Below are 56,366 nucleotides of genomic sequence, written 5' to 3'. Positions count from 1 at the left end.
AGATAACCTTCTTCTCCTCGCCCGTCATCGGACCGGCTTTTGAGCCGTCGACGCTTACGACATTTGCCATTTTCTGTCCTCCACAGAGCGAATGTGAAATGCGGCGCGCGACCATACTCTCCTCGAAGCGTACCCCAGGTCGCGGTTCGCCTGACGAGAGTGTGCCAGAAAAGCTCCCCCATAAAGAGAGCGGCTTTGGGATTATGACTTTAGTCTAACGCCGTTGCGCAGATTGTCGCCGGCAAGAGCCTGTCGCGCCTTTGCCCTTCAGGCCTTGTGGGAAAGAATATTCACCAGGGTTCCGAAGGGGTCGCGAACATAGAAGCGACGTACACCCCACGGCTCGTCGGCCGGGCCATAACAAATCTCGAAACCGGCGGCGCGCATGGCTGCGTATGCTTCATCGACGTCATCGACTTCGATTGACAGGCCCGGAATCGGCGTTCCCGCGCCGCCTTCGCTTGCGAAGCTGACTTGGACCGACATCTGCTGGCTCGAGCCGTAGGTTGCGATCCAGCCGTGATCCATGAGGAGATCCAGCCCGAGGATATCCCGATAGAATGCGCCTGCGGCGGCCGGCCTGGGAGTTTCGAGATTGGCGACAATTCGTCTGACTTGCATACGACCTCCCCGCGACATCGTTTCCAATACTTAGAAAATGGTCGCTGGTGGGCAAGAAAAAAGCCGGATGGCAGAACCATCCGACTTTGATCGATCGATGCACCTGTTTCCGATCAGGCCGCCTCTGTCGTGTGTGCCTTGCGAACTTCCTCATCCGTCAGGATGCCGCTCGCACGGAGCAATGCAGCGAAGCGGCCGTTGCTCTGGCTGAGCTCTTCGAAGCTGCCTTCTTCGACGACACGGCCGCTATCCAGGAACAGGACCTTGTCTGCTTCGCGAACCGTCGAAAGACGGTGCGCGATAATGAAGGTCGTGCGGTTTTGGCGCAGGTTGTCGATTGCGGCCTTCACGCGGTTTTCCGTTTCGACGTCAAGCGCGCTCGTCGCTTCGTCCAGCACCAGGATCGGCGCATCCTTGAGGATGGCGCGGGCGATCGCCACACGCTGACGTTCGCCGCCCGAGAGCTTGTTGCCGCGCTCGCCGACATGGGTGTCGTACTGATCTTCGCGTGTCTCGATGAAGTCGGCTGCGGCAGCAGCTTCTGCGGCACGGCGCATGTCCTCATCCGAAGCGCCCTCGCGGCCGAGGCGAATGTTGTCGCTGATCGAGCGGTTGAGCAGGCCGGCATCCTGGAACACAGTTGCGATATAGCGGCGAAGCGACTTGCGGGTGATCTTCGTCGTGTCGTGACCATCGACCAGGATCTGGCCGCTGTCCGGGTCATAGACGCGTTGCAGTAGGTTGATCATCGTGGTCTTGCCCGAGCCGGTAGGGCCGACGATCGCAACCGTCTGGCCAGCCTTGGCGGTGAAAGACACATTATGCAGGCCCTGCGCGGTGTTGCCGAAGCGGAACGACACGTTGCGGAATTCAACTTCACCCTTCACGTCGGCGATATCGGCATTGCCGGCCGGCTCTTCGCGTTCGCGGACCGAGTCTTCGAGTGAGTAGAAGTCCTCAAGTTTCGAGCGAGCCTCGAAGATCTGCGTTGCGAACTGACGCATCTGGTCGAGACGCGAGATCAGCAGGTTCGCAAAGCCGATGAAGGCAATGACGTCACCGATACGGAGCTCGCCGGACTGGACCATCAGCGTACCGATCACCAGGATGACCATCATGGCGATGGTGGATGCCATGCGGTTCATTGCGCCGGCCAGAGCCCACCAGTCGAGAACCGGAAACTGAGCCTGCAGCAGGCGGTCGGCAAAGGACTTCAGCGCCTTGGTTTCGGCCTCGATGCGGTTGTAGCTGTGCAGGACCGACACGTTGCTGATCGAGTCACTCACGTGCGAAAATACTGTGTGGTAGTGGTTCTCGACTGACGCCTGGCCATCCTTGGTACGGCTCATGACGAGACGACCGATCAGCCAGTAGGCCACGCCGAGCACGACCAGTACGCCCGAAAGACGCAGGTCCATCGACATCGCGGTCGGGATCAGAAGCGCGATCGCCACGGCGGTTGACAGGTGGTTGCGCATGAACTCGAGCCAAAGGCCGAAGAGCGTTTCGCATGCGCGCAGCAACGTATGCAGCGCATTCGACGTGCCGCGCTGATGATGCCAGGACAGCGGCATCGAGATGATGCGGCCGAACGCTTCCGTTAGCAGCGTGGCACGGCGGCCATGAGCCAGCCGGTCGGCCTCACGCGCGACCAGAACAAAGGCTATGGTATTGAAGACGGCAAAACCGGCCCACATGAAAAGGATGGGTTTGACTTCGCCCTTGCCCGAGATCGCATCGATGATGCGGCCGAACAAAATGGGTTCGGCGATCGTGATCGCGGCAAGCACGATATTCGCGATAACGACCAGGGATACGCGGAGCTTGTAGGCGCCAAGATAGCGCAAAGCTCTTGCATAGACCTTGAATAGCGACACAGCGATACCTCTTGTGCATCTGCGAAATAGTGGATGCTGCGACGCTACAGAAAGATATCTGAACCGGCGATTAACGAAGCGTTCAGGGGGCTTTCGCAAGGAAGATTCTTTGGGTCTCGAAGCGCATGCAAATGCCTGGGTTCTGAAATTTTTTGGGGCGGTTTGAAAATTTCGCAATTTTCGCTTGCGTTGAACGACTACGCTGGCACACGATAATACATATTCTAGATTGATGTTTGATTGCATCGAAAGGCGCCCCGCCATCGGGGCATGGCCTATTGGCTGTTACTATTCAATGTGAAGCCCAATTGGGTGGGGGCGTTTTGGTGAATATTCATTCGTTAATTCAATTGCTTGTTGTTCTAGAGGAATGCCGGAAAGCGGAAGGCGTCATCGCGGAGCTCGAGCACGTCGTTCACTCTTATGGCTTCCAGTATTATGGCCTTATGCGGCATCTCAGAGCGACTGAAGATCCAGTCAGCCTTATGTTTGCCGGCCATTGGCCAGAGAAGTGGGCACAAATCTATCTTTCGAAGAAATACGTTCTGACCGACCCGACGGTGCGCTATCTCGCACATGCGCAAAGACCGTTTCGTTGGAAGGACAGCTTGACGGCTTTCCGCAAGGATCCGCATCACCGGCGCATGGAGCAAATGATGGCCGACGCCCATAGCCATGGCCTGAAGGACGGCTACATTTTCCCTATCCATGGCCGAAACGGCATCCTCGGTAACATGAGCGTAGGCGGAACGCCCGTGGATCTTTCTCCTGTCGAGATCTCGCTTTTTGGCGCCGTCGCTCGAAAGGTTTTCTGGCGGCTCCTTGATCTCAAGGGGGAGGCTCCGGCACTTGAAGAAGTTTCCGGCGTCGACACGCGCTTGACGCGCCGAGAGATGGAAATACTTCAGTATCTTGCCGAAGGCATGACCTCCGTGGAAATCGGCAAGCGTCTCAAGATTTCGAACCACACCGTCGACTGGTACATGAACGGCCTGCAAGACAAGTTGAAAGCAAAAAACAGACAGCATGCAGTCGCTGTCGCCTTCCGGCATGGGCTCATCACCTAGTCTTAGAGAAATTCTATTTAGGTCGGTTCCAGAAATTGAACTTTCCGTGACAGCGCGTTAAGACTTCTCTTCGCGGGTGCAGCATTGCCCGTTTCGATGCCGTGAGGAGACAGCATTGCCCATTTCCAAGATACTTGTTGCCAACCGTTCGGAAATTGCCATCCGCGTATTTCGCGCGGCCAACGAGCTCGGGATAAAAACGGTCGCGATATGGGCGGAAGAAGACAAACTGGCCCTGCACAGGTTCAAAGCTGACGAGAGCTATCAGGTCGGCCGTGGGCCCCATCTTGCCCGCGATCTCGGGCCGATCGAGAGCTATCTGTCGATCGATGAGGTGATCCGCGTCGCCAAGCTTTCCGGTGCCGATGCGATCCATCCGGGCTATGGCCTCCTGTCTGAGAGCCCGGAATTCGTTGATGCCTGCAACAAGGCCGGCATCATCTTCATCGGCCCGACGGCCGACACCATGCGCCAGCTCGGCAACAAGGTCGCGGCGCGCAATCTGGCAATCTCGGTCGGCGTGCCTGTGGTGCCGGCAACCGAGCCGCTGCCCGACGATATGGCCGAAGTCGCCCGCATGGCGGCAGCGATCGGCTACCCTGTGATGCTGAAGGCCTCGTGGGGCGGTGGCGGGCGCGGCATGCGCGTCATTCGCTCGGAAGCCGACCTGGCGCGCGAGGTGACGGAAGCCAAGCGCGAGGCGATGGCCGCTTTCGGCAAGGACGAGGTCTATCTGGAAAAGCTCGTCGAGCGTGCCCGCCACGTCGAAAGCCAGATCCTTGGCGATACGCATGGCAACGTCGTTCACCTTTTCGAGCGCGACTGCTCGATCCAGCGTCGCAACCAGAAGGTCGTCGAGCGTGCGCCCGCTCCCTACCTGAGCGAGGCGCAGCGCCAGGAACTGGCGGCCTATTCGCTGAAGATCGCTGGCGCCACCAATTATATCGGCGCCGGCACGGTCGAGTATCTGATGGATGCCGATACCGGCAAATTCTACTTCATCGAAGTCAATCCGCGCATTCAGGTCGAGCACACCGTCACCGAAGTCGTGACGGGCATCGACATCGTCAAGGCACAGATCCATATCCTCGACGGCTTTGCGATCGGCACGCCGGAATCGGGCGTGCCCGAGCAGAAAGACATTCGCCTCAACGGCCACGCCCTGCAGTGCCGTATCACCACCGAGGATCCGGAGCACAACTTCATCCCGGACTATGGCCGTATTACCGCCTATCGCTCGGCATCCGGCTTCGGCATCCGCCTCGATGGCGGCACCTCCTATTCCGGCGCGATCATCACCCGTTACTACGATCCGCTGCTGGTCAAGGTCACGGCCTGGGCACCGAATCCTTCGGAAGCGATTTCCCGCATGGACCGCGCGCTGCGCGAGTTCCGTATCCGTGGCGTGGCCACCAACCTGACCTTCCTGGAAGCAATCATCACGCATCCGAAGTTCAGGGATAACAGCTACACCACGCGCTTCATCGACTCGACGCCGGAGCTCTTCCAGCAGGTCAAGCGACAGGACCGCGCAACCAAGCTTCTGACCTACCTCGCGGATGTCACAGTCAATGGCCATCCGGAAGCCAAGGATCGGCCGAAGCCATCGGCAGATATCGCAGAACCGATCGTGCCCTACGCCAACGGCAACGGCGTTCCCGACGGCACCAAGCAGCTTCTCGATAAGCTTGGGCCGAAGAAGTTCGGCGAGTGGATGCGCAATGAAAAGCGCATCCTGATGACAGATACGACAATGCGCGACGGCCATCAGTCGCTGCTTGCGACGCGTATGCGCACCTATGACATCGCCCGTATCGCCGGCACTTATGCGCATGCCCTGCCGAACCTCTTGTCGCTGGAGTGCTGGGGCGGTGCGACCTTCGACGTGTCAATGCGCTTCCTGACGGAAGATCCGTGGGAGCGTCTGTCACTCGTCCGCGAAGCCGCACCAAACCTGCTTTTGCAGATGCTGCTGCGCGGCGCAAACGGCGTCGGCTACAAGAACTACCCCGATAACGTCGTCAAATACTTCGTCCGGCAAGCGGCTGCTGGTGGTATCGATCTCTTCCGTGTCTTCGACTGCCTGAACTGGGTCGAGAACATGCGTGTCTCGATGGACGCGATCGCCGAGGAAAACAAGCTGTGCGAAGCGGCGATCTGCTACACCGGCGATATCCTGAACTCCGCCCGCCCGAAGTACGATCTCAAGTACTACACGGACCTCGCCGTTGAACTCGAAAAGGCCGGTGCGCATATCATCGCGCTCAAGGACATGGCCGGCCTCTTAAAGCCGGCGGCTGCCAAAGTCCTGTTCAAGGCGCTGCGTGACGCGACCAGCCTGCCGATCCATTTCCACACGCACGACACCTCAGGCATTGCAGCGGCAACGGTTCTTGCTGCCGTTGATGCTGGCGTCGACGCCGTCGATGCGGCGATGGATGCGCTGTCTGGCAATACGTCGCAGCCCTGCCTCGGTTCGATTGTCGAGGCGCTGCGTGGCTCCGAACGCGATCCCGGTCTCGATCCCGAATGGATCCGCCGCATCTCCTTCTACTGGGAAGCGGTGCGTCATCAGTATGCGGCCTTCGAAAGCGACCTCAAGGGACCGGCATCGGAAGTCTACCTGCACGAAATGCCCGGTGGCCAGTTCACCAATCTCAAGGAGCAGGCCCGCTCGCTCGGCCTCGAAACCCGTTGGCATGCGGTGGCGCAGGCCTATGCCGATGCCAACCAGATGTTCGGCGACATCGTCAAGGTGACGCCGTCCTCGAAGGTTGTCGGCGACATGGCGCTGATGATGGTGTCGCAGGACCTGACAGTTGCTGACGTCGTTAGCGCCGACAAGGAAGTCTCCTTCCCGGAATCGGTTGTCTCCATGCTGAAGGGGGATCTCGGACAGCCGCCGTCCGGCTGGCCGGAAGCGCTGCAGAAGAAGGCACTGAAGGGCGACGCGCCCTATACGGTGCGTCCGGGTTCGCTGCTTGCCGACGCCGATCTCAATGCTGAGCGCAAAGTTATCGAGACCAAGCTGGAGCGTGAGGTCAGCGACTTCGAATTCGCTTCCTATTTGATGTATCCGAAGGTCTTCACCGATTTTGCGCTGGCCTCCGACACCTACGGCCCGGTCTCCGTGCTGCCGACGCCGGCCTATTTCTATGGTCTGGCTGATGGTGAGGAACTGTTTGCCGACATCGAGAAGGGCAAGACGCTCGTCATCGTCAATCAGGCGATGAGCGGAACGGACAGCCAGGGTATGGTCACGGTGTTCTTCGAGCTCAACGGCCAGCCGCGCCGCATCAAGGTTCCGGATCGCGCGCATGGTGCGACCGGTGCTGCGGCTCGCCGCAAGGCGGAGCCGGGCAATGCCGCGCATGTCGGCGCGCCGATGCCTGGCGTCATTTCGCGCGTCTTCGTCTCGCCGGGTCAGGCGATCAATGCCGGCGACGTGCTCGTCTCCATCGAGGCGATGAAGATGGAAACGGCAATCCACGCCGAAAAAGACGGTGCGATTGCGGAAGTGCTCGTCAAGGCGGGCGATCAGATCGATGCCAAGGATCTGCTAGTCAGCTATGCCGGCTGACGGACATTCGAACGACAAAAAAGGGCGGCCTTCGGGGCTTCGGGCCGCTCTTATATATTTCGTGAGAGGTTTGATATGAGTAAGCTCAAGATTGCCGTCATCATCGGAAGCACGCGAATTGGCCGTTTTGCAGATCATCCTGCCAAGTGGATTGCCCAGATTGCCGCAAGCCGCCCCGAATTCGAGGTCGAAGTTCTCGATCTCTTGGACTACCCGATGCCCTTCCTCGGACAGGCAAGCGCAACTGAATCCCAGAATGAAACGGCGGAGCGCTGGAAGAAGAAGCTGCTCGAGTTCGACGGCTACATTTTCACGGCCGCCGAGTACAACCATGCGCCGACGGCCGTTCTCAAGAATGCGATCGATCTCGGTCATTTCGTCCATAAACCGGTTGCCTTCGTCGGCTACGGCGGTGTCGGTGGCGCGCGTGCGGTCGAGCAGTTGCGGTTGATCTTCGTCGAAATGAGCGCCGTTTCCGTGAAGACAGGCGTTCACATTTCTTTCCCGGAGTATCTCTCCGTTGCCAAGAACGGAAAGAGTCTGAACGACTACGCACACCTTGTCGAGGCCGCCAAGAACCAGCTCGACCAGCTTGTCTGGTGGGGCAAAGCGCTGAAGGCGGCGCGCGCGGTCTAAAGCTCTAACCGCCGCCCGTGCCTAAATGTCGTAGGTGTGGGCGGCGTTGATCGTCGAGATGAAGCGCTTGGTGCGCTCGCGCTCCGGCGCCGTAAAGATGTTCCGTGCGCTTCCCGTCTCGACCACGCTGCCGGCCTCGAGGAAGACGACGTCATTGGCGATCTTGGAGGCGAGGCGCAGGTCATGCGTCGCCATCACCATTGTCGTGCCCTCGCTGGCGAGACGACCGAGAACATCGACGACTTCGGCGGAAAGTTCTGGGTCGAGCGCCGAGGTTGGTTCATCGCAGAGAAGAACGCGCGGAGACGGGGCGAGCGCGCGGGCGATTGCGACGCGTTGCTGCTGGCCACCCGAGAGCGTCGAAGGCCAGGCGTCGGCTTTGTGCGCCATGCCGACCTTCGTCAGCAGTTCCATTGCCCGCTCCCGTGCCTTTTCCTTCGGCCACCTCAAGACGGTGACGAGGCCTTCCATCACGTTCTCGATGGCTGTCTGATGTGGAAAGAGCTGGAAGTTCTGGAATACCATGCCGGTCTGCCGGCGGATCTTCTGGATCGCCTGCCAGCCGGTCTTCTGTCCTGGCGCAAAGCTCAGCTTCTCGTCGCCGAGGCGGATCATGCCTGCTGTCGGGATCTCCAGCAGGTTGATGCAGCGCAGCAGCGTACTCTTGCCGCCACCTGACGGACCGACGAGTGCCGTAACGCTGCCTTCGGGAATGCGGATGCTGATGTCTTTCAGAATGACGGCGTCGCCGAAGCGCTTTTCGATATGTGAAAGCTCGATCATGCGTTCGCCTCCAGCATACCGCCGTAGCGCGCGAAGCGACGCTCGAGGCGGACTTGCAGCGCGGACAGGACGGAGCTCAAAGCAAGGTATATCAATGCGGCCTCGATGTAGAGGATCAGTGGCTCGTAAGTGGTCGCAACGATGCGCTGCGCCGCCTGGAACAGCTCGGGCACCGTAATGGCGGCGGCAAGCGAGGTGTCCTTCACCAGCGAAATGAATGTGTTGGAGAGCGGTGGCACCGCAACGCGCCCAGCCTGCGGCAGGATCGTGCGGCTCATTGCCTGACGCCAGCTCATGCCAATCGAATAGGCCGCTTCCCACTGCCCCTTCGGCACGGAGGAGATAACGGCGCGAATGATCTCGGAGCTGTAGGCACCGATGTTGAGGGTGAAGCCGATCAGCGCCGCCGGAAACGCGTCGAGCAGGATGCCGACGCTCGGCAAGCCGTAAAAGATGACGAAGAGCTGTACCAGAAGTGGTGTGCCCCTGATCACCCAGACATAGAACCGTGCGATGGCGACGATCGGCGCAGGTGCGAAAAGTCGCGCGATTGCTGTGAGCAATCCAAGGATGAGACCGAATGCGAATGACAGGAGCGTCAGCGGGATCGTGAAGATCAGGCCGGCCCAGAGGAGCGGACCAAGCGACTCCGCCATCAGTTGAAACCAGTGCGGCACGGGTGTTCTCTCTGTTCTAGTGACGCGATCGTTGCGTGCTTTGGGAGATACTCTTGGCAGGCTACTTCCTGCAAGAGCAGATCGCGTAGAGCTTTTTTCATCCCGCGGTTATATTCTCTCACCACTATGAGAAGAAATCGCTTGATCTTCGGATTGTATGCCACCCTTGCAGCGGTGGTTGCGGGCCTGATCATTGTCGGCGCTGTCGACGGCGGGAGAAACGGCCGCCTGATAGTCGCTCTCCTTGGTCCTACCGGCGCCCCTTTGGGTTTTCCGCGCCGTTCTGCTCATCGTCGTCGGAGCGCTTATCCTGGCCATCCGGTCCGAGATCCGACAGCGGAAAAGGATTGATCGCATGATGAGGCAGCGCATGAATCTCGACCGCAGCCAGCATGATCACGTCGATTCGACGGCATAGAAACAGGGACGACAAAAGCTCCGCCCCTGTTCGATGGCTTTCAGCTTACTTCGAAACGTCCTGGCCGAAGTACTTGTCGGAAATCTTCTTGTAGGTGCCGTCGGCCTTGATGTCGTCCAGTGCCTTGTTGATCGCCTCCAGCAGTTCCGGCTCGCCTTTGCGGATGATGATGCCGGAATAATCGGCATTTTCCTGCTCTGCCACGATCTTCACCGGAGCTTCCGGCTTGTGCTTCTTGAAGTCGAGGAAGGAAAGGCTGTCGTTGACTGTTGCGTCCGCGCGCTTGGTCAGCACCAGCTGGATCGACTGGTCGAAGCCGTCGGTGCCGACGAGTTCGGCGCCGGACTCCTGGGCGAGCTTACCGAAGTTGCTGGTCAGCGACTGAGCCGACTTCTTGCCCTTGAGGTCTGCAAAACCCTTGATGCTGTCGTCGCCATCGCGAACGATCAGGACTGCCTTCGACGCGATGTAGGGTTCGGAGAAGTCATACTTCTGCTTGCGCGCCTCGGTGATGCCGACTTGGTTGATGACTGTGTCGTAGCGCTTCGCATCGAGACCGGCGATCAGGCCGTCCCATTTACCTTCGACGAATTCCGCCTTGACGCCAAGCTTGGCGGCAACCGCTTCGCCGATCTCCACGTCGAAGCCGACCAGCTTGCCGCTCGCGTCATGAAAGGTAAACGGAGCATAGGTTCCTTCGGTGCCGACCTTCAAGACGCCTGATGATTTGATGGCCGCGAGGTTGTCGCCGGCGATGGCAGGAAGGAGCGCGGCGGCCTGGATCAGTGCGGCGGCGGCGATGGTCTTTAGGAGGTTCATGTCTTTTCCAGTTCACCAGATGTAATCGATGCATGGAAAATCGCAGAAAAGCATTTGAGAAGAAGCGTAGAAAACTGCAAAGAAAATCGGCAGGTGCGAATATTTTTCTCATTTCTCACGATTTCGGTGGGCGTTGTTTCGCAGCGTGACGAAACGTGCATGGCGCGCGCCTTGCTTGCGCAATCTCATTTGTTTATGCATGTTCTTGCCTGATTAATCACGAGATCGACGAAACCGGCACAAACATGAACGAACTTCTCATGCAGGAGCGGCAAAGCGCCATTTCGCGGAAGCTGCAGATCAACGGCCGTGTCCTTGCCGCCGAACTGGCGGAGGAGTTCGGCGTGTCCGAGGATACGGTGCGTCGGGATCTTCGCGAGATGGCAGCTGCGGGCCTTTGCGAGCGCGTTTACGGCGGTGCGTTGCCAGTTTCACCCGCCAGCACCAGCCTCAACCACCGCATGGGCGTTGCGCGCGATCGCAAGCAAGCATTGGCACTTGCTGCCGTTTCGCAGATAGCACCCGGATCGACAGTCTTCTTCGATGCCGGCAGCACGAATCTTGCCATCGCTGCGGCGCTACCCGCCGACATGGCGCTGACTGCGGCCACGAACGCGCCGGCGATCGCTGCCGCGCTGCTCGAAAAACCTTTGGTCAATGTCATCCTTATCGGCGGTCTGCTCGATCGGCAGGTTGGTGGTGCGCTTGGTGCGAAGGCCATGCGGGACATGGAGTCGCTGTCCCCCGATCTCTGCGTGCTCGGCGCCTGCGGCATCGATCTGGCAGCAGGCGTTACGACCTTCGGGTTCGAGGATGCCGAGTTCAAGCGTTTTGCGGCGTCGCGAAGCAGGAAGGCCCTCGTTGCGGTGACCTCAGAAAAATTTGCCACCGCTGCGCCGCATGGCGTTCTCGCTGTGGCGCATTGCGCGTGTCTGGTGGTCGAAAGCAACGCCGATCCGGCCATGCTGGCGCAATATCGCGAACGCGGCTGCAAGACGATCGTGGCCCGCGAGACGGCGAAAACATAGTTCAAGATCGGGCGCGGACCGGTTCCGTCGCCGAGGCATATTGGGAAGAGACATGGATAGTCGAGTGAGCGTGACAACGATCGCCAAAAGCGGCTTCGTGACCAGAGGCAGGGCGGCAGTCTCGCTGCTGTTCCTGATGAACGGCTTTCTGGTCGGCTGCTGGGCGCCGAAGATTCCGGATTTCGCCGAACGCCTGCAACTCAGTAAGTTCGAACTCGGACTGATGATCCTGGTTTTCGGCGTCGGTTCGCTGATGCTGATGCCGATCGCAGGAACGCAGATCGCACGCTACGGCTCGAAGCGCGTGGCGCAGGTTGCTGCGGTCTGCCTGTTGCCTTCCCTGCTTGCGCTGACGCTGTCGCCGAACGTCTTGACCGGGGCAATCTCGATCTTTCTATTCGGTGGTTTTATCGGCGCGATGGACGTTGCCATGAATGCGAACGCGGTAGCCGTCGAGCAATCGATGCGGCGCGCTATCATGTCTTCTTGCCATGCCTTCTGGAGCCTGGGGGGGTTGATCGGTGCAGGTCTCGGCGGCTTGCTGATTGCCGAATTCGGCGTGCTTTGGCATGCGCAGATCGCAACCGTGCTGGCTGTGATGTTCCTCGCAATCGCGTGGACGATGATCCTAACCGATCAACCACACCCCGACGAAAAGAAGGAAAAGCTGCGACTGCCGCTCACGCCGCTGCCCTGGCTGCTCGGTCTCATGGCACTTTTTTCCATGGTTCCGGAGGGCGCCGTGCTGGATTGGGGCGCGCTTTATCTGCGTCAGGAACTGGGCGCATCGGTCGCCGTCTCCGGTTTCGGCTTTGCGGCCTTCTCCCTCACCATGGCGATCATGCGGTTTGGTGGTGATCTTGTTCGTGACCGGCTCGGCGGGGTGACGACGCTTCGGATCTGCACGCTGTTTGCCATATCAGGCATGCTCCTCGCCGCCTTCGCTCTCAACGCAGAAATTGCGATCCTCGGCTTCGCCTTCTGCGGGATCGGGATTTCAAACATGGTTCCGATCGCCTTTTCGGCCGCCGGCAATGTTCCGGGCCTCAGAGCTGGTATCGGCCTGTCGGTCGTCACCACAATGGGCTATTCCGGCATGCTGGTTGCGCCGTCTGCGATCGGCTTCGTCGCCGAGCACGTCGGCTTTAGTGTGGTCTTCATGGCGCTACCGGTGTTGCTTGTCGTCGTGCTGCTGTTCTCGAACCTGGCGCGCTATGCCGATGGTATTTCAGGCGGCGGTCACTGAGCCCAGCTCCAAACAAAAGTGATGCGCGGGGCGGGTTGACAACAAAGCAGGCATGATCCACCTGAAAGACACGAATTTTAGGGGTTCAAGAACTCTATATGTCTTCTGCTGCAGATTTTGATCCGAAACCGCGCCGCGCATCCGTCGCCGTCGATGTTGGCGGCGTCATCGTGGGCGGTGGCGCGCCAGTTGTCGTTCAGTCGATGACAAATACCGACACGGCGGATATCGACTCAACGGTTGCCCAGGTGGCGGCCCTCTTCAAGGCGGGCTCGGAGATCGTCCGTATTACCGTAGACCGCGACGAAAGTGCAGCTGCGGTTCCGAAGATTCGCGAGAGGCTGTTGCGCCTTGGTATGGACGTGCCGCTGGTCGGTGATTTTCACTATATTGGCCACAAGCTTCTTGCCGATCATCCGGCTTGTGCCGAGGCGTTGGCGAAATACCGCATCAACCCGGGCAACGTCGGTTTCAAGGACAAGAAGGACAAGCAATTCGGCGATATCATCGAGATGGCGATCCGCTACGACAAGCCGGTGCGCATCGGTGTGAACTGGGGGTCGCTGGATCAAGAGTTGCTGACGGCGCTGATGGATCAGAACGCCGCGGCTGGCTCACCGCTTTCGGCGCGCCAGGTGACTCGCGAAGCGATCGTTCAGTCCGCGTTGATTTCGGCCAATCTGGCCGAAGAGATCGGCCTGCCGCGCAACCGGATCATCCTGTCGGCCAAGGTTAGCCAGGTACAGGATTTGATCGCCGTCTATTCGATGCTCGCCGAACGCTCTGACCATGCTTTGCACCTCGGTCTTACCGAAGCCGGGATGGGCAGCAAGGGGATCGTCGCCTCGTCGGCTGCCATGGGCTATGTCCTGCAACACGGGATCGGTGACACCATCCGCGTATCGCTGACGCCGGAGCCGAATGGCGACCGGACGCGCGAAGTGCAGGTTGCCCAGGAACTGCTGCAGGTGATGGGCTTCCGCCAGTTTATCCCTGTCGTGGCCGCTTGTCCCGGCTGCGGCCGCACGACCTCGACCGTCTTCCAGGAACTGGCGCAGAACATCCAGAACGACATTCGCAAAAACATGCCGGTCTGGCGCGAAAAATATCCGGGCGTCGAAGCTCTGAACATTGCGGTCATGGGCTGCATCGTCAACGGGCCTGGTGAAAGCAAGCACGCCGACATCGGCATTTCGTTGCCAGGCACCGGCGAAACGCCAGCAGCGCCCATCTTTATCGATGGCCAGAAGGCGTTGACCCTGCGCGGGCCGAACATCGCTTCAGACTTCGAGGCGCTTGTTATCGACTACATCGAAAAGCGGTTCGGGCAGAAGACGGCCGCCGAGTAGTCCTCGGCGCTGGGTCAGATTCGGCTGGTCAAAAGCTTTAAACCTGCAAAGCAGTAAAAGGCTGCCATGGCACCTTCGATCCAGAGTCGCAGGCTCTGATAGATCTTCAGCGCGTGCGGTGTCGAGAAGAGCACTGCATAGCCCATGAAGATGATGAATCCCGTTGTCATGCAAATGCCGATTATCAGGCCGGCGACAGATGCCGGGGCGCCCTGCGGCATTCCGAGCGCGATGATCGCCAGCCACGCGAAGATCGCCTTCGGGTTGGTGACGTGAATGCCGTAGCCGCGCAGCAATAGGGCCGGTATCGTAAGGCGCTTTTGCACGACAGTCTGCGGCAGCTCATCGTTGGCGCGAACAGCCTTGAAGGCCTTGTAGGCGAGGTAGAGCAGATAGAGGCCGCCGAAGATCTTCAGGATCTCCAGCGCCATGGCGTAGGTCTGGAGGATGGTTGCAAGGCCGAGTGCGGCAGCGCAGGCCCAGGTGAACGAGCCGGCGAAGATGCCGAGCGAGATGGTCATGCCCGCCTTTCGGCCATGCGTCATAGAGGTCGACACGATTGCCATGATTGCCGGGCCAGGGCTGATGACGGCGATCAAATAAGCGACGTAGGCAGGCAGGATCTGCGGTAGATAGGTCAGGATCTCATGCATCTTGCGTCTCTTGTTCGATCGGTTGAATATTGGCCCGATTTCTTAGGCGCAGTTTGCGGCGATCGACAAGAGACTGTGTTTCGTGTGTTGGCGGAAATATTGTCCCGGTGACGCTTTTTCAGTTCTTGCGTCCGGCAATGAATCGAGCCGCTTCCGCGAGAATGATGCTGCGCTCGGAATAGGAAGCCAGCAGTGCTTGTGCCTCGCGCACCTGCTCGGCAAGCTTGGCTTCCGCCCATGCCATGCCGTGCATTGCCACCAATGTGCCTTTGCCACGGCCAGCGTCCTTGCCCGTCGCCTTGCCCATGGTGGCGGCATCGGAAGTGAGATCGAGAATGTCGTCGGCGAGCTGGAAGGCGAGACCGATCCTCTCGCCGAACTGACGCAATCGCGCGCGATCCTCTGTGGAAGCACCGGCGACGATAGCGCCGGCCTCGCAGGCGAAGCGGATGAGCGCGCCAGTCTTCATGGCCTGCAGCGTGACGATGCTCTGCTCGTCTGGCGCCTGCTTCTCGGCGGCAAGGTCGAGAGCCTGGCCGCCGGCCATGCCTCCAATGCCTGCAGCGCGCGCCAGGGCCAGCGTCAAAGCCACCTTGGCCGCGTCGGGTAATTTCGTTTCAGGTGCGGCGATGATGTCAAAGGCATAGGTCAGCAGGCTGTCACCGGCGAGGATGGCGGTCGCTTCATCATAGGCGATGTGCACGGTCGGCTTGCCTCGGCGCAGGTCGTCGTCGTCCATTGTCGGCAGATCGTCGTGAACGAGCGAATAGCAGTGCACGCATTCGAGCGCCGCTCCCACCCTCAGCGCCGCGTTCCTGTCGCCGCCGAGCAACGATGCCGTTTCGACGACAAGGAAGGGTCGCAGCCGCTTGCCGCCGTTCAGGACGGCATAGTGCATGGCCGAACGTAGTCGTTCCGGCCGGGCGATTTCGTCGTTCAGTACGGACGGCGACAGTAGGATAGCGAGTACAGCCTCGACCTCTCGCGCCGTGGCGGTCAATCTGGCTTCGAATGTTTCAGAGCTTGCGTCCATGGCGCGCTGTTTGGCATGAGCCGGCTTGCGCTTGCAACGGAATTGTCGATGGTGCGGCGAAGATTTCCTTTGTCTCTGGCAATGCCAGGTCGCAAACGCTATGGAGGAGAAGGGCAAGAGACTGGGTCGGGGAATTTGGACATAACGCCGGAGAGAGAGGAAAGCATGACCGTGCCGTTTCACCGGCACGCGTTTCTTTGGCTTAAGGGTCGTCCGGTGATCATGCGCATCGTTCTCGCGCTGGCGGCGCTCGTTATCCTTCCGTATGTCCTGATCGTCCTTTACCTGCTGCCCTTCATTCATCCCGTTTCCACGCTCATGCTCCGTGATCTGGTGTTGCTGCGCGGCTATGACCGGCAATGGGTCTCAATCGACGATATCTCGCCGGTTCTTGTTCAGTCGGTGATGATGTCCGAAGACGGGCAGTACTGTTTCCATGGCGGCGTCGATTGGGATGAGATGCGTATGCTCCTGGAGGATACGCTAAGCGGTCACTCCACGCGTGGCGGTAGTACGATTCCGATGCAGACGGTCAAGAACCTGTTTTTATGGAATAGCCGTTCGTTCGTTCGCAAGGCGCTGGAACTGCCATTGGCTGTGACGGCAGACTTTATCTGGTCAAAGCGGCGCCTGATGGAGATCTACCTCAACATTGCAGAATGGGGGCCGGGCATCTATGGCATCGAGGCGGCGGCACGTCACCATTTCAAGGTACCGGCATCGAAGCTGACCAGCCGGCAAGCCGCCCTACTCGCCGTGTCGCTTCCCAACCCTTTCGATCGTAGCGCCGGCAAGCCCGGGCGGGGGCTGCGACGACTTGCCAGCCTCATCGAGCGGCGCGCGCGCGGTTCGGGCGAATACATCAGATGCATTTATGATTGATATTGGAATAAGTCGTTGGTGTTCATGAATATCATCTGGCATTCGTGCTTTAAAAGTATGGACGGAAATCCCGCCACCAACGACTGGACTGCCAGCGATGATTTCTGCCTTTTCGCCCGCGCTTCTTACCTATTCCGCCACCCATAACCCTACTCCGCCACGTCATTTCGGGACCCGCTACGACGCAGCCGGTACGTTTCTGCGCGAGCCGGGCAATACCGTCGTCTGCCATCTGATCGAGGGATCACCATCACAGCAAGTGATCATGGAGGCGCGCCAGAGCTTTCTAGAGATGCCGGAAACATTGCAGTTTGCCTTCACGCCGATCTCCAGCCTGCATATGACGCTGTTTCAGGGCATTATCGAGTATCGCCGCCGGCTGCCTTATTGGCCGCAGGATGTGGCGCTTGATACCGGAATCGAGCGTATGAGCGAGATTTATCTGGATCGGTTGCAATCCTTCGCGCCGCTCGGCCCCTTCGATGTTGAAGTTACCGAAGTGACGCCGGTCGGGCTTACCGTGAACGGTGCTACGGCTGCGGATCGGCGCGTGATGAAGGAATGGCGTGACGCTTTCGCCGCTGTGTTCGGCTACCGACATCCGGATCATGATACCTATGAGTTCCATATCACATTCTGTTACCCAATCGTACGGCTACAGGAAGCAGCACTTCCGGCATGGCAGGATATGCTCGACCGCGCGCTCGCCACGCTGCGCGAAAACGCTCCCGTCATAGCGTTGAGGCCGCCCGCCTTCTGTACTTTCGACGATATGAACCATTTCGAGGAGCGGCTTGTGTTCGCGCCCGAAGCGTAAAAGGGAGACCCTATTGGACAAGCTGACGCTCTATATCGGCAACAAGAACTATTCGTCGTGGTCGCTTCGGCCGTGGATCGCCATGACGGCCGCGGGTATTTCGTTCGAGGAACTGCTTGTCCCTTTCGATTTTGCGGCGGGCAATCCGCACTTCAAGGAGTTCTCGCCAACGGGTCAGGTGCCGGTGCTCCAGCACGGCGACGTTCGTGTCTGGCAGTCGCTGGCGATCATCGAGTATGTTGCCGAACTTTTTCCGGAAGCCGGAATCTGGCCAAAGCAGCGTGACAAGCGAGCCGTGGCGCGGGCCGTTTCCATGGAGATGCTGTCGGGTTTCAGGGCCCTGCGTGGCGCTTGCCCGATGAATATCCGGCGGCCGAAGGGCAAGATTGCGCTCGCCGACGGCGTCATGGCCGACGTCGCCCGCATCGAGACGATTTGGCGTGACTTGCGCGCTCATTCGGGCGGGCCGTTCCTTTTCGGCGCTTTTTCGGGCGCCGATGCCATGTTCGCACCTGTTGTCAGCCGCTTCGATGTCTACGACCTAGTTTCTGCCAGCGACACTCTGAGCTATATCGCCGCCGTCAAGGCGCATCCGGCCTGGATGAAGTGGGAAGAGGCGGCGCGGTCCGAGCCCTGGATTGTCGAGGAGGACGAGGTCTGACTCTTGAATCGCCAGAATTCCAAAAAATAAACTTGGGGACTGGTCAAGCCCCCTCAAGGCATGTATAAGCGCGCAAAATTTCCGAAATCGCGATATGTCGTTTCGGCCGCCAGTCTGGCCGTTGGATGTGTTTGCCCGTGAAGTGGAGTAAGAGAAATGGCTGTACCGAAGAGAAAAACGAGCCCGTCCAAGCGCGGTATGCGCCGCTCTGCAGACGCACTGAAGGCTCCGACCTACGTTGAAGACAAGAACTCCGGCGAACTGCGTCGTCCGCACCATATCGATCTGAAGACCGGTATGTATCGCGGCCGTCAGGTTCTGACGCCGAAGGAAAGCGCATAATACACTTGCGTTTTGCCTGAGTAGGACTTGCGAGGTCGGCCCAGTGCCGGCCTTTTGCTTTTTCCCGCGGCAAATACATTCTTATGATGTCTTGAAGTGATGCGGCTGTTTACGGCACTATTCTCCGGCTGAGGGGGAGCTGTGCCATATGTTCAATGCCGTGCCACTGATGACTATTCCATTCATTCTTTACAATATGTCGATGCTGGGCTTTATGGGCAGCGGTGGGCTTCCCTCGCTGCAGAACGACGTCATCGTTTTGTCGATGATTTCGGGAGCTATGTGGAGCATGGCGCTCGGCGACCTCTTCATCGTCGTCGCGCTTGCGGTCCTGTTCTTCGAGATACTGAAGGCGACGCGCAATGACGGTAGCTTAACCAATCACATGCTGTCGATGCTCGTCTTCATAGCCTTCCTGGTCGAGTTTCTTCTCGTCCAGGATGCGGCCACCCAGGTTTTCTTCATCCTGATGACGATTGCGTTGATCGATGTGATTGGCGGCTTTGCCGTATCTATTCGCACCGCCGGGCGCGATGTTTCGATCGGGCTCTGAAGCTTAGAGATTGTCGAGTTTGTTCTGAAGCGCGCGCAGCTGTTCCTTCAGCTCATCAATGTCCTTTGCTTCCGCCTTGCGGCTTTCCTTGGCCGGTGGCGTCATGAACGGCGAAAACATCTGCATGGCCTGCTGGAACATCTCGGTGTTGCGACGGACCTGGTCTTCGACCATTTGCATCGGCAGTTGCAGGTTTTTGCCGATCGGCGTTTCGCCGAAAGCGCGCGTCACCTGCTCGCGCATCTGTGCCTGCTGTTCAGTAAAGGCGCGCATGGAATGTTCCAGGAAGCTCGGAACGACCATCTGCATCTGGTCGCCGTAGTACGTAATCAGCTGGCGGAGGAACGAGATCGGCAGCAGCGTGTTGCCCGTCTTGGATTCCTGTTCGAAAATGATTTGCGTCAGTACCGAATGGGTAATGTCGTCGCCGCTCTTTGCATCCTGGACCGTAAAATCCTCACCCTTCTTCACCATCTCCGCCAGGTCTTCCAGCGTCACATAAGTGCTGGTGCCTGTATTGTAGAGGCGGCGATTGGCGTATTTCTTGATTACGATCTGCCCGTCATTCTTCGCCATATCAGTCTCCCGAAGCCCGTCTGATTGTTATGGAAATTCCTCCGCCGAGGAATGTAGACGCAAACGAAGCCCAGTGACAATCTCTTTGTGCGATGCGGCAACCCCTTTTAAGGCAGAGATAATTTGCCACAGCGTAAGCAATCCCTAAAATTGAATGGTAGAGTCTTGTCGTTTGACTCGGCGATGAAGCTTTGTCAGTTTCCTCTAATCTGGTGGAGTTAACGAGGAGATCGTCATGTCGGGTTCATCCATCGTCATCGCTAGTGCAGGCCGCACTGCCGTTGGCTCATTTAATGGCGCCTTCGCCACCGTTCCGGCCCATGAGCTGGGCGCGGCTGCGGTCAAGGGCGCGCTGGAGCGCGCAGGCGTTGAGGCCGGTGAAGTCGATGAAGTCATTCTCGGCCAGGTTCTGCCGGCCGGCGAAGGCCAGAACCCGGCCCGGCAGGCGGCCATGAAGGCGGGCGTTCCCAAGGAGGCGACCGCGTGGGGCGTCAATCAGCTCTGCGGTTCGGGTCTGCGCGCCGTGGCGCTTGGCATGCAGCAGATTGCGCTCGGTGACGCAAAGATCATCGTCGCGGGCGGTCAGGAGTCGATGTCGATGGCGCCGCACGCTGCACATCTGCGCGGGGGCGTCAAAATGGGCGACATGAAAATGGTCGACACCATGATCAAGGACGGCCTGACAGACGCTTTCTATGGCTACCACATGGGCATCACCGCCGAAAACATTGCGCGTCAGTGGCAGCTCTCGCGCGAGGAGCAGGACCGATTCGCGGTCGCATCGCAGAACAAGGCGGAAGCCGCGCAGAAGGCTGGACGTTTCGCCGATGAGATCATTCCCTTCGTCATCCAGACACGAAAGGGCGACGTGACGGTCGATGCCGACGAATACATCCGTCACGGCGCGACGTTGGACTCGATGGCCAAATTGCGTCCTGCCTTCGACAAGGACGGCACGGTTACCGCAGCGAATGCCTCCGGCTTGAACGATGGCGCTGCCGCGGCCGTGCTGATGACCGAAGCTGAAGCCTCTCGTCGTGGTATTCAGCCGCTCGTCCGCATTGTCTCCTGGGCGACGGCGGGCGTTGATCCGCAGGTCATGGGAACAGGCCCGATCCCGGCATCGCGCAAGGCGCTGGAGAAGGCCGGCTGGTCCGTCGGCGATCTCGATCTCGTCGAAGCGAACGAAGCCTTTGCCGCGCAGGCCTGTGCCGTCAACAAGGACCTCGGCTGGGATCCTTCGATTGTCAACGTCAACGGTGGTGCGATCGCGATCGGCCATCCTATCGGCGCCTCCGGCGCGCGGGTGCTCAACACGCTCCTTTTCGAGATGAAGCGCCGTGGCGCAAAGAAGGGGCTGGCGACGCTGTGCATCGGTGGCGGCATGGGCGTTGCTATGTGCTTTGAAGCCCTTTGAATAGCAGGCAATCCAACCACAACCTGAGCCCCGCAGGCATAGCGGGGCCTTCAAACAAGGGAGCGGAACATGAGCAGGGTGGCTGTTGTCACTGGTGGTACCCGCGGCATTGGCGCCGCGATTTCCGTCGCGCTGAAGAATGCAGGCTATACGGTTGCCGCCAACTACGCGGGCAACGACGAAAAGGCGAATGCCTTTCATGGCGCTACAGGCATTCCCGTCTTCAAATGGGATGTTTCCGACTACGCATCATGCGGCGAGGGCATCGCGAAGGTCGAGTCCGAACTGGGTCCGATCGATGTCCTTGTCAACAATGCTGGCATCACGCGAGACGCGATGTTCCACAAGATGACGCCGCAGCAGTGGCACGAGGTCGTCAATACCAACCTCACCGGCCTCTTCAACATGACGCACCAGGTCTGGGGTGGCATGCGCGATAGGAGCTACGGGCGGATCGTCAACATCTCCTCGATCAACGGCCAAAAGGGCCAGATGGGGCAGGCGAACTATTCGGCAGCCAAGGCCGGAGACCTCGGCTTCACCAAGGCACTTGCGCAAGAAGGTGCTGCCAAGAACATTACCGTGAACGCGATCTGCCCAGGCTATATCGGTACGGAAATGGTGCTTGCCGTGCCGGAGAAAGTGCTGAACGAGCGGATCATTCCGCAGATTCCGGTTGGCCGTCTCGGTGAGCCGGAGGAGGTTGCGCGCTGCGTCGTCTTCCTGGTTTCCGACGACGCAGGTTTCATCACCGGATCGACGCTAAGCGCCAATGGCGGTCAGTTGTTCGTTTAGCGGATGGACGCCGTAAGGCCGTTATCGTGGCTCTCGATCTGCTGCGAATAGCGGCCTTGCTGGCTGCGCGTATCGTATGGATTCAAGTATGCCGCATAGGCCGCCATGGCGATGGTCAGTATTGCGGCTGCACCGATAATTCTCGTCATTGCCCTGCACTCCGGATTCCCCATGACGCATTGGTCGTTCAACCCGGTGTCGATATTGGGGCCGATTTGAGGAATTATTTGGCTGTCTTTCAGCCCTTTGGGTGGCGCTTTGCTTTCGCCCTGACCGGCACTTTCTGCATTGCGCGGTCTTCGCCGCGAAGAGTGGCGGTAGCCGTCGTTAGGAGGGCCGCCGCAATCAGGATGGCGACCGCTGAATTCAAGATGATCTGGGTCATGGGACCGTTCCTTTCCGAGCCGGCGGGACATGGCCTCGCCGCTATTCTTGAAGGAAATATGCGCCTCAGCCTCACGGTCCGGTAGATTGGACTTTGGCGACCGACTGTCAGCGTGGCGTTGACAATCGGGCATCGCATGCGCTCAGAGATGGGGATTACGCGGCCGATATTTCGTCACCAGCCGTTGGTTCACCGCGGCAGCGCCAGGCATGTTGGCACTGAGATAAATCGGCGCGTCGCCGCCTTTCGACAGCTCCCAAGCGACGTCAGCGAAGATGGCGTTGAGGACGGTTGCACCGATAGCGGTCGAAACCGGACCGACTTTCAGCTCCGTACCTGGGAGCCCGATCACCGCATCGCCGGGAGGAAGACCGTTGTCCAACACGACGTCGGCGATGTCCGCAAGGCGACGTCGGCCGTTGGCAACCGCACTCGAATAGGAGACGGATGTGATCGCGATCACTTTGGCACCGATCTCGCGGCCATAATCGGCGGCTTCGATCGGCGCCGCATTCACGCCGGAGTTCGACGCGATGATGATGACATCGCCCGGCTGCATGCCATAGCGCTCCAGCACCGGCCGCACCAATCCTTCTGTCCGCTCATAGACGGAGCTGATTACCGCGCCCTCGTGCAGCATCGCGGAGCCAACGAGAATCGGAACGGTGAAAGCGAGGCCACCTGCCCGATAGTGCACTTCTTCGGCCAGCATATGCGAGTGTCCGGTGCCGAACACATAGACCCGCTTGTCATTGCGTGCGGCTTCTAGGATCGCAGTGGCCGCCAAAGCCATGGGCTCGGCAAGCTCCGTCTTCAAAGTCTCGAGTCGGCCAATCAGATTGGAGAAGTAAGCATCGGTGATCGCTGTCATCACGTCCTCGATTTCTAGGCCGCTTCGCCGCTGATGAAGGTCCGAGTGACCTCGAGAGCATCGGTCAGATGCACCAGATCGGCTCGGGCACCCGGCGAAAGGTGGCCGTGGTCTTCAAGGCGCAGGAAGCGCGCCGGGTAGAGCGTCGCCATGCGAAGCGCCTCTGCGAGCGGCAGTTCCAGATAGGTAACGCCATAGCGGATGGTCGACGCCATATCGACGTCGGAACCGGCAAGTGTGCCGTCGGATAGGACCAGCTTCGAACAGAAGCCACCTCTCTCGCGTCGGACGGTCCGGCCATTCAGCGTGAAGGAATCTTGCTCCGATCCAACCAGCGACATCGCGTCGGTGACGAAAAAGAGCTTGCCCTCGCCCCGCTTTGCACGAAGAGCGGTCCGAAGCGCCTTCTGATCAACATGATGGCCGTCGGCGATGATGCCGCACCAGACCGAAGGATGATCGATGGCCGCGCCGACGAGGCCAGGTGAACGATGGCCGAGCTGGCTCATGGCGTTGAAGAGGTGGGTGACGCCACGCGCGCCAGCGTCGAAGCATGCCTCCGCGGCCTCACTGGTGCAATCGGAATGGCCTATGCTAACGGTGATGCCGGCTTCACTGAGTTCGCGTACCTGTTTTGCGGTGACCTGTTCGGCCGCCATCGTTACCAGCAGTGTGCCGATCGCTTCCTTGGCCGCGATGAACGCTTTAACGTCCTTATCCTCGACTGGCCGCATGAGTTCAGCAAGGTGGGCTCCCTTGCGGGCCGGCGCCAAATGCGGGCCCTCAAGATGGAGGCCAGCTACGCCGCGGTTCGTCTTGACGGTCTGCTTGGCCGCCTCGATCGCCGCGGCGGTCGCGTCCGCCGTATCGGTGATCAGCGTCGGCAGCAATGCAGTCGTGCCGTAGGGTCGATGACCATCGGCAATCATGTACATGGAGGCTGCCGATGGCTCGTCGTTGAGCATTCGGCCGCCACCGCCATTCACCTGCGCATCGATGAAGCCTGCCGAAAGCACGCCACCTTCAAAGCGCGTATGCTCGCCCTCTGGCAGTTCGCTTGTCGACGCAATGCTCTCGACGCGCCCGTCCGAGACGATGAGCGCCTTGTCGTCGTGGAAGCGCTGACCGTCGAAGATCCGCGCGCCGGAGAAGATTTTGCGAACCATCACATCGTCTCCGTGACCTTGAGCAGGTTGGCTGGCTTGTCAGGGTCGAAGCCCTTGCGGCGCGTGACCGACTCTATCAGACGGTAGTAGACGAGCAGGGAAACGAGCGGGTCGAGCAGGCCGCTGCCCGTCGTCGGCACCTGCAGATTGATGCCAGAGACCGGCTGGGTCGAGAACGGCACGGTGGTCGCGCCGAGCTTCCGCAGCCGCTCAAGCGCCTGGACGTTGTTGCTGAATGCTGGATCATCAGGCGTAAAGGCGACGATCGGGAAACCTGGCTGAACAAGACGCATCGGGCCATGCATCAGCTCGGCAAGCGAGAAGGCTTCTGCATGCAGGCCGGCCGTCTCCTTGGCTTTCAAAGCTGCCTCGAGCGCAATGGCGAAAGCGGGGCCGCGACCGGCCGTATAGAGCGAACTGGCCTCGAAAAGTACATCCTCCGCTGCCTTCGTATCAATCCCACTGGTCGCCTGGAGGGCTTCCGGTAGCTTTTCCAAGGATGCATGGAGATCGCGCTTGCCGCTGATGGCAGCCGTGACACCGGAAAGCGCGGCGACTGAGGCGATGAAGGACTTGGTCGCCGCTACGCTCTTCTCCGGGCCTGCATTGAGGCCGAGAACGATGTCAGCCTGCTTGGCGAGCGGGCTATCGGTGACGTTGACGACCGCAATCGTCGTCGCACCACCGTGTTTTGCGGCATCCTGCAAGGCAATGATGTCGGGGCTTGCGCCGGATTGCGACACCGTGAAGTGGACGCCGCCCTTCAGATGTAGAGACGCGCCATAGACTGACGCAATCGACGGACCGACCGATGCGACTGGCACGCCGCAGGTGATCTCGAAGAGGTATTTGAAGAAGGTCGCGGCATGGTCGGAAGACCCGCGTGCTGCCGTCGTCACCACGGTCGGAGCGCCTGATGCAAACAGTTTCGCAATTTCGTCGAAGGCCGGCTTTTCTTTCTGAAGCAGCGTTGCGATGACCTCCGGCGACTGGCCTGCTTCCTGCAACATCAGCGAATGGCTTTCACTCATAGGTCTTCTCCGATTCTTAATTCTGCAACAAAATCATATGCATCGCCACGATAGTGGGAGCGGGTGTATTCGACGACGCGTTGGTCTTCCAGGCGCGAGACGCGTTCGATCAGCAAGGCGGGCGCACCCGCCTTCACGTCTAGCGCCGCCGCCGACGACGGATCGAGCGTCACAGCCGTGAGCCTTTGGAGGGCTCGAACGGGGCGGTGGCCGCTCGCCGCGAGCGCCTCGTACAGAGATCCTTCTCCGCCGGCATTTTCTCCAATGAACTTAATCGGCACGACAGCACGTTCGATCGCAAGCGGCAGACCGTCGGCAAGACGCAGACGATCCAGGCGCAGCACAGGTTCATCAAGCCCGAGGCCAAGCAAAAAGGCTTCATCAGGAGATGGCGTATTGACGGTTCGAGACAAGATCCGAGCCGCAGGCGCGCGACCGCGTGAGCGCATGTCGGCGGAGAAGGAAGAAAGCCGCCATAGCGACTGTTCCATGCGTTCGACCTTGCTGGAAACGAAGGTGCCGCTTCCATGCCGGGATTCAAGTGTGCCTGCATTCATCAGGTCGCGATAAGCTGTGCGGACTGTAACGCGTCCGACCTTCAATGCCTCGGCGAGATCCCGCTCGCCGGGAAGCGCGGTTCCAGGTCTCAGCAGTCCCTCCTGGATCAGGCCCGTCAGAGCCTGCGCCAACCGCTTGTAAAGCGGCCCTGTGAGCGCCTTGTCGCGCAGGCCTCGACTGTTCAGTTCGGCGATCAGACTGGTTCTATCCATGCCATAGAGATAGAACCTATCTAGAACCAATCGCAAGTCAAAAATGACTTCGGAACAAAAAAACCCTCGCAGGTAGCCTGCGAGGGTTTGTCGGTTGGAGCGATCTGTTCGCGTCAGCTCTTCGAGAAGATGTAGTCCGTTTCCTGACGCAGTACCTCGCCCGGGCGGAGGATCGCGTCGGGAAAGCCCTCGTGGTTGATTGCATCCGGCCAGATTTGCGTTTCCAGGCAGAAGCCGGCGAACGGGCCGTACTTGCGCCCGTCGAGGCCAGGGACAGGCACATTGAGCTTGAAGCCCGCATAGAACTGCACGCCAGGCTCCGTCGTGCGCACTTCCAGCGAAACGCCCGAATTCAGGCTTCGGGCAAGCGCGACGGAGCGCTTTGCTGTGCGTTCGTTGGAAAGGCAGAAATTGTGATCGTAGAGGGCCTGTTCGCTACCCTCGAACCGCTTCATCGGTGACATCTGACGGAAGTCGAAGGCGGTTCCCGCAACGGGCCGAGCCTCGCCGGTCGGGATCTGCCGTTCATTCGTGACGAGGTAGCTGTCGGCTGCGATCATGATGTCGTGGCCAAGCGCGTCATCGCGGCCATCTAGGTTGAAATAGGCGTGCTGGCAAACGTTGGCGATCGTCGGCTGGTCGCTGGTCGACTCGTAGGTTACGGAGAGTTCGCCGTCGCCGTGCACCCAGTAGGTTGCCTGGATGGCGCAGTTGCCGGGATAGCCGCCGCGCCCGTCAGGGTCGACAATCTTCAGCACGACACGGTCGACATCGTGCTCGACGATCGTCCAGTTCCGCTTGGCAATATTGTCATTCCCGCCATGAAGGTGAGTCACGCCGTTCTCATTGAGATCAAGCTGATAAGGCTTGCCATCCAGCGTGAATTTGCCGCCGCCGATACGGTTTGCACAACGTCCGGGAGTTGCGCCAAAGTAGGAGGAATGGGCAGGATAGCTGTCGAAATCATCGAAGCCAAGCATGAGCGGCGCATCGTGGCCGTCAAGGCGGAGGTCCTGTATTACGGCGCCCCAGCTGATGATCTTGGCCGTCAGCCCGCCACCCTTGATCTCGACGCGATAGACAGTTTCGCCCGACTTAGTCTGCCCAAAAATTTCCCGCTTCAACATTTGCGTCATGACGACCCGTCCAGATGTGCCTTTGATTGAGGCAGGGAACCTGCCCCCATTTGCGGCAAACCGCAACCGGTGTGCTTTAAAAAAGAACGGCCGCCTGATCGGTGCACTGCGCCTCCGTTTGAGCAACGCTAGCCGGCGTTACGCGGCCTTGCCGATCTCGTTGAGGTCGTAAGGTGTCGTTTGGTAGAGTTCGTTGATCCAATTGCCGAAGAGCAGGTGCGCATGGCTGCGCCAGCGGTTCTGCGGCGCCAGTGAGGGATCGTTGTGCGGGAAGTAGTTGTGCGGCATCTTGATCGGCACGCCAGCGTTCACGTCGCGGAAATACTCATCAGAAAGCGACGTCGAATCATACTCCACGTGATTAAACATGTAGAGCCGCTTGCCCTTCCGCTCGTGTACGAGGCAGACGCCCATTTCGCTGGACTCCATCAGGATTTCCAGGTTGTCCGACTTCTCGATATCGCTGCGGCGGACTTCGGTCCAACGCGAGACCGGTACCTCGAAATTGTCGGAGAAGCCATTGAGGTAGACCGATGACGGCTTCAGGTTCCGGTGCCGGTAGACACCGAAGGCCTTCTCCTTCAGTTCGTACTTGGGAACGCCGTGGAAGTGATAGATTGCAGCCATCGCGCCCCAGCAGACATTCATAGACGAATGGACGTTGGTTTCCGTCCAGTCGAAAATCTGCTGCATTTCGCCCCAATAGTTCACGTCCTCATAAGGCAGCGTTTCGATCGGCGCGCCGGTAATGATGAAGCCGTCGAATTTCCTGTGCTTCACCTCTTCCCACGTTTGGTAGAAGGCGAGAAGATGGTCTTCCGAGGTGTTCTTTGCTTTGTGGTTGCCCACGCGGATGAGCGAAAGCTCCACCTGCAGCGGAGACGCGCCGACGAGGCGGGCCATCTGCAATTCCGTCTTGATCTTGTTCGGCATGAGGTTGAGCAGCCCAATCTGCAGCGGCCGGATGTCCTGACGGATAGCCACCGTCTCGGTCATCACGCGCACGCCTTCCTGAACCAGGGTTTCAAACGCAGGCAAGGTATCGGGGATCTTGATGGGCATTGCGGTCACTCGATCAAAACAACGAATACATCGCTATCGGTCCGCACGCGGCCCTTTAGCAACTTTTTTAACGTGGCTGCAAGCCGGCCGGCCAAATCACCACGGAGTGTCTTAAATAGCGTCACTCGACCCGCGAATCAATTGCTCAAACGAAGGGTGGGGTCGATATGAAGTCACTGCCGCGTTAATGACTGCTAGAATCTGTTGGTGGACACAGCGAAACACCATGTTTATTGAAGTAGAATGATGACTAGGGACGCGTAATGGCAGATGACCTCGAAGGCAGGCCAAGCATTCAAGGGCAGGACAGAGTAGGATACGATCTGAGCCTGGGCTATCGCCTGAGGGTCATGTTCTCGGCCTTCTGGCATTCGCCCGTGCGGGGAAGAGTGTTGGTGATCGCGACCGCGCTGATTGCCATCATTCTCGCCACTGCCTATGCGACCGTCATCCTCAACCAGTGGAACGCGCCCTTTTATGACAGCATCGCGCGGCGCGATCTGCCTGGTTTCTTCCGTCAGCTGAAGGTCTTTGCGCTGATCGCAGGCATGCTGCTGCTGCTCAACGTTGTACAGGCATGGCTAAACCAAATGACCGCGCTCTATATGCGCGAAGGGTTGACGCGCGATCTCGTCAATCAATGGCTCCAGCGCAAGCGTGCGCTTCGGCTTTCGGCCAGCGGTCTCATCGGCGTCAATCCCGACCAGCGCTTGCACGAGGATGCACGCAACTTGGCGGAAAGCACGACGACTCTGATGATCGGGCTGGTGCAGGCGACGATCCTGCTCATCAGTTTCATCGGCGTGCTGTGGGACCTCTCCAGCGGCTTTGTCTTCCATTTCGGTACCCGTTCCTTTTCCATTCCGGGCTATATGGTCTGGGCCGCAATCTTCTATGCGGCATCCGCATCCATTCTCAGCCAGCTGGTGGGCCGCAAGCTTGTGAAGCTGAACGCGGATCGCTTCTCGAAGGAGGCGGAACTTCGCTTTGCGCTGATGCATGCCAACGAGAACATGCCGGCGATTACGGTGGCACGCGGCGAGGAGAATGAGCAGCAGCGCATCAATACCGATATCAGCGCGGTGCTTGCCGTCATCAAGCGGGTGGCGATGGCCAACGTCAACCTCACCTGGGTATCGGCCGGCTACGGCTGGCTTGTCGTGGTCATCCCGATCATCGTCGCTGCGCCCGCCTACTTCTCCGGTGGACTGACGTTTGGCCAGCTGATGGTGTCGGTCGGTGCTTTCAACCAGGTCAACACGGCCCTTCGCTGGTATGTCGCGAACTTCGGTCCCATTGCCGAATGGCGCGCCACGCTGATGCGTGTCACCGATTTTCGTCAAGCGCTCACCACTATGAGCGACGAGATCAATCTCAGAGGCACGATCAGCTACGAGCGCAGCCCGCCCGGAACACTAACGCTGGAGCACGTGCGGATCGCTTCCAAGATTGGCGAAGAGATCGACCAGTGCGGCGGCTTCCGCATGCACGAGAGTGCGGTGACGATCAAGGCCGGTGAAAAGGTCATGATCAACGGCGATCACAACGTGAACCGTAAGCTGCTTTTTCTTGCACTCTCCGAACTTTGGCCGTGTGGTGGCGGCAAGATCGGCTTGCCGCCCACGGACGACATGCTTTTCGTCCCGCAATCGGCTTACATCCCGGGTGGTTCACTTCGTGAAGCGCTGGCGTTTCCCGAGCCTGCGGACACCTATCAGAACGGCGATGTCGTGGCGGCACTGGAAAAGGCAGGACTCCACAATCTGGTTTCCCGCCTTGATACCCGGGCGCGGTGGGACAAGCTGCTTGATTCCGACGAGCAGCGTGCGATCGGTTTTGCTCGCCTGCTTCTCGTACGACCGAAGTGGATCGTGTTTGACGAAGTGTTGGAAGGCATGGAGCCGGAATGGCAGTCCACGATGATGGAGGTCCTTGCCTCCATGCCCGGCGCGGCGATGATCTACATCGGTCGGTCAGACGTCTATGTTGAGACCTTCAAGCCGCGCATACTGCATCTCGAAGCTCTGCATGCGAAGCCTGAAGTGAAGGCAGTGGCAAAAGCGCCGAACGCGCCCGCACCAGCACTCTGATCGCCTACATCGGCGGGACGACCCCGTTCGTGCCGACCGTGACGTTAGCGGCGGACACTGCGCCATCAGGTGCTCTTTCACCCATCACGATCACGCGCGCTCCTGCAACAAGGTCTGACTTTCCGGCAGGGGCGAAGGTGACAATCGGTGTGTCGTCGGCGATGGATATCGTCTTTTCCTTGCCCTGATAGGTGAGCGTGATCGTGTGGCCATCGACCGCCTTCACGGCCTTCGCGACGGTCGCGTTGGTCATCGTGCTGTTTGGCTTCAGGTCCCAAGGGCGACTGCCTTCTCCGGTTCCCTTCATGGCGGCCGGAAAGATCAGCACTTCAAGAGCGCCGTCGCCGCCATCAGCTTTCGGCAGCGATGCTACGCCAACGAAATCGCCCGGCTTGATGTCTTCGACGGAGGCTTTCTTGATGCCGCGAACCTTCCAGTCCGGCTTCAGTGTCACCGTTTGCTCGGCGCCTTCGCGTGTTTTGACCACCAACGTGTTGCCACTCAGGCTTTCAATCGCGCCACGCACGCGTTGCGCTTCCTGGGCAAGCGCGCCGTGCGACGCAATAACGAGGAAACCCGCGGCCCAGACGAGCGCGGTAGATGCTTTAAGATTGTGTGGCATAGTCTGCTTTCCTTGCCGTCGTGCAAGCTGCGGATACGGGCGCAGCTTAGTCCTGCCGGTCGAACGCTGACGAATCAATGAAACGTGAAAGCCAGTTCGCGCGGCACAGACAGGTCGGATTGAGCGGGCCCGAGGGGTGCCTCAACTCTCCAATTCCTCCCGCAGCATCTCAAGCTCCAGCCATTCCTCTTCCATCTTCGTCAGACTGTCCCGGAGCTTCTCCATCTCGGCCGCCAGACGGTTGAATGTGGTGGGGTCCTTGGTGAACAAGCCGGGGTCAGCCATCCGCTCCTCGCGTTTGGCGATCTCGGTTTCGGCCTTGGCCATTTCCTTCGGGAGATTTTCGAGCGCGAACTTCTGCTTGTAGGAAAGCTTGCCCTTTCCTTTCGCCGTCTCGGCGGAAGCTGCTGCATCCTGCTGCTTCGATCGTTCCGCCGCCTTTTCGGCCTTCCTTCGCTCTTCGACGGCACCCTTTCGCTGCGCAAGCATATCCGAATAGCCGCCCGCATATTCGATCCAGCGCCCGTCAGGCGCATCCGGGACGGCCGGCGCAATCGTCGAGGTCACAGTGCGGTCGAGGAAGTCGCGGTCGTGGCTGACGAGGATGACGGTGCCGGGGAAGCCCGCAACGATTTCCTGCAGCAGATCCAGTGTCTCTATATCGAGATCGTTGGTCGGTTCGTCGAGGATCAACAGGTTTGCCGGACGCGACATAATGCGGGCCAGCATGAGCCGCGCGCGCTCGCCGCCAGAAAGGTTCCTGATCGGCGTGCGTGCCTGTTCAGGCTGGAACAGGAACTCCTTCATGTAGCCCGTCACGTGCCTCTGTTCACCGTTGACGAGCAAGTTCTCACCGCGGCCATCCGTCAGGTAATGGGCGAGCGTTTCGTCCGGATTGAGGTCTTCGCGCTTCTGATCCAGCGTCGCGATTTCCAGATTGGTTCCGAGCTTGATCGTGCCGCTGTCCGGTGCGAGCTGTCCGGTCAACATCTTCAGGAGCGTCGTCTTGCCGGCACCGTTCGGGCCGACGAGGCCGATGCAATCACCGCGATGCACGCGAATGGAGAAGGGAGCGACGATCGGCCGATCGCCGAAAGTCTTCGTGATCTTGTCGGCTTCGATGACGAGCTTGCCGGATTCTTGCGCGTCGGAAACTGTTGCCTGCACGGTGCCCTGCGGGCCCTTGTGGCCGCGATACTGCGAACGCATGGTTTGCAGGTCGCCGAGGCGGCGCATGTTGCGCTTGCGTCGTGCAGTGACGCCGTAACGCAGCCAGTGTTCTTCGCGCTCGATTGCCTTGCCGAGCTTATGCTGTTCGAGCTCTTCTGCTTCCAGCACCTGGTCGCGCCAGGCTTCGAAATGCGCAAAGCCCCTGTCGAGCCGGCGCGAGGTGCCGCGGTCCAGCCAGACGGTCGCGGTCGAGACCTTCTCGAGGAAGCGCCGGTCGTGGGAAATCAGGACGAGCGCACTGCGGCTCTTTTGCAGTTCTCCTTCCAGCCACTCGATGGTCGGCAGATCGAGATGGTTGGTCGGCTCGTCGAGGAGCAGGATATCGGGCTCCGGTGCAAGCACACGCGCAAGCGCGGCGCGGCGCGCTTCGCCGCCTGAGAGGTTTTTTGGGTCTTCCTCGCCGGTCAGCCCGAGATGCGAGAGGAGATAAGTCACGCGGTAGTGGTCGTCACCAGGACCAAGTCCAGCCTCGGCATAGGCCTGCACGGTACTGAAGCCCGCGAAATCAGGGGCCTGTTCCAGATAGCGGACAGTCGAGGACGGGTGACGGAAGACCTCACCCGACTGCGCTTCGACGAGGCCGGCGGCGATTTTCAGCAGTGTCGACTTCCCAGAGCCGTTGCGACCGACGAGACAGATCTTGTCTCCGGGCTCCACCTGCAGGGCCGCGCCGGCAAGCAATGGTGTGCCACCGAAGCTGAGAAAGATGTCATCGAGTTTCAAAATGGGAGGCGCCAAAGATCAGACTCCGGAAAGATCATAGGGGCGGGCGAGCACAATGGCGCGGCCGCTCTCGAGCGAAAGGCGCACCTTGCCGTTCGCGACATTGGAAATGGTACGCGACGAGCCGAAGGGCAAATGGAAATCGGCGAGCGGGTAGCGCGCGTTTTCGATTGTCAGGCCGCGCAGTTCGCTGAAACCGGGAACCGAAAAGAGGCTGTCAGGCGGCAGGTCCAGCTCGGTTGCGCCGGCAATCAGTGGCACGGCCTCCTCGCTGCCTGACGTCAGAAGTACGTCATAGCCCTGTTCTGCAAGGTTGACAGCATAGAGCAGGTGCTGAATGGCATGATCGGAGCGCTCGCCCGCAAGGGCGCCTGCAAGGACAAGACGTTTCGCCCCACGCGCGATCGCTTCCGAGACCGCAATTTCGCCATCGGTGGAAGCCTTTGTAGCGGGATAGGGTTGCTTGGGCACATCAGGAAAAGCACCCTCGAGGTCAGCGGGCGTCGAATCAAAATCACCGACCCAGAGCTCGGGAACGACGCCAAGCGCAGCCGCATGACGCATTCCCCCGTCGGCGGCAATGAAACGGCTGCCCGAGATGGCGTGACGCAAGCGATCGGTTATCTGCAACTCGCCGCCAAGCAGAATGGTGAAGGTGGATTGGCTCATGCGCATTGCCCATAGCGCAAAGCAGGGGGGAAGGGAAAGGGCCGCTGCTCAGGCTTCGTCAGGGACATCCTTGATGCGCGCCTGAAAGATGTCCTCGTAGCCGGAAATGAACTTTTCGAACAGTTCTCCGAATGCCTCGATCTCTTCCGGTTTCCAGTCTTTGACCACCTCGGAAACGAATGCGAACTTCTGCGCGCGTATCTCCGACAACAGCCGCTGTCCGAGTGGCGTCATCACGACGATGATCCGCCGCGCATCGGTCTGGGATGCCTTTCGCCGCAGAATATTACGTCCGACCATATCCGCGACGACGCGGCTTGCGCGCGACGGATCGATCCGCATCATCTCGGCGATCGTCCCGACCGTTACTTCACCGGCCTCTTGAGCGCGCCGCACGGCATCCAGTACGTCAAGGTGCGACAGCTCAAGGCCGGGCGCCACACTCTGGATGGCGAGCCGCCCGATCAGTCGGCGCCCGGTCATCAGGCGCATGCGGGTCATGCTTTGGCCAATACGCAGAATACCTGGGTCGTCGGTCGCAGCGTCTGGGTCGATCAGGTTCATCAAGCTCTCTTTCATTCCGGAAATATAGCATGTTCCATGTCAATTGAGAATATGCCAAAGTCAATAACGTGACATTGACAATTATATGCTAATAGCACATAACGTAGTCAACGCATCATCTGGAACGACGCTTCATGGATACTCAAATTGCCGCGGCGCCGCTTGTGACGGATCATCGTCGGCGGTTCATCCTCTTCCTTTTTCTAATGGCAGCCATGTTCATGGCGACACTCGACAACCAGATCGTCGCAACGGCTCTGCCGACAATCGTCGGTGAGTTCGGCCACCTCGAGCGGTTCAGCTGGGTCGGCTCGGCCTATCTGCTCGCCGTGAGCGCGGTGATGCCACTTTACGGCAAGCTCGGTGATCTCTTCGGCCGCAAGTATGTGATGATGGCCGCGATCATGATTTTCACCATCGGCTCCGCCGTCTGCGGACTGGCCATATCCATGAACACGCTGATTGCAGCCCGCGTGTTGCAGGGGCTTGGCGGAGGCGGCATCATGGTATCGATCTTCGCCGTCAACGCCGACCTGTTCGAGCCCCGCGAACGTGCGCGGTACCAAAGCTATTCCAGCCTTGTGCTGATGGCATCCGGTGCGATCGGGCCTGTCCTCGGTGGTGCGATGAGCGATCTCTTCGGTTGGCGGTCGATCTTCCTCGTCAACGTTCCGATTGGCTTCGTCGTCCTTGTCGGTCTGGTGCTCATGCTGCCTTACCGGAAGCCGAACCGCCGTCCGAAGATCGACTATGCCGGAGCCTTGCTGCTCGCCTTGACGACGGCAAGCATCGTGCTGGCTGCCGATGGCGCTCAGCTTTTCGGTTCGCTGGTGGCCCCGCAGAACCTTGTCATCATGACACTCGGCGTTGCTACAGTCATCGGATGGATTCTCGTCGAGCGTCGCGCCGCCGAGCCAATTGTTCCGCTGTCGCTGTTCCGCAATTCAACGTTCAGCCTGTTGCTTTTTATGTCGATCATGAGCGGCGCGATCGGCATTGGCATGGTCAATTATTTCGCGCTGTTCCTGCAGACGACGACTGGCCTTTCACCCTCGGCGGCCGGGGCGTTCTTCATTCTTTTGACCGGCGGCATCGTTTGCGGGTCGCTTTCTGCGGGCCGTATCATCTCCATCACCGGGCGTTACAAGCCGTTTGCCGTAGCAAGCCTGACCTGCAGTGCCATCGCATTCGTGCTGCTCACTCAGGTTCATGCGGGAACGCCGGTCCTGCTGATCGGAGCAGTGATGGCCCTCCACGGCTTCGGCGTTGGCCTTGCACAACAGGTGCCGGTCATCGGCGTTCAGAATGCGGCTCCAGCGCGCGACGTCGGCGCCGCAACAGGATCGGTGACGCTGTCGCGCATGGGTGGCGCATCGATTGCTATCTCGATTTACGGCGCGATAATTGGCTCACAGCTCGGCAAGACGGGACTGTCCATTCCCGGCGTAACTGACATCGAGCAGCTGACGCCGAAAATGCTGGCGGCTTTGCCGGAGTCCACACGTCAGGCGGTGGCCGACGCCTATGCCAATGCGTTCACACCGCTTTTCATGGCGTCCTGCGCGATCGCGCTCATTGGCCTTTGCGCCGCCTTGATGCTGAAACCGACGCAGCTGCCGCGCGCGGCCGAGGTGCGGCCGGCAGCCAGCACCGAAGCGGCGGAATAAATGCCGGTGGCGGGCTAAGGCCGCCACTTGCAAGACACCAAGCGTGGCGATACATCTGCAAACGCTCTAACGGGGTGCCCGTGCCCATTCGGTGCGCGGCTGAGAGGCTGAAAGCCAACCCGCGGAACCTGATCCGGCTAACACCGGCGGAGGGATTAGACGCGTGACATCTGGCACCGCCCTTTTCCCCTTCAAGCAAACCAGAGGAGAGGTGCCATGTTCAAATTCACAAGCTGTTTGCTGTTTGTCACGGCCTTTGTCGCGACTGCCGGCCTTGCCGGCCCAGGCGCGCGGGCGGCAGACAAGACGCTCACCGTCTACACCTATGAGAGCTTCACATCGGAATGGGGTCCGGGGCCGAAGGTCAAGGAAGCATTCGAGAAGACCTGCGGCTGCAGCGTCAATTTCGTCAGTGTGGCTGATGGCGTGGCGCTGCTGTCGCGCCTCAAGCTCGAAGGCGCTGGTACGAAGGCAGATGTCGTGCTCGGCCTGGACACGAACCTGACCACGGAAGCGAAGGCAACCGGCCTATTCGATGCGAGTGGTGTCGACGTCAGTGCACTCAACGTGCCCGGGGACTACAAGGACGATGTATTCGTGCCTTATGACTATGGCCACTTCGCCGTCATCTACGACACCCAGACGATCAAAAATCCTCCGCAGAGCATGAAGGATCTGGTCGAAGGCGACCCTTCGCAAAAGATCGTCATTGAGGACCCGCGCACCTCGACACCCGGGCTCGGTCTCTTGCTGTGGGTAAAGTCCGTCTACGGCGATAAGGCGCCTGAGGCTTGGGCAAAACTCAAAAAGCGGGTGTTGACGGTAACGCCCGGCTGGTCCGAGGCTTATGGACTTTTCACCAAGGGTGAGGCGCCCATGGTGCTCTCCTACACGACCTCGCCTGCCTACCACATGGTTGCGGAAAGTACGGACCGCTATCAGGCGGCTGCATTCTCAGAGGGCCACTACATACAGATCGAAGTGGCGGGCCTGCTTAAGAATGCGCCGGACAAAGAGCTTGCGCGCGATTTCTTGAAATTCATGGTGACGCCGGGCTTCCAGGACACCATTCCGACCAACAACTGGATGATGCCGGTTTCGGCGACGTCGCAACCGCTACCCGATGCGTTCGGCAAGCTCGTGAATCCGTCAAAGACCTTTCTGATGAGCTCGGAGGAAGTCGCGGAGAACCGCAAAGCCTGGATCGATGAGTGGCTGGCTGCGATGAGCATGAATTGATGCTTTTGACCAAGGCGGAGATGCGGCGGGCGATGTTGGGCGGGGCGCTAAGTCTTGCCGGTATTGCCGTTTTCGTCGGCCTTGCGGTCTTCGCCTTGCTTCTCTCGAGCGGCGTTTCGTCCATTCTGGCGGCGGTGCTTGAACCGTACATCCTGCGGGTCCTGCGTTTCACCTTGTTGCAGGCCTTGCTTTCGACGCTGCTATCGATCGCTTTTGCGATTCCCGTCGCTCAGGCCCTGGCGCGTCAGCAGCATTTCCCCGGACGCATGTGGATCATTCGGCTGATGGCTGTGCCGATGGGCCTTCCTGTTCTGATCGGGGCGCTCGGGTTGATCGGTATCTGGGGGCGGCAGGGCTTTATGAACGCGCTGCTGCTCAAGCTCGGCATGGCGGAACCGATCAGCATCTACGGGCTTTCCGGGATCCTGTTGGCGCATATCTTCTTTAACATGCCGCTGGCTTGCCGCTTGATGCTGGCGGCATTAGAGCGCGTGCCAGCGGAATACTGGCTGATGGCAAGTGGTCTCGGCATGCGGCCTGGCTCGATTTTCCGCTTCATTGAATGGCCGGTTCTGCGCTCGGTCATTCCCGGTATCGCCGGTCTGATCTTCATGCTGTGCGCCACGAGTTTCACGCTGGTGCTGACGCTGGGTGGTGGGCCAGCCGCGACGACCGTCGAGGTTGCGATCTATCAATCGCTGCGTTTTGATTTCGACCCTGGCCGGGCCGTCGTCCTTTCCCTGCTGCAGATTGTCCTTACATCGGTGATCCTTGGGGCGCTGTCGTTTCTTCCTGCGCCTGGGGATGAGGGGATGACGGCCGGCAAGGTTCTCAGGCGGCCGGATGGCGGGCTGCCGGGCGCACGGCTTGCGGATGGCGGCGTCCTGCTGCTCGCCGCCCTGTTCCTCGGTCTACCTTTGATGTCGGTGCTTCTGGCTGGCCTTCGGTCTGATCTCATGAAGCTCCTGCGCGAACCCATCTTCTGGCAGTCGGCTGCGACCAGCCTTGCCATCTCGTTCTCTGCGGCCATCCTCGCCTTGCTGATCGCGATGACGTTGGTGAGTGCGCGCCGGGCGGTGCTTCTCCGGCGCTCTGGGGCTACGGGTGCAGGAGCGTTCTTTGCCGCCATGGGTGGCGCGTCGTCATTGGTGTTGCTCGCGCCGCCGATCGTCCTTGCGACGGGCTGGTTCCTTGCGCTGAGAAGTTTCGGCGACGTGAGCGCCGTCGCTCCTCTGCTGATTGTCGCCATCAACGCCTTGATGTCTTTGCCCTTTGTGATGCGTGTCCTCGAGCCGGCTTTCATCGTTCATAAGCGCCGCACACAAAAACTTGCGGCGAGCCTCGGTGTCACGGGTTGGGTGCAACTACGTCTGATCGATATGCCAGCCCTGTTCAAGCCGGTGCTCACGGCATTTTCGTTTGCAATGGCGCTGTCGCTCGGCGATCTCGGCGCCGTCGCGCTGTTCGGTTCGGACAGTTTCGTCACGTTGCCTTGGCTCGTCTATAGTCGCATGGGTAGCTATCGGACGAACGATGCGGATGGGCTGGCATTGATCCTTGGCATGGTCTGCCTGCTGCTCACGATCGCCGGCACCATGGGTCCCGCGCGCCGGGAGGTGGCTGTCCATGGGTGATCCTCAGTTCGCGATCGAAATGCACGATGCCGGCCTCCAACTTGGCACGCAAGACTTTCACTTCGATTGCCGTCTTCCCGCCGGCGCCGTGATTGCCGTGACGGGTGCGTCCGGAGCCGGAAAGTCGACCTTCCTGAATTTGCTCGCCGGCTTCGACACGGCTGCCCAAGGGCGCGTTCTGATCGCAGGAAAAGATGTGACCGACGAGTACCCTGCGCGACGACCCGTCTCCCTCATCCTTCAGGACAACAATCTGTTTGCGCATCTCGATATTTTCACCAACATTGGCCTGGGTATCGAGCCAGCGATGAAACTCTCGACTGCCGATCGCCAATCGATCACGTCTTCGCTTGAAAAGGTAGGGCTTGCCGGTTTCGAGCGGAGAATGCCAGGGACGCTATCCGGCGGGGAGCGACAACGGGTGGCCTTCGCGCGCGCGCTTGTTCGCAATCGTCCGGTGCTCCTACTTGACGAGCCATTCGCGGCACTTGACCCCGGCTTGCGAATTGGAATGGCAGGGCTGCTGCTCGACATGCATCGCGAGACCGGCAATACCGTCGTCGTCGTTTCTCATGATCCGGATGAAGTCAAACGCATCGCAGATTTCGGCCTTTTTATCGAGGACGGCAGGATCGTCGTGGCGGCTCCGATTGATGAGTTTCTGGGCCGCGAGGATTACGCTGGATTGACGCAATTTCTCCATAGTTGACGAATCTGGCGGTCGCAACGGCACTTTCGCCATAATTTGAGGCGACCGAGGAGACTCCAAAGCACGTTAGGCTTGCTAAAATACAACGGCGCCACATTTAGTCAGAGTCTCGCTATGCAACCGATGCGGAAATCAGTTACAGCAAAGACTTGTGTCCCCGATTGTGCAGTGCAAGAGCGGGGACGGACGCCTGTTGAATCACCATGAGACCGACCGGGTCGCGGAAGCGGGCCGGCCGACAAGCAAGATGACTTGGAGAGCCAGACTGGACAGCATGACGACGTGGAAATTCCCCGCGCCTTCCAGTGATGTGCTCTCGTCTGCGTGCCGTCTGGCGCGACGAGTGTCGTTCGTGTGTGCGACGAGCGTGGCGCTGTACGGCTGCCAGTCCATCCTTGAACAATCCTACCAGCCGAGCGTTGCACCGTCCTCCAATCCGCAGATCGTCGATGAAGTGCAGAAGAACGATCCGCGCGCAGCCATGGGCGCCCGTGAGCATCCACGTATCGTTGCGAGCTATGGCGGTGAGTACAAGGATGCAAAGACCGAACGCCTAGTTGCCCGCATCGCGGGCGCACTGACGGCTGTTTCCGAGAATCCCAGCCAGTCCTATCGCATCACTATCCTGAACTCGCCGGCTATCAACGCCTTTGCACTGCCCGGCGGCTATCTCTATGTAACGCGCGGCTTGCTGGCGCTTGCCAACGACGCTTCCGAGGTCGCTGCGGTCCTCTCGCATGAGATGGGCCATGTCACGGCAAATCATGGCATCGAACGGCAGAAGCGCGAGGAAGCTGAGGTCATCGCCAGCCGCGTCGTGGCCGAGGTGCTGTCCAGCGATATTGCCGGAAAGCAGGCCCTGGCACGCGGCAAGCTCCGATTGGCTGCATTTTCGCGGCAACAAGAACTGCAGGCGGACGTGATCGGCGTGCGCATGCTCGGCGAAGCGGGCTACGATCCCTATGCGGCTGCGCGGTTCTTGGATTCGATGGCCGCCTACAGCCGCTTCATGTCGGTCGATCCCGAGGCGGATCAGAGCCTCGACTTCCTGTCCAGCCACCCGAATTCGGCGCAGCGCATCGAGCTTGCGCGCGACCATGCGCGTGCTTTTGGCCAGGAAGGCAAGGTTGGTGACACGGGCAGGGACTATTATCTCGATGGAATCGACGGCCTGCTATACGGTGACAGCCCGGAGGAAGGCTACGTCCGCGGCCAGACCTTCCTGCATGGCGGGCTTGGTATCCGCTTCGACGTACCGCCTGATTTCAAGATCGACAACAAGGTCGAGGCGGTCATGGCGACCGGCCCGGGCGATGTCGCGATCCGCTTCGATGGCGTCGCGGATAATCAGAGCCAGAGCCTGACCAACTATATCTCCAGCGGCTGGGTTACCGGCCTTGATCCGTCCACCATCCAGCAGGTCACGGTCAACGGGATGGAAGCCGCAACGGCGCGAGCGAGTGCAGATCGCTGGGACTTCGACGTCACCGTTATCCGCAACAATGCGCAAATCTTCCGGTTCCTGACGGCCGTGCCGAAGGGGAGCCCGACGCTGCAGCAGACGGCCGAGGTATTGCGGGCAAGCTTCCGCCGAATGACGCCGGAGGAGACTGCGTCGCTGAAGCCTTTGCGCGTCAGGGTAGTCAAAGTACGACCGGGCGAAAATATCACGACCCTTGCTGCGCGGATGATGGGCACGGATCGAAAGCTCGATCTCTTCAAGCTTATCAACGCCTTGCCGACAGGTGCCTCCGTTTCTCCGGGCGACCGCGTCAAGATTATCGCGGAATAAAAAGAGGCCCGGCTTTCACCGGGCCAGTTCCATCACTGGGGGAGTAAGCTCTTTCAGGCCGATGCGGCCATATAGGGGTCAGCGCTGACCAGCGCGCTGCGGAGTTTTTCCATTGCCCGGCTTTCGATTTGCCGGACGCGCTCCTTGGAAATACCGAGGTCGGCGCCGAGTTCCTCAAGCGTAGCGCCGTCTTCCGCGAGTCTGCGGGCGCTGATAATCTTCATTTCCCGCTCATTGAGGTGTTTCAGGGCAGACGCGAGCCAATTGCGTCGGCGCTCGCCGTCGATCATGTTTGATACCTGTTCGTCCGGGAGCGGCTCATCGCTAACGAGGAAATCCATCTTCTCGGCACTGTCGGCATCGCCTGAAACCGAGGGTGCTTGAAGCGAGGCGTCGTTGCTTGAAAGCCTTGCATCCATCGTCTGGACGTCGGAGAGGCTAACGCCGAGAGCGGCGGCGATTTCCTGGTGGATGGACTGGAGAGTGAGCTGTGTGTCACCCCTGGCGAGCTTGGCGCGCAGCCGACGAAGATTGAAGAAAAGGGCCTTCTGAGCAGAACTCGTACCGCCGCGGACAATCGACCAGTTGCGAAGGATGTAATCCTGGATGGATGCGCGGATCCACCAGCTTGCATAGGTGGAGAAGCGGACATCACGCTCGGGTTCGAAGCGTGCTGCGGCCTCCAGCAGCCCGACGTAGCCCTCCTGCACGAGGTCGCTCATCGGTAGACCGAAATTACGAAATTTTCCCGCCATTGAGATGACGAGACGCATGTGGGCCATGGCGATCTGATTGCGGGCGCCACGGTCATCATTGTTTTTCCAGCGGATTGCGAGATCGTGTTCCTCTTCGCGAGCAAGGTAGGGAGCCGCCATGGCGATTTTAATCATGCGCCGGTCTGCTGACATGTTCTTCATATCGGTCTCCTGAATTCAGGCGTCACGCCAAAAAAAGGGCAAAGAATGCTTGCTTCCGGACATTGCTGCCCAGACCAAATTCATGTCTTGAACGTATAAAGGCCCCGAACTCTGGACGTTTCCAGATGGGGCCCTAGCTTAGGGTTATGCGCCGGTAGTACGGCCGGGTAGGACCAGTTTCTTCAAGTTGCCGTATAGGCAGAACGTGGAAGGCATGATCCGCTCCTCATCGAACGTTTACAGGAATGCGAGCGTTCGAGGGTGATGTCAGTTCCCGACGCGGTCCGCAGCTACATGCCTAAAACGCGCCAGGATGGAAAAAGTTCCAAAAAAAACCCGGCGCGAGGCCGGGTTTTTTTCCCAGAAAAACAAGGAACTTATGCAGCTTCGTCCTGAGATTCGTCTTCTTCAATTGCCTTGCCGCGCTTCGGACCCTTGTTGAGGTTGGTCTCTACGAGACGGACGGCTTCGGTTTCCGACATCTTGTTCACGGCAGCGATTTCGCGTGCCATGCGGTCAAGCGCAGCCTCATAAAGCTGACGTTCGGAATAAGATTGTTCCGGCTGGTTTTCGGCGCGATAGAGATCGCGGACAACTTCAGCGATGGAAATGAGGTCGCCGGAATTGATCTTGGCATCATATTCCTGGGCGCGACGGGACCACATGGTACGCTTGACGCGCGCCTTGCCCTGCACAACCTTCAATGCACGCTCGACGAAATCGGTTTCGGAGAGCTTACGCATGCCGATGCTCATGGCCTTGGCGACCGGCACTTTCAGGCGCATCTTGTCCTTCTCGAAATCGATAACGAAAAGTTCAAGCTTCATGCCTGCTACTTCTTGCTCTTCGATGGCGCTGATGGTACCGACGCCGTGTGCGGGGTACACGATCGATTCACCGGTCTTGAAGCCGTGACGTGCGGAAGAAGGTTTTTTCTGCTGGGTCGTCATTCTATTCAAACACTCCCTGTTACGCTTCCGGCTGCAGCCGGAGCCGGGTCAGTCAGGCCCGGATGAGACGGTCGGATCCGTCGGGTGACTTACTTCTGGTCCCACCGGACAACAAACATATCCATGCGCACAAGCTTGGAACCTCACGGCTCAAGGCGTTGATATGTCACGGAAACCGCGTTTTTGGATTTGTTTTGCTTTCGTGGTGGTTTGGGCATGCTTCATGCCGCAAATGGATCAGTGTCAGAAAGCTATCACAAAAATATGAGGAAATCAATAATTTACTGCGCCTGAGTCATGCGCGCAACACATGACACCCATATGCCGCAGACACACTTCAAGCGTTTTCCAGCTCACTGAACCCGGTTTCAGACCTACCGGAGGATCAGTCGCCCGCTCCGGGCTTCTCCGAGAAATACTTCTCGAACTTGCCGGTTTCGCCATCCAGTTGCTTCGCTTCGGGCATGGCATCCTTCTTGACCGTGATGTTCGGCCAGATGCTGGCATACTCGGCGTTGATCTTGAGCCATTTGTCGAGGCCCGGCTCCGTGTCCGGCTTGATTGCCTCGGCGGGACATTCCGGCTCACAAACGCCACAGTCGATGCACTCGTCAGGATGAATGACGAGGAAGTTTTCGCCTTCGTAGAAGCAGTCGACGGGGCAGACTTCCACGCAGTCGGTATATTTGCAGCGAATGCAATTGTCGGTCACGACATAGGTCATGAAGAACTCCAGGACTTCCATACAATGGGGCCGGGCAACCTGGAACGTCGCGCCTTTCCCCCAACCGGAAAGGAAGCGGTGAGATGCTTGGGAGGCATTCACGCTATCCGGCAAGTTGATTGTGACGTATCGGCTTTGTCTGCGGATTTCAAGGATAAAGAAATCGCAGAACTCGGCAGTTCGGATAGAGTTTTCTAATCCTCGTCCGACATCAGCCTGTCGATTGCACGACGTTCCTTTTTTGTGGGTCGTCCCGCCCCTGTGGCCCGCGTTGCCTGCTCATAAGGTGTCAGGCGTTTTGTCTCGTCGGGCGGCGGCGTCTGATCCTCATAGAGGAGCCGGGCTTCCTCATAGGGGCCACGCCGCTCGCCGCGTGATTTGACGATGAGGACAACGTCCCGCCGCTCGAGTGCCAGCTCGACCTTGTCGCCCACCTTGACCGTTTGACTCGGCTGGAGGGCGCGCTCGCCATTGATCCGGACATGCCCGGATTGAATGTGGCTTTGTGCCAGCGAGCGCGACTTTACCATACGCGTGAAGAACAGCCACTTGTCGATGCGCTGCCGCGAACCGCTTCCTGGCTGTGTCTCCCCGCTCATCCGCTTACTTCTTCATCTGCTCCTTCAAGGCAGCGAGCTTCGCGAAAGGAGAATCCGGATCGATCGGCTTTTCCTTGCGCGGTGGCTTTGCCTCGAAGCGCAGTGGCTGTGGGCCGCCGCGATTGTTGTTGCGATCCTTGCGATCGCCACGGTCTTGACGGTCGCCGCGCTGTTCGTTGCGGTCGCCGCGTCCCTGATGTGGCTTGCCGCCATCCTTGCCGTGATGCTGGCGGTTGCCGTCTCGGCCCTCGCCATTTGCACCACCTTGGCGGCGATGATCAGATCCCCGTTCCTGGCCGCGATTGTTGCCACCGCGACGTTCGCCCGGGTTACGAGCCTGGCGCTGATTGTCCGTGCGGCCACCGAGGCGCCAGAGTAGAACCGGCTTCGGCTCCTCGGCTTCTTCGGGATTTGCCGCGACTGATTGTTCGGCCACCACTGCTTCAACAGCACCGGGGGCTTCCGAGGCGGCTTCCTCCGATGCGCTGTCGGCATCGTCGTGATCCGCCTTTTCTGCGCCATCCTCAACTGCAGTCTCGGTCGTCGGCGCTGCCGAGGCGTCCTGAGCCGACAGATGGGCTGCTGCCTCCTCCGCCTTGACGGCATCGGAGCGATAGCCGAGCCCCTTCAGGATCTCTTCCATGTCCTCGAGCGTTGCACCAAGGATCGAAAGCATAGCGGTCGTCGTCGTGAAGCGGCGGCCGTCATATGCTCCTTCGGGACGATTTGCCTGGCCCGGCTTCCACTGAAGCAGCGGGCGGATGATATCCGCCAGGCGCTCAAGGATATCGATGCGAACCGCACGCTTACCGAGGAATCGGAAGCCGGCCAGCTTGTAGAAGGTGCGCTCGAAACCCGGATCGGTGACGACCGAGGTGCGGCCGGCAGCCAGCACCGGAATGAGATCGCCATAACCCGGCTTGTCGAGGCCATCATTCTTCAACGCCCAAAGGAGCGTGATGAGCTCTGCAGGGGCGGGCTTCAGAAGGGCGGGGACGAAGATGTGGTAGGCACCGAAGCGGACACCGTAGCGGCGCATCGAAGCGCGGGCATCCTGATCCAGCGACTTTACTTCTTCGGTCACATCGCGCCGAAACAGTACGCCGAGGTTCTCGACGAGCTGAAATGCCAGGCCCTTTGCCAGGCCCTGCAGATCCTCTGCGCGGGACAGATCGTCAAGCGGCTTCAGAACCGTGCTGATATGATGATTTACGAAGCGCTCGATACGGGCGGTCACGTGGTCGCGGGCATTGCCGGTCAACTGTTCGTCGGCGAGAATAATGACGCGCGGGCGCATGACATGATCACTGCCTGCCAGGCGCGCCACCGGGTCGCCCAACCAGCGGATCGAACCGTCGGAGCTGATCGCGAGATCGCTATTGCCGGCCGCGTGGAGGCGAGCCGCACGCGCCTCGAATTCCAGAGCAAGCGCCTTTTGCGAAGCAGACTGAACAGCCTTGGCGTCCGGTCCCTCCGCTCCCGAAATGGGCGTGAACCGGAATCCCGACAACTGCCCCACATGATGTCCTTCAACGAAGACATCGCCATTTACACTGATTTCAGCTTCCAGCATCGCATTCTCTCTCAGGCGCTTCATGAGCACAGATGTCCTGCGATCAACAAAGCGTTTCGTCAACCTTTCATGTAACGCATCGGACAATCGATCTTCGATTTCCCGCGTCTTTTCCTGCCAGTGTGTCGGATCGGCAAGCCAATTGGGCCGATTCGATACATAGGTCCAAGTCCTTATCTGCGCGATTCGCGCCGAAAGCGTGTCAATCTCACCGTCCGTTCGATCCGCGCGATGTACCTGCTCGGCAAGGAAGTCCTCATTTACCGTGCCATAGCGGACGAGATCGGAAAAGAGGGTGGAGATGAGATCGGCGTGTTGGGCCGGCGCGATGCGCCGGTAGTCCGGAAGCGCGCAGGCTTCCCACAACTTCTCGACGCGCGCCGGATTGTTCGCAAGGTCGATGATCTCAGGATAGCGCGACAGGTGTTCCAGCGCTTGTTGATCAACGGCAGGCAGAGCGCGTGTCAGGCCGGAAACGGTAGGGCCGGTCTCAAGGCTCGCGCGCAGCGCGTGAATGGAGGCGAAGTCGAGGTTCTTTGAGCGCCATTGCAGCACTTTTACATTGTCGAATTCGTGACCTTCGATGCGTTCGACCAATTCCTCATCGAAGGGATCGACTTGGCCGGTGACGCCAAATGTCCCGTCGCGAACGTGTCGACCGGCGCGGCCGGCAATCTGCCCGAGTTCGGCAGGATTGAGATTACGGAACTGGTAGCCGTCGAATTTGCGGTCCTGCGCGAAGGCGACATGATCGACATCGAGATTGAGACCCATGCCGATCGCATCCGTCGCGACCAGATACTCCACGTCTCCAGCTTGGTAGAGCGCCACCTGCGCATTGCGGGTACGTGGACTAAGGGCTCCAAGGACGACGGCTGCCCCGCCTCGCTGCCTCCGGATCAACTCGGCGATCGCATAGACTTCATCCGCCGAGAAGGCGACGATCGCCGAACGTTGCGGCAGGCGTGTGATCTTCTTTTGTCCGGCGTAGAACAGCTGGGAAAGTCGCGGTCGCTCGACAACGGTAATGCCCGGAAGAAGCTGCTGTAAAATTGGACGCATAGTGCCGGCGCCGAGCAGCAGCGTCTCGTCGCGACCGCGCAGATGCAGGATACGGTCCGTAAAGATATGACCACGTTCCAGATCGCCCGCGAGCTGCACTTCGTCGATTGCGACAAAGGCCGCTTTCGTCTCGCGCGGCATCGCCTCAACCGTGCAGACCGAAAAGCGAGCGTTGGGAGGCGATATCTTCTCTTCGCCCGTTACCAGCGCAACATTCTGGATCCCGACCTTTTCGGCGACGCGTGTATAGACCTCGCGTGCCAGCAGCCGCAACGGTAGCCCGATCACGCCGGTGCCGTGCGCAACCATGCGCTCGATGGCATAATGCGTCTTGCCGGTATTGGTTGGCCCGAGCACCGCGGTTACTCCGCGCCCGCTCAGTATCATCGGCTGCGATGTCAGTGTCATGGTCCTGCAAGTGAGGCGAGGGTGCCCCAGGTCAAGTCAGCTCCTCTCCGAGAGCAGACAACACATGGACAGCCGTCGTCTCAAACGCAAGGGCTGATTTGAATTTACTCTGCGGTTTTCTGTTGCGCGAAAAGCTTGCAGATTGCTCGTTTTGCGATTCGGAACAGCTTGAGAACGAATCGGAGACGAATCGCTGACTCCGGCTGATTCAGTGTTTGTTCACGGCTAAGTATTGATTTTGAATCACTTTTTCCCACAAGATGCTGAATCTTGAAATTCGCCTCATACGTGCGGCCCAGATTTGCATCTAGGCTGTCAACGGCCTTTCGCCGAAAATCGACAATCGATCCAGCCCGCCCCGACACCCCCCTGATGCTAACGTTCCTGAGAGGAACCGGAAAATGCGGCTCGATCTGGTTTTTTCCACTCAAAGCGGAACAGCTGATACATATGGAACAAAAAACGGTGGTGTGTGTTTCTCGTCCATTCCAAGTGTAATGACGTTGAGGACTTGAACCATGCTTGGCACGATACTTCTGATTATCCTTATTCTGCTTTTGATCGGCGCCTTGCCGAATTGGGGCTATAGCCGGGGATGGGGCTATGGACCTTCGGGCGGTTTAGGGCTAGTTCTCGTGATTATTATTATTCTTGTGCTGCTTGGTCGCATCTAAGCGACGGAAAAAACTGGGAGATATGTCATGATGAAAAAGATTGTGCTCATTGGCGCCCTCGTTGGTGCGCTTGCCTCCTGCACGGCGACTGAACAGGGTACCGCGATCGGTGCCGGTACAGGCGCCATTATCGGTGGTGCTGTCAGCAACAGCTGGGGCGGCGCTGCCGTGGGCGCAGTTGCCGGTGGTCTTGCTGGCGCATTGATCGGCCAGTCCGTTGAGCGGCGTGGCTACTGCGTCTACAGGGATCGGTACGGCCGCCGCTACGAAGCACGTTGCCCACGCTACTAAAGCCCGGGCCAGCGCCTAGCAGCCTTATCATTTTGAGATCGAAAGCGCCGGTTTGAATCGGCGCTTTTTTGTTTGAACAGTGGTCGCGATGCGAACGTGCCGCCGACAAGAAAAGGCCGCGTCGTTTCCGAAGCGGCCATAGTTCTGAGCGCTGAAGCGGACGATCAGTCCTTTGCGCGCTCGACGTAGGAATTGTCTTCCGTCGCGATAACAACGCGCGTGCCGGCGTTGATGTGCGGCGGCACCATGGTGCGCACGCCGTTCGACAGCATTGCCGGCTTGTAGGACGACGAAGCCGTCTGGCCCTTAACGACCGGTTCGGTTTCCGTAATTTCGAGAGTCACGTGGCGCGGCAGCTCGAGGGCAAGCGGAACGCCTTCATGGATCGACAAAATGCAGGTCATGCCTTCCTGCAGATAGGCCTTCTGATCGCCCATCGTTTCATTGTCGACGACGACCTGGTCATAGGTCGCCGGGTTCATGAAGTGGAACCCTTCGCCATCTTCGTAGAGGTATTGGAAGTTCACGTCTTCAACGAAAGCGCGCTCCACCTGTTCGGTCGTACGCCAGCGCTCGGAGACCTTGACGCCATCGACGATACGACGCATGTCGACCTGGGTAACCGGCGTGCCCTTGCCCGGATGAAAGTTCTGGGCAGTCAGAACGACGTAGAGTTTGCCATCCACGTCGAGAACGTTGCCCTTGCGGACGGAAGAGGCGATGACCTTGACCATTAAGACTTCCTTGTAACTCGGCTTTTGGCGTCGTAGAGGACTGTCGATACAGCCCCGGAGACGCGAGTGATTGTTCTTTGGGGGCGCAACTAACCTAAAATCCGGCAAATAGCCAGCCCCAGCGTTGGACAGGTCGGTCAGGACAAATGCCGATGAATCCCTCGATCGCCAAAGTGTCGCCGTGGTGGACGCCGAGCGTGCATTTGGACCGCCGCCCGTTCCTGATTGGACGGAATGCGATCCAGTCTGCATTGCGCGGCTACTTCCTGAGCGAGGATTTTCTGGAGGTCGACACCGCAACGCTGCAGGTCTCGCCAGGCAACGAGGCGCACCTTCATGCGTTTGCCACTGAAGCATTGACGACCGACGGCCAGACGGCGGCGCCGCTTTACCTGCATACATCGCCTGAGTTTGCCTGCAAGAAACTGCTTTCGGCCGGAGAGCAGCGCATCGCCTGTTTCGCACACGTCTATCGCAATCGCGAGCGTGGACACTTGCATCATCCGGAATTCACGATGCTTGAGTGGTATCGTGTGGGCGAAAGCTATGAGAGCCTGATGATGGACTGCGTTCGCATTTTGGCGCTTGCTGCAGAAACTATGAAGACGGCACGGCTCACCTATAAAGGCAGTGACTGCGATCCGTTCGCGGGGCCGGACCGAATAAGCGTTGCCGCAGCTTTCGAACGCTATGCCGGCATCGATCTCCTGGCTTCCGTTTCCGCCGATGGTGCGACGGATCGGGCGCATCTCGCTGACCAGATGAAGCGGATCGGCATGCGTGTTGCGAACGATGATGGCTGGGCCGATCTGTTCAGCCGCGTCCTTGTCGAGAAGGTCGAGCCTCATTTGGGTTTCGGTCGAGTGACCATTCTTGACGAGTATCCGGTGTCGGAAGCAGCGTTGGCGCGCCCCTCCGCTCGTGATCCCCGTGTTGCCGAACGTTTCGAGGTCTATGCTTGCGGGGTCGAGCTTGCGAACGGCTTTGGCGAGCTTACCAATCCGGCGGAACAGCGCCGTCGCTTCGAGATCGAGATGTCTGAGAAGGCCCGCATCTACGGCGAAAGCTATCCTCTGGATGAGGATTTTCTGGACGCGCTTGCCATCATGCCCGAGGCAAGCGGGATCGCTCTCGGCTTCGATCGGTTGGTGATGCTGGCAACCGGCGCGTCGCGGATCGATCAGGTGATGTGGGCCCCGGTCGCGGAGTACGGCAGATGAACAGTATCGTGCCTATCAAGACCGTCGAGGGTCTGGAAAGCGCTGGGCTGCTGGGTCTGAGAGACCGGGACGCGTTGGCTGATGTAGCCGCACGCTACGCCATTGCATTGACGCCATCAGTCGCGCGCTTGATTGATCGCACGGACGCTGCAGACCCGATCGCCAGGCAATTCGTACCAGATGCGGCCGAGCTCAACGTCGTGCCCGAAGAGCGCGCGGACCCGATCGGCGACGAAGCCCATAGTCCCGTGCAGGGGATCGTTCATCGCTATCCCGATCGGGTACTGTTGAAGGCCGTGCATGTCTGCCCAGTCTACTGTCGCTTCTGCTTTCGCCGCGAGATGGTTGGCCCGCAAGGCTTGGGCATGCTCGACCCCGAGGCAATGATGGCAGCCTTTGCCTACATTCGAGACCATAAGGAAATCTGGGAGGTGATCCTGACGGGCGGCGATCCGTTGGTGCTGTCTCCGCGACGGTTGGAAGAAATTCTTCGCGAACTGGCATCGATCAATCACGTGAAGATCGTGCGGTTCCATACTCGCGTTCCCGTGGTGGATCCTTCAAGAGTTGATGCAGCCTTGATTGCAGCCCTGAGAGCGAGCGGTAAAACCGTCTACGTGGCGCTGCATGCCAATCATCCTCGCGAACTGACCGAAGAGGCACGCGCGGCGTGTGCCCGTCTGATCGATGCCGGAATTGTCATGGTCAGCCAATCGGTGCTCCTGAGGGGCGTCAATGATGATCCAGAAGTACTTGCAGAGTTGATGAAGGCCCTCGTCGAGACGCGTGTGAAGCCTTACTATCTGCACCATCCGGACCTCGCTCCTGGCACGAGCCATTTTCGGCTGACGATCGAAGAAGGGCAAAAGATCGTCGCCGCTTTGCGCGGCCGGATCTCCGGTCTTTGCCAACCCACCTACATACTCGACATACCGGGCGGCCATGGCAAGGCCGTCATCGGTGAGCAGTCGATCAGAGAGGCGGGCGAAGGCTGCTATTCTGTTTCGGATTATCGCGGTGCCGAGCACTTGTATCCGCCGGTCGCCTAGTGAAAACGGTGTTGTTCTTGAACAATGCGTCGCGAGACCTCTTCATGGCGCAAGAATATAAATCGTAGGCAAGATATTGAGATCCAACGTAAGTTCCACGTTCTCCCGTTTCTCCTATAAGAATTTAGGTGAGGTGCTTAGCTCACTTTAACTACGTCATTTAGGAGAATTTTGTCTTTTCCAGACTACGCCTATTCCGAGAACAAGGCAGTTTCGCCACTCGAGATATGATCATCTTGGAGAAGTCATAATGAATACTACGATCCGTGAGCTCCTGGTCAAATTCGGAAAGCTTCCCGTCTCTGTTGACCAAGTTGCCGACGATGCCGACCTCTATGCGGTGGGCCTAACTTCCTTCGCTTCCGTGCAGCTTATGCTTGCCATCGAAGAGGCATTTGATATCGAGTTTCCCGACAATCTCTTGAATCGCAAGTCCTTCGCCAGCATCGCGGCGATCGCGAAGACTGTCGACCAGATCAAAGATAGCCGGAAGGTCGCCTAAATGAACTTTCCGGTCAAAATCGCGGAAGAGGATCTTGCCTCCAGAGTCGCCCGCGTGTCAGCGATTGCGGCAAAGCATGCGGACTCCGTCGATTTTGATGGGAGGTTCCCGCACGAAGCCGTGGAGGCAATGAGGGCCGAGCGGTTGCTCGGAATTCAGATCCCACGCCATTTCGGGGGCGAAGGCGCGACGATCGCACAGATCGCCGAGCTGTGCTCGATGCTTGCGCAGGCGTGTTCGGCGGCTGCCATGGTCTTCGCCATGCACCACATCAAGCTCTGCAGTCTTGTCGAGCACGGCGCCGAGAGCGAATGGCATCGGGCCTTCATGCAACGCGTGGCGGCCGAGCAATTGCTGATCGCATCGGCGACGACTGAGGGCGGCATTGGCGGCAATCTCAGGAATAGCATCTGTGCGATCGAGGTGGAGGGTGATAGTTGCCGTCTCGACAAAGACGCGACCGTCATATCCTATGGCTCCTACGCCGATGCGATCATGATTACGTCGCGCGCCCATGCAAATGCGGCTTCCTCCGATCAGGTCCTGACTGTGTTCCTCAAGGAGCAGTACGCTCTGGAAAAGACCCACGCGTGGAACACGCTCGGCATGCGCGGTACGTGTTCGGATGGCTTCCTCTTCAAAGGCGAGGCCCCAGCTCGACAAATTCTGCCGAAGCCCTTCGCGGAGATCGCGGCTCAATCCATGCTGGCTTCATCGCACCTGCTTTGGAGCGGCGTGTGGTATGGCATCGCCGTCGATGCGGTGGGACGGGCGCAGGCGTTCGTGCGCGCTGCGGCGCGCAAGTCACCAGGGGCGCCACCGCCCGGAGCCCTGCGATTGGCCGAGGTCTCCAATTTGCTGCAAATGGTTCGCTCGAACGTCGTCGCCGGCCTGAAGGCCTACGAGGATGCCAAGAGCGACGCAGACAAGCTTTCCTCGATGGGCTTTGCCGTCACGATGAACAACGTGAAGATTGCCTCATCGGAAACGATTCTCGAAATCGTCAATCACGTGATGCTGATTTGCGGGATCATGGGCTACAAGAATGGCACGCCATTCAGCGTCGGCCGACATCTGCGCGATGCCCACTCCGCACAACTCATGATCTCGAACGACCGCATCCTCGGCAACACGTCGAGCATGCTTCTTGTCCACAAGCAGGACACTAGCCTATTGGGGTGACGACATGGACGTGCAGACAACGTTTTTAGACAGGCTTTTTGAATCGGGCCTCCTGATCGATACGGGCGTTGACGGTCTTTACGGGCGCAGCGGACAATTCGAAGATGTGATCGCCGCCTTCGAGCGCCTGATCGACAAGTTCGGCGGCGCCGACGGCGCTGAAGCGATGCGTTTTCCGCCCGGGATGAATCGCGCCTTCTTCGAGAAGAGCGGCTACATGAAGAGCTTCCCGCAGCTCGCCGGCACCGTTCACAGTTTCTGTGGCAGCGAGCTCGACCACGTCAGCCTCCTTCAATGCATGGAAGTGGGTGACGACTGGACGAAGGATCAGCAGGCGACTGACATCGTGTTGACTCCTGCGGCATGCTATCCGCTCTATCCGGCTGTTGCTCGCCGCGGCAAACTGCCGATGAGTGGCAGCCTCTTCGATCTGCAATCCTACTGCTTCCGCCATGAGCCTTCGCAAGATCCCGCGCGCCAGCAGCTCTTCCGCATGCGTGAATTTATTTGCATGGGTACCGAAGAGCACGTCACGGATTTCCGTCAACGCTGGATGGACCGCGGCGTCGAAATGATGAAGGCGGTCGGCCTCGATGTGGCCATCGATGTCGCGAACGATCCGTTCTTCGGCCGCGCCGGCAAAATGCTGGCTAACAATCAGCGCGATCAGAACCTGAAGTTCGAGCTGCTCATTCCGATCACCTCGGTTGCTAAGCCGACGGCCTGCATGAGCTTCAACTACCATCAGGATGCGTTCGGCACGAAATGGGGCCTTTATCTTGAAGACGGCAGCGTTGCGCATACCGCCTGCGTGGGCTTCGGGCTTGAACGCATCGCGCTCGCGCTGTTCCATCACCACGGACTCGAGGTCAAGCATTGGCCTTCCAAGGTGCGTCAAGCGCTGTGGGGCTGAACGAAACGATGAGAGCCGTCTTCCCACGGGTGCGCCCGGACGGCTATCAGCCGCATCCGCTGCACTCCAGCGAGCGCATGTGGCCTGAAACCAATTGCTACGTCGACCTTTGGATCGAAGTGCTGAACGCCGTCGGCGCTGCGCCGGAGGCGATGCTTGGCTTCACGCTCACCCAGGATTTCGAGGGCGATCAATTCACCTTCTTCAAGGTGCCCCTCGAGGATCTTGAGGCACTCTACGACATCCGCGTCACCGAACTTGCCATCTTCGACCGCGTCGAACGGCACGTTGAGGTGCAGATTGCACGCGGGCGTCTTTGCCTGATCGAGATGGATTCGTTCTATATGCCCGATACGCAGGGCACTGCCTACGGGACCGAGCATGGCAAGACCACCGTCGCAATCAACAGGCTCGACTTCGCCGGCAAGCGCATCGAGTATTTTCACAACGGCGGTTACTTTCAGCTCGAGGGCGAAGACTTCGATGGGCTGTTCCAGCTCAACGTGAAGCCACAAGATCCCTCGTTCCTTCCATATACGGAGTTTGCAAAGTTTCCCGCCCCTATTCCTGATGCTGTGCATGTCAGCACCACCGCGCGCAAACTTCTTGAACGTCACTTCGGTCGCCGGCCGGTCTCGAATCCTATTCGGGCCTTCGCCGAAGTGTTTCCGCAGCAGGTGGAAGCGGTCGCAGAGCGGCCGTTTGGTTTCTTTCACAAGTACGCGTTCAACACATTGCGCCAGTTTGGTGCCAATTTCGAACTTGCCGGTGATCATCTGGCTTGGCTCTCTACCAATGAATTTTCGTCCGCCATCGCTGATGCGCGCAGGATTTCCGAAATTGCAAAGTCGGTGCAGTTCCAGCTCGCCCGGGCTGTGACGCGGAAGAAATATGATCCACTGCGCACAGCGCTTGATCCGGCAGCCGATGCATGGGATTCCATGATGGCTTCGCTCAAGGAGCGCTTGTGAAGCCGGGAGTCTAAGCATGCGGGGACGGTTGGCGAGTGTAGGCGCGGAGGAAACTCTGCTCGCCGAAGGCTGGAATCTGGTTCTGACGGAGCCGGACGCTTGCGCAACCCCTCATGACATTCCCTTATCCGCACAATTCATCGCCGCCGAAGTGCCGGGAACTGTCGCCGCGGCCTTGGAAAAGGCGGGGCGCTTCGATCGCGAGAATCCGGAGCCGCTCGATACCCGCGACGCGTGGTATCTCTGCCGGCTTTTTGACGCGGAGCCCGGCGACGCGATCCTGCGCTTCGAGGGGTTGGCAACGCTGTGTCATGTCTTCCTCAATGGCCAGGAAATTCTGTCGTCGGAAAGCATGTTCACCATGCACGAGATACCGGTGACGCTCTCGGGCGGCGATGAGTTGGCACTTTGCTTCCGAGCCCTTGCGCCAAAGCTGGCCGAATCCGGCCCTCGCGCCCGCTGGCGTCCGCAGATGATCACGCCGCAAGGCTTGAAGAACGTTCGCACGACGTTGCTTGGACGGATGCCGGGCTGGTGCCCTGAAATTCATGCGGTTGGGCCGTGGCGTGCCGTCACGCTCGTGCGCCGCGATGTCGTTTCGATCGACAATGTCACTGTCCGTGCCGTGCTTGAGGCGGACGGTACCGGGCGGTTGAGCGTTTCGCTTCACACGAATGTCGACAATCCGGATTTGATGCTTCGTTGTGGAGAGATCGAGCAGGCCTTCGAAAGGATCGGAGACAGCCACTACTCGGCAATCCTGAAGTTGAAGGACGTCGATCTCTGGTGGCCGCACACCCACGGTGCGCCTCACCTTTATGATTACTCGATTGTCATAGACGGCGTTGCGCATCATGCAGGGCGAACAGGTTTTCGGCGGATCGACGTTGATCGCGGATCGCACGGAGATGATTTTGCGCTGTTGATAAACGGCGAAAGCATCTTCTGCCGTGGTGCTGTCTGGACGACCGCCGATATCGTTCGGCTGCCGGGCGGCCGGTCGAACTACGAGCCGTTCTTGCGCCTGGCCGCGGAGGCGGGCATGAACATGATCCGCATTGGCGGGACGATGGCCTATGAGACACCGGAGTTCTTTCAGCTCTGTGACGAACTCGGCCTGCTTGTCTGGCAGGACTTCATGTTCGCCAATTTCGACTATCCGAAGAACGACAAAGCTCTGACGGCGCATGTCCACGCGGAGGTTGAGGAACTCCTGCAGGCCGTCCAGGGATGCCCGTCGCTCGCGGTATTGTGCGGCGGCAGCGAAATCTACCAGCAGGCGGCGATGCTTGGATTGCCGCGTGAATATTGGGCTGGTCCGATCACGGAGGAGATTATTCCGGCGATTGCCGGACGCATGCGGCCCGACGTCCCGTATGTGCCAAATTCACCTTCGGGCGGCGCGAT

General features: G+C 59.2%; 56 protein-coding genes and 2 riboswitches (2 of these 58 cut by a window edge). Of the genes, 28 read left to right on the top strand and 28 right to left on the bottom strand.

All coding sequences use genetic code 11. The features are described from left to right. From K9B32_RS11815 to K9B32_RS11805, 3 genes are all read right to left on the bottom strand, one after another. Positions 1-70 carry the beginning of an MFS transporter gene (locus K9B32_RS11815; RefSeq protein WP_224562133.1) on the bottom strand. Its footprint begins 1,817 nt before the window's first position, so 70 of the gene's 1,887 nt are visible here — the first part of the coding sequence; its start codon is at positions 68-70; its stop codon lies beyond the left edge, outside the window. Between the two features lie 197 nt (positions 71-267). Beyond that, positions 268-621 (bottom strand): VOC family protein, encoded by a 354-nt coding sequence (locus K9B32_RS11810; RefSeq protein ID WP_224562132.1) that lies wholly within the window; start codon positions 619-621, stop codon positions 268-270. A 113-nt stretch (positions 622-734) separates the two neighbouring features. Continuing rightward, the gene (locus tag K9B32_RS11805; RefSeq protein WP_224562131.1) at positions 735-2,498 is read right to left on the bottom strand and encodes a glucan ABC transporter ATP-binding protein/ permease; all 1,764 of its coding nucleotides are present in this window, start codon (positions 2,496-2,498) and stop codon (positions 735-737) included. A 326-nt stretch (positions 2,499-2,824) separates the two neighbouring features. On the opposite strand from K9B32_RS11805, the gene K9B32_RS11800 reads away from it, so the two are divergent. The 3 genes from K9B32_RS11800 (at position 2,825) to K9B32_RS11790 (ending at position 7,781) form a co-directional block, all read left to right on the top strand. Continuing rightward, positions 2,825-3,565, top strand: a complete 741-nt coding sequence (locus tag K9B32_RS11800) for a helix-turn-helix transcriptional regulator (RefSeq protein ID WP_224562130.1) — start codon at positions 2,825-2,827, stop codon at positions 3,563-3,565. Positions 3,566-3,680: 115 nt separating this feature from the next. Next, positions 3,681-7,145, top strand: a complete 3,465-nt coding sequence (gene pyc, locus K9B32_RS11795; protein ID WP_224562129.1) for a pyruvate carboxylase — start codon at positions 3,681-3,683, stop codon at positions 7,143-7,145. Positions 7,146-7,220: 75 nt separating this feature from the next. After that, complete coding sequence (locus K9B32_RS11790; protein WP_224562128.1) at positions 7,221-7,781, top strand: NADPH-dependent FMN reductase; 561 nt, start codon at positions 7,221-7,223, stop codon at positions 7,779-7,781. Between the two features lie 21 nt (positions 7,782-7,802). Here the strand turns inward: K9B32_RS11790 and K9B32_RS11785 are convergent, their stop codons facing one another. From K9B32_RS11785 to K9B32_RS11770, 4 genes are all read right to left on the bottom strand, one after another. Beyond that, on the bottom strand, positions 7,803-8,564 hold the full coding sequence (locus tag K9B32_RS11785) for an amino acid ABC transporter ATP-binding protein (protein ID WP_224562127.1): 762 nt from the start codon (positions 8,562-8,564) through the stop codon (positions 7,803-7,805). Continuing rightward, entirely contained in the window at positions 8,561-9,241 is a 681-nt protein-coding gene (locus K9B32_RS11780) for an amino acid ABC transporter permease (protein WP_224562126.1), read from the bottom strand. Before K9B32_RS11780 ends, K9B32_RS11785 begins: the two co-directional genes overlap by 4 nt. Positions 9,242-9,491: 250 nt before the next feature. Continuing rightward, the gene (locus tag K9B32_RS11775; RefSeq protein ID WP_224562124.1) at positions 9,492-9,635 is read right to left on the bottom strand and encodes a hypothetical protein; all 144 of its coding nucleotides are present in this window, start codon (positions 9,633-9,635) and stop codon (positions 9,492-9,494) included. 69 nt (positions 9,636-9,704) lie between these two features. Continuing rightward, positions 9,705-10,478, bottom strand: coding sequence for an amino acid ABC transporter substrate-binding protein (locus K9B32_RS11770; protein ID WP_224562120.1), 774 nt, complete (start codon positions 10,476-10,478; stop codon positions 9,705-9,707). A 245-nt stretch (positions 10,479-10,723) separates the two neighbouring features. On the opposite strand from K9B32_RS11770, the gene K9B32_RS11765 reads away from it, so the two are divergent. The 3 genes from K9B32_RS11765 to ispG all read left to right on the top strand — a co-directional run bounded on the left by K9B32_RS11765 (position 10,724) and on the right by ispG (position 14,101). Then, complete coding sequence (locus tag K9B32_RS11765; protein ID WP_224562118.1) at positions 10,724-11,506, top strand: DeoR/GlpR family DNA-binding transcription regulator; 783 nt, start codon at positions 10,724-10,726, stop codon at positions 11,504-11,506. Positions 11,507-11,558: 52 nt separating this feature from the next. Continuing rightward, complete coding sequence (locus K9B32_RS11760) at positions 11,559-12,752, top strand: MFS transporter (protein ID WP_224562116.1); 1,194 nt, start codon at positions 11,559-11,561, stop codon at positions 12,750-12,752. 98 nt (positions 12,753-12,850) lie between these two features. Then, positions 12,851-14,101: a flavodoxin-dependent (E)-4-hydroxy-3-methylbut-2-enyl-diphosphate synthase gene (ispG, locus tag K9B32_RS11755; RefSeq protein ID WP_224562114.1), complete on the top strand. Its 1,251-nt coding sequence runs from the start codon at positions 12,851-12,853 to the stop codon at positions 14,099-14,101. 14 nt (positions 14,102-14,115) lie between these two features. Here ispG and K9B32_RS11750 read toward each other — a convergent pair whose 3' ends face one another. Continuing rightward, positions 14,116-14,754 carry a LysE family translocator gene (locus tag K9B32_RS11750; protein ID WP_224562107.1) on the bottom strand — a complete coding sequence of 213 codons (639 nt, stop codon included), beginning with the start codon at positions 14,752-14,754 and terminating at the stop codon, positions 14,116-14,118. 118 nt (positions 14,755-14,872) lie between these two features. Beyond that, complete coding sequence (locus K9B32_RS11745; protein ID WP_224562106.1) at positions 14,873-15,787, bottom strand: polyprenyl synthetase family protein; 915 nt, start codon at positions 15,785-15,787, stop codon at positions 14,873-14,875. Positions 15,788-15,922: 135 nt separating this feature from the next. Between K9B32_RS11745 and mtgA the strand changes: the two genes are divergently transcribed. From mtgA to K9B32_RS11720, 5 genes are all read left to right on the top strand, one after another. Then, a complete protein-coding gene (gene mtgA, locus K9B32_RS11740; protein WP_224562105.1) occupies positions 15,923-16,669 on the top strand; it encodes a monofunctional biosynthetic peptidoglycan transglycosylase in 747 nt (248 codons plus the stop codon). A 97-nt stretch (positions 16,670-16,766) separates the two neighbouring features. Further along, positions 16,767-17,486: a DUF1868 domain-containing protein gene (locus K9B32_RS11735; protein ID WP_224562104.1), complete on the top strand. Its 720-nt coding sequence runs from the start codon at positions 16,767-16,769 to the stop codon at positions 17,484-17,486. A gap of 13 nt (positions 17,487-17,499) precedes the next feature. After that, positions 17,500-18,147, top strand: a complete 648-nt coding sequence (locus K9B32_RS11730; RefSeq protein ID WP_224562103.1) for a glutathione S-transferase family protein — start codon at positions 17,500-17,502, stop codon at positions 18,145-18,147. 156 nt (positions 18,148-18,303) lie between these two features. Then, positions 18,304-18,489, top strand: coding sequence for a 50S ribosomal protein L32 (gene rpmF, locus K9B32_RS11725; protein WP_003543812.1), 186 nt, complete (start codon positions 18,304-18,306; stop codon positions 18,487-18,489). Positions 18,490-18,637: 148 nt separating this feature from the next. Continuing rightward, a complete protein-coding gene (locus K9B32_RS11720; protein ID WP_224562102.1) occupies positions 18,638-19,042 on the top strand; it encodes a hypothetical protein in 405 nt (134 codons plus the stop codon). A gap of 3 nt (positions 19,043-19,045) precedes the next feature. On the opposite strand, the gene phaR is transcribed toward K9B32_RS11720, so the two are convergent. After that, positions 19,046-19,618, bottom strand: coding sequence for a polyhydroxyalkanoate synthesis repressor PhaR (gene phaR, locus K9B32_RS11715; protein WP_007528399.1), 573 nt, complete (start codon positions 19,616-19,618; stop codon positions 19,046-19,048). A 235-nt stretch (positions 19,619-19,853) separates the two neighbouring features. Between phaR and K9B32_RS11710 the strand changes: the two genes are divergently transcribed. Both K9B32_RS11710 and K9B32_RS11705 read left to right on the top strand, forming a co-directional pair. Then, the gene (locus K9B32_RS11710) at positions 19,854-21,035 is read left to right on the top strand and encodes an acetyl-CoA C-acetyltransferase (RefSeq protein ID WP_007794691.1); all 1,182 of its coding nucleotides are present in this window, start codon (positions 19,854-19,856) and stop codon (positions 21,033-21,035) included. A gap of 69 nt (positions 21,036-21,104) precedes the next feature. Next, entirely contained in the window at positions 21,105-21,830 is a 726-nt protein-coding gene (locus tag K9B32_RS11705; RefSeq protein WP_224562100.1) for a beta-ketoacyl-ACP reductase, read from the top strand. Here K9B32_RS11705 and K9B32_RS11700 read toward each other — a convergent pair. The 8 genes from K9B32_RS11700 to metA all read right to left on the bottom strand — a co-directional run bounded on the left by K9B32_RS11700 (position 21,827) and on the right by metA (position 28,251). Beyond that, positions 21,827-21,979 carry a hypothetical protein gene (locus K9B32_RS11700; RefSeq protein ID WP_165933042.1) on the bottom strand — a complete coding sequence of 51 codons (153 nt, stop codon included), beginning with the start codon at positions 21,977-21,979 and terminating at the stop codon, positions 21,827-21,829. The genes K9B32_RS11705 and K9B32_RS11700 overlap by 4 nt on opposite strands. Before the next feature lie 89 nt (positions 21,980-22,068). Then, positions 22,069-22,215: a hypothetical protein gene (locus K9B32_RS11695; RefSeq protein ID WP_224562098.1), complete on the bottom strand. Its 147-nt coding sequence runs from the start codon at positions 22,213-22,215 to the stop codon at positions 22,069-22,071. Between the two features lie 142 nt (positions 22,216-22,357). Further along, positions 22,358-23,086, bottom strand: a complete 729-nt coding sequence (locus K9B32_RS11690) for an SIS domain-containing protein (protein WP_224562096.1) — start codon at positions 23,084-23,086, stop codon at positions 22,358-22,360. Between the two features lie 14 nt (positions 23,087-23,100). Then, the gene (nagA, locus tag K9B32_RS11685) at positions 23,101-24,252 is read right to left on the bottom strand and encodes an N-acetylglucosamine-6-phosphate deacetylase (protein WP_224562087.1); all 1,152 of its coding nucleotides are present in this window, start codon (positions 24,250-24,252) and stop codon (positions 23,101-23,103) included. Then, positions 24,252-25,283, bottom strand: a complete 1,032-nt coding sequence (locus K9B32_RS11680) for an SIS domain-containing protein (protein ID WP_224562085.1) — start codon at positions 25,281-25,283, stop codon at positions 24,252-24,254. The genes nagA and K9B32_RS11680 overlap by 1 nt, the downstream gene beginning before the upstream one ends. Next, positions 25,280-26,053: a GntR family transcriptional regulator gene (locus K9B32_RS11675; RefSeq protein ID WP_224562083.1), complete on the bottom strand. Its 774-nt coding sequence runs from the start codon at positions 26,051-26,053 to the stop codon at positions 25,280-25,282. Before K9B32_RS11675 ends, K9B32_RS11680 begins: the two co-directional genes overlap by 4 nt. A gap of 113 nt (positions 26,054-26,166) precedes the next feature. Next, positions 26,167-27,189: an aldose epimerase family protein gene (locus K9B32_RS11670; RefSeq protein WP_224562082.1), complete on the bottom strand. Its 1,023-nt coding sequence runs from the start codon at positions 27,187-27,189 to the stop codon at positions 26,167-26,169. A 138-nt stretch (positions 27,190-27,327) separates the two neighbouring features. Next, positions 27,328-28,251 carry a homoserine O-acetyltransferase MetA gene (metA, locus tag K9B32_RS11665; protein WP_224562081.1) on the bottom strand — a complete coding sequence of 308 codons (924 nt, stop codon included), beginning with the start codon at positions 28,249-28,251 and terminating at the stop codon, positions 27,328-27,330. A 35-nt stretch (positions 28,252-28,286) separates the two neighbouring features. Further along, positions 28,287-28,364: riboswitch (SAM riboswitch) on the bottom strand. A 150-nt stretch (positions 28,365-28,514) separates the two neighbouring features. On the opposite strand from metA, the gene K9B32_RS11660 reads away from it, so the two are divergent. Next, positions 28,515-30,341 (top strand): ABC transporter ATP-binding protein/permease, encoded by a 1,827-nt coding sequence (locus tag K9B32_RS11660; RefSeq protein ID WP_224562077.1) that lies wholly within the window; start codon positions 28,515-28,517, stop codon positions 30,339-30,341. Between the two features lie 4 nt (positions 30,342-30,345). On the opposite strand, the gene K9B32_RS11655 is transcribed toward K9B32_RS11660, so the two are convergent. From K9B32_RS11655 to K9B32_RS11640, 4 genes are all read right to left on the bottom strand, one after another. Next, on the bottom strand, positions 30,346-30,963 hold the full coding sequence (locus tag K9B32_RS11655) for a DUF5666 domain-containing protein (protein ID WP_224562075.1): 618 nt from the start codon (positions 30,961-30,963) through the stop codon (positions 30,346-30,348). 141 nt (positions 30,964-31,104) lie between these two features. Next, positions 31,105-32,931, bottom strand: coding sequence for an ABC-F family ATP-binding cassette domain-containing protein (locus K9B32_RS11650; protein WP_224562073.1), 1,827 nt, complete (start codon positions 32,929-32,931; stop codon positions 31,105-31,107). A 3-nt stretch (positions 32,932-32,934) separates the two neighbouring features. Further along, positions 32,935-33,585, bottom strand: coding sequence for a thiamine diphosphokinase (locus K9B32_RS11645; protein WP_224562071.1), 651 nt, complete (start codon positions 33,583-33,585; stop codon positions 32,935-32,937). Positions 33,586-33,633: 48 nt separating this feature from the next. Then, positions 33,634-34,164, bottom strand: a complete 531-nt coding sequence (locus K9B32_RS11640; RefSeq protein WP_411969701.1) for a MarR family winged helix-turn-helix transcriptional regulator — start codon at positions 34,162-34,164, stop codon at positions 33,634-33,636. Positions 34,165-34,283: 119 nt separating this feature from the next. On the opposite strand from K9B32_RS11640, the gene K9B32_RS11635 reads away from it, so the two are divergent. From K9B32_RS11635 to K9B32_RS11615, 5 genes are all read left to right on the top strand, one after another. Next, positions 34,284-35,816, top strand: a complete 1,533-nt coding sequence (locus K9B32_RS11635; protein WP_224562058.1) for an MDR family MFS transporter — start codon at positions 34,284-34,286, stop codon at positions 35,814-35,816. Between the two features lie 60 nt (positions 35,817-35,876). Continuing rightward, positions 35,877-35,988, top strand: a riboswitch (TPP riboswitch). A 44-nt stretch (positions 35,989-36,032) separates the two neighbouring features. After that, positions 36,033-37,055 carry a thiamine ABC transporter substrate binding subunit gene (thiB, locus tag K9B32_RS11630; protein WP_224562056.1) on the top strand — a complete coding sequence of 341 codons (1,023 nt, stop codon included), beginning with the start codon at positions 36,033-36,035 and terminating at the stop codon, positions 37,053-37,055. Further along, positions 37,055-38,689: a thiamine/thiamine pyrophosphate ABC transporter permease ThiP gene (gene thiP, locus K9B32_RS11625; protein WP_224562054.1), complete on the top strand. Its 1,635-nt coding sequence runs from the start codon at positions 37,055-37,057 to the stop codon at positions 38,687-38,689. The genes thiB and thiP overlap by 1 nt, the downstream gene beginning before the upstream one ends. Continuing rightward, positions 38,682-39,398 carry an ATP-binding cassette domain-containing protein gene (locus K9B32_RS11620; RefSeq protein WP_224562051.1) on the top strand — a complete coding sequence of 239 codons (717 nt, stop codon included), beginning with the start codon at positions 38,682-38,684 and terminating at the stop codon, positions 39,396-39,398. The genes thiP and K9B32_RS11620 overlap by 8 nt, the downstream gene beginning before the upstream one ends. A 247-nt stretch (positions 39,399-39,645) precedes the next feature. Then, positions 39,646-41,190 carry a M48 family metalloprotease gene (locus K9B32_RS11615; RefSeq protein ID WP_224562049.1) on the top strand — a complete coding sequence of 515 codons (1,545 nt, stop codon included), beginning with the start codon at positions 39,646-39,648 and terminating at the stop codon, positions 41,188-41,190. Positions 41,191-41,243: 53 nt separating this feature from the next. Here K9B32_RS11615 and K9B32_RS11610 read toward each other — a convergent pair whose 3' ends face one another. The 5 genes from K9B32_RS11610 to K9B32_RS11590 form a co-directional block, all read right to left on the bottom strand. Further along, positions 41,244-42,107 carry an RNA polymerase factor sigma-32 gene (locus tag K9B32_RS11610; RefSeq protein ID WP_007528357.1) on the bottom strand — a complete coding sequence of 288 codons (864 nt, stop codon included), beginning with the start codon at positions 42,105-42,107 and terminating at the stop codon, positions 41,244-41,246. Between the two features lie 377 nt (positions 42,108-42,484). Continuing rightward, positions 42,485-43,057 (bottom strand): CarD family transcriptional regulator, encoded by a 573-nt coding sequence (locus tag K9B32_RS11605; RefSeq protein WP_007528356.1) that lies wholly within the window; start codon positions 43,055-43,057, stop codon positions 42,485-42,487. Positions 43,058-43,442: 385 nt separating this feature from the next. Further along, the gene (fdxA, locus tag K9B32_RS11600) at positions 43,443-43,781 is read right to left on the bottom strand and encodes a ferredoxin FdxA (RefSeq protein WP_224562047.1); all 339 of its coding nucleotides are present in this window, start codon (positions 43,779-43,781) and stop codon (positions 43,443-43,445) included. Between the two features lie 194 nt (positions 43,782-43,975). Beyond that, positions 43,976-44,380 (bottom strand): RNA-binding S4 domain-containing protein, encoded by a 405-nt coding sequence (locus K9B32_RS11595; RefSeq protein ID WP_224562045.1) that lies wholly within the window; start codon positions 44,378-44,380, stop codon positions 43,976-43,978. 4 nt (positions 44,381-44,384) lie between these two features. Continuing rightward, on the bottom strand, positions 44,385-47,423 hold the full coding sequence (locus K9B32_RS11590; protein WP_224562043.1) for a helicase-related protein: 3,039 nt from the start codon (positions 47,421-47,423) through the stop codon (positions 44,385-44,387). Positions 47,424-47,941: 518 nt separating this feature from the next. On the opposite strand from K9B32_RS11590, the gene K9B32_RS11585 reads away from it, so the two are divergent. Further along, a complete protein-coding gene (locus K9B32_RS11585; protein ID WP_007794620.1) occupies positions 47,942-48,097 on the top strand; it encodes a DUF3309 family protein in 156 nt (51 codons plus the stop codon). Between the two features lie 27 nt (positions 48,098-48,124). Beyond that, complete coding sequence (locus tag K9B32_RS11580) at positions 48,125-48,388, top strand: YMGG-like glycine zipper-containing protein (RefSeq protein ID WP_007794616.1); 264 nt, start codon at positions 48,125-48,127, stop codon at positions 48,386-48,388. A gap of 164 nt (positions 48,389-48,552) precedes the next feature. Here K9B32_RS11580 and efp read toward each other — a convergent pair whose 3' ends face one another. Continuing rightward, positions 48,553-49,122 carry an elongation factor P gene (gene efp / locus K9B32_RS11575; protein WP_007794613.1) on the bottom strand — a complete coding sequence of 190 codons (570 nt, stop codon included), beginning with the start codon at positions 49,120-49,122 and terminating at the stop codon, positions 48,553-48,555. Between the two features lie 152 nt (positions 49,123-49,274). On the opposite strand from efp, the gene epmA reads away from it, so the two are divergent. The 7 genes from epmA to K9B32_RS11540 form a co-directional block, all read left to right on the top strand. Beyond that, a complete protein-coding gene (epmA, locus tag K9B32_RS11570; protein WP_224562042.1) occupies positions 49,275-50,342 on the top strand; it encodes an EF-P lysine aminoacylase EpmA in 1,068 nt (355 codons plus the stop codon). Further along, on the top strand, positions 50,339-51,391 hold the full coding sequence (locus tag K9B32_RS11565; protein WP_224562040.1) for a lysine-2,3-aminomutase-like protein: 1,053 nt from the start codon (positions 50,339-50,341) through the stop codon (positions 51,389-51,391). Before epmA ends, K9B32_RS11565 begins: the two co-directional genes overlap by 4 nt. A gap of 250 nt (positions 51,392-51,641) precedes the next feature. Then, entirely contained in the window at positions 51,642-51,893 is a 252-nt protein-coding gene (locus tag K9B32_RS11560; protein ID WP_224562038.1) for an acyl carrier protein, read from the top strand. Continuing rightward, positions 51,894-53,075 carry an acyl-CoA dehydrogenase family protein gene (locus tag K9B32_RS11555; RefSeq protein WP_224562036.1) on the top strand — a complete coding sequence of 394 codons (1,182 nt, stop codon included), beginning with the start codon at positions 51,894-51,896 and terminating at the stop codon, positions 53,073-53,075. A 4-nt stretch (positions 53,076-53,079) separates the two neighbouring features. Next, the gene (locus K9B32_RS11550) at positions 53,080-53,988 is read left to right on the top strand and encodes an amino acid--[acyl-carrier-protein] ligase (RefSeq protein ID WP_224562034.1); all 909 of its coding nucleotides are present in this window, start codon (positions 53,080-53,082) and stop codon (positions 53,986-53,988) included. Positions 53,989-53,996: 8 nt separating this feature from the next. Continuing rightward, positions 53,997-54,959, top strand: coding sequence for a DUF1839 family protein (locus K9B32_RS11545; RefSeq protein ID WP_224562032.1), 963 nt, complete (start codon positions 53,997-53,999; stop codon positions 54,957-54,959). Between the two features lie 16 nt (positions 54,960-54,975). Then, positions 54,976-56,366 carry the 5' portion of a glycoside hydrolase family 2 protein gene (locus tag K9B32_RS11540; RefSeq protein WP_224562029.1) on the top strand. 1,084 nt of this gene lie beyond the right edge of the window, so the window shows 1,391 of its 2,475 coding nt (coding positions 1-1,391); the start codon lies at positions 54,976-54,978; its stop codon lies beyond the right edge, outside the window.

Source organism: Rhizobium sp. 3T7 (assembly GCF_020166565.1).
Classification (GTDB): Bacteria; Pseudomonadota; Alphaproteobacteria; order Rhizobiales; family Rhizobiaceae; genus Rhizobium.
This window is presented reverse-complemented; position numbering and strand designations above follow the sequence as displayed.

Excerpts from the sequence above, each read along its gene's own strand:
- metA (WP_224562081.1), bottom strand. The coding sequence starts at position 28,251 with ATGCCCATCAAGATCCCCGATACCTTGCCTGCGTTTGAAACCCTGGTT.
- K9B32_RS11620 (WP_224562051.1), top strand. The coding sequence starts at position 38,682 with ATGGGTGATCCTCAGTTCGCGATCGAAATGCACGATGCCGGCCTCCAA.
- K9B32_RS11675 (WP_224562083.1), bottom strand. The coding sequence starts at position 26,053 with ATGGATAGAACCAGTCTGATCGCCGAACTGAACAGTCGAGGCCTGCGC.
- thiP (WP_224562054.1), top strand. The coding sequence starts at position 37,055 with ATGCTTTTGACCAAGGCGGAGATGCGGCGGGCGATGTTGGGCGGGGCG.
- K9B32_RS11720 (WP_224562102.1), top strand. The coding sequence starts at position 18,638 with ATGTTCAATGCCGTGCCACTGATGACTATTCCATTCATTCTTTACAAT.
- K9B32_RS11690 (WP_224562096.1), bottom strand. The coding sequence starts at position 23,086 with ATGACAGCGATCACCGATGCTTACTTCTCCAATCTGATTGGCCGACTC.
- K9B32_RS11610 (WP_007528357.1), bottom strand. The coding sequence starts at position 42,107 with ATGAAGAACATGTCAGCAGACCGGCGCATGATTAAAATCGCCATGGCG.
- nagA (WP_224562087.1), bottom strand. The coding sequence starts at position 24,252 with ATGGTTCGCAAAATCTTCTCCGGCGCGCGGATCTTCGACGGTCAGCGC.
- K9B32_RS11810 (WP_224562132.1), bottom strand. The coding sequence starts at position 621 with ATGCAAGTCAGACGAATTGTCGCCAATCTCGAAACTCCCAGGCCGGCC.
- K9B32_RS11645 (WP_224562071.1), bottom strand. The coding sequence starts at position 33,585 with ATGAGCCAATCCACCTTCACCATTCTGCTTGGCGGCGAGTTGCAGATA.
- K9B32_RS11680 (WP_224562085.1), bottom strand. The coding sequence starts at position 25,283 with ATGAGTGAAAGCCATTCGCTGATGTTGCAGGAAGCAGGCCAGTCGCCG.
- K9B32_RS11550 (WP_224562034.1), top strand. The coding sequence starts at position 53,080 with ATGGACGTGCAGACAACGTTTTTAGACAGGCTTTTTGAATCGGGCCTC.
- rpmF (WP_003543812.1), top strand. The coding sequence starts at position 18,304 with ATGGCTGTACCGAAGAGAAAAACGAGCCCGTCCAAGCGCGGTATGCGC.
- K9B32_RS11555 (WP_224562036.1), top strand. The coding sequence starts at position 51,894 with ATGAACTTTCCGGTCAAAATCGCGGAAGAGGATCTTGCCTCCAGAGTC.
- K9B32_RS11640 (WP_411969701.1), bottom strand. The coding sequence starts at position 34,164 with ATGAAAGAGAGCTTGATGAACCTGATCGACCCAGACGCTGCGACCGAC.
- efp (WP_007794613.1), bottom strand. The coding sequence starts at position 49,122 with ATGGTCAAGGTCATCGCCTCTTCCGTCCGCAAGGGCAACGTTCTCGAC.
- K9B32_RS11775 (WP_224562124.1), bottom strand. The coding sequence starts at position 9,635 with ATGCTGGCTGCGGTCGAGATTCATGCGCTGCCTCATCATGCGATCAAT.
- K9B32_RS11790 (WP_224562128.1), top strand. The coding sequence starts at position 7,221 with ATGAGTAAGCTCAAGATTGCCGTCATCATCGGAAGCACGCGAATTGGC.
- K9B32_RS11760 (WP_224562116.1), top strand. The coding sequence starts at position 11,559 with ATGGATAGTCGAGTGAGCGTGACAACGATCGCCAAAAGCGGCTTCGTG.
- K9B32_RS11655 (WP_224562075.1), bottom strand. The coding sequence starts at position 30,963 with ATGCCACACAATCTTAAAGCATCTACCGCGCTCGTCTGGGCCGCGGGT.
- K9B32_RS11735 (WP_224562104.1), top strand. The coding sequence starts at position 16,767 with ATGATTTCTGCCTTTTCGCCCGCGCTTCTTACCTATTCCGCCACCCAT.
- K9B32_RS11595 (WP_224562045.1), bottom strand. The coding sequence starts at position 44,380 with ATGAGCGGGGAGACACAGCCAGGAAGCGGTTCGCGGCAGCGCATCGAC.
- K9B32_RS11615 (WP_224562049.1), top strand. The coding sequence starts at position 39,646 with ATGACTTGGAGAGCCAGACTGGACAGCATGACGACGTGGAAATTCCCC.
- K9B32_RS11560 (WP_224562038.1), top strand. The coding sequence starts at position 51,642 with ATGAATACTACGATCCGTGAGCTCCTGGTCAAATTCGGAAAGCTTCCC.
- epmA (WP_224562042.1), top strand. The coding sequence starts at position 49,275 with ATGAATCCCTCGATCGCCAAAGTGTCGCCGTGGTGGACGCCGAGCGTG.
- K9B32_RS11770 (WP_224562120.1), bottom strand. The coding sequence starts at position 10,478 with ATGAACCTCCTAAAGACCATCGCCGCCGCCGCACTGATCCAGGCCGCC.
- K9B32_RS11660 (WP_224562077.1), top strand. The coding sequence starts at position 28,515 with ATGGCAGATGACCTCGAAGGCAGGCCAAGCATTCAAGGGCAGGACAGA.
- K9B32_RS11695 (WP_224562098.1), bottom strand. The coding sequence starts at position 22,215 with ATGACCCAGATCATCTTGAATTCAGCGGTCGCCATCCTGATTGCGGCG.
- phaR (WP_007528399.1), bottom strand. The coding sequence starts at position 19,618 with ATGGCGAAGAATGACGGGCAGATCGTAATCAAGAAATACGCCAATCGC.
- K9B32_RS11700 (WP_165933042.1), bottom strand. The coding sequence starts at position 21,979 with ATGACGAGAATTATCGGTGCAGCCGCAATACTGACCATCGCCATGGCG.
- K9B32_RS11670 (WP_224562082.1), bottom strand. The coding sequence starts at position 27,189 with ATGACGCAAATGTTGAAGCGGGAAATTTTTGGGCAGACTAAGTCGGGC.
- fdxA (WP_224562047.1), bottom strand. The coding sequence starts at position 43,781 with ATGACCTATGTCGTGACCGACAATTGCATTCGCTGCAAATATACCGAC.
- thiB (WP_224562056.1), top strand. The coding sequence starts at position 36,033 with ATGTTCAAATTCACAAGCTGTTTGCTGTTTGTCACGGCCTTTGTCGCG.
- K9B32_RS11710 (WP_007794691.1), top strand. The coding sequence starts at position 19,854 with ATGTCGGGTTCATCCATCGTCATCGCTAGTGCAGGCCGCACTGCCGTT.
- K9B32_RS11565 (WP_224562040.1), top strand. The coding sequence starts at position 50,339 with ATGAACAGTATCGTGCCTATCAAGACCGTCGAGGGTCTGGAAAGCGCT.
- K9B32_RS11750 (WP_224562107.1), bottom strand. The coding sequence starts at position 14,754 with ATGCATGAGATCCTGACCTATCTACCGCAGATCCTGCCTGCCTACGTC.
- K9B32_RS11545 (WP_224562032.1), top strand. The coding sequence starts at position 53,997 with ATGAGAGCCGTCTTCCCACGGGTGCGCCCGGACGGCTATCAGCCGCAT.
- K9B32_RS11580 (WP_007794616.1), top strand. The coding sequence starts at position 48,125 with ATGATGAAAAAGATTGTGCTCATTGGCGCCCTCGTTGGTGCGCTTGCC.
- K9B32_RS11635 (WP_224562058.1), top strand. The coding sequence starts at position 34,284 with ATGGATACTCAAATTGCCGCGGCGCCGCTTGTGACGGATCATCGTCGG.
- ispG (WP_224562114.1), top strand. The coding sequence starts at position 12,851 with ATGTCTTCTGCTGCAGATTTTGATCCGAAACCGCGCCGCGCATCCGTC.
- K9B32_RS11705 (WP_224562100.1), top strand. The coding sequence starts at position 21,105 with ATGAGCAGGGTGGCTGTTGTCACTGGTGGTACCCGCGGCATTGGCGCC.
- K9B32_RS11745 (WP_224562106.1), bottom strand. The coding sequence starts at position 15,787 with ATGGACGCAAGCTCTGAAACATTCGAAGCCAGATTGACCGCCACGGCG.
- K9B32_RS11590 (WP_224562043.1), bottom strand. The coding sequence starts at position 47,423 with ATGACACTGACATCGCAGCCGATGATACTGAGCGGGCGCGGAGTAACC.
- K9B32_RS11765 (WP_224562118.1), top strand. The coding sequence starts at position 10,724 with ATGAACGAACTTCTCATGCAGGAGCGGCAAAGCGCCATTTCGCGGAAG.
- K9B32_RS11785 (WP_224562127.1), bottom strand. The coding sequence starts at position 8,564 with ATGATCGAGCTTTCACATATCGAAAAGCGCTTCGGCGACGCCGTCATT.
- K9B32_RS11585 (WP_007794620.1), top strand. The coding sequence starts at position 47,942 with ATGCTTGGCACGATACTTCTGATTATCCTTATTCTGCTTTTGATCGGC.
- K9B32_RS11605 (WP_007528356.1), bottom strand. The coding sequence starts at position 43,057 with ATGACGACCCAGCAGAAAAAACCTTCTTCCGCACGTCACGGCTTCAAG.